Consider the following 57039-nt stretch of genomic DNA (forward strand, 5'->3'; position numbering starts at 1 on the left):
GGACGGCAGACCGGTCGCCACCCGGTCTTCCGTTTGGCTTCAGCGTCTGACAATCTTGCATTTTCTGCAACGTAAACGCGGCTTACCGCAATGACGGACAGCGCGACATAGAAGATCGTGCCCGGATCCGCATTGCCGCCAATAAGCGATGTTGAAACGATCCCCGCAAGGGCGCACGCCCGTATGCTGGCCACCGCGGTTTCCCCGTCGGGCTCCAGTCGCCCCGGCAGGCCGCGCATTCCTCGGGCCAGCACGACGATCTGGATCGTCATCAGAAACAGGCCTGCAACGCCGAGCTGCGATATGACCGCGATGGGCCAACTGGATGCGCGGGAACTGCCGAGGCCGACACCGAGGCCCGCCGTGTCGGAGAGAGACTGCAGGCTCTTTGCGTTCCAGTAGGCGCGTTCCTGCCCGGAATCCGAACTGGTCTTTGCCAGGATGGCCGAGTCGACCAGATCCACGACAGGCACCAGGGTCTGGGGCCTCACTACGGCAAGGGTCATCAGGCCGGTAACGAATGCGAGAAAGACCGCGATCACAAGAAGGTCCGTTTGTCGTGTCCGGCGGGCTGCCAGTTGGCGAAGCATGGAAAAGGCGACCGGAATGCAGAGAATGGCCAGACCTGCATAGGCCGTTGTCGAAGTCGACGCCAGCAGCAGGAAGAAGGTGATCGCGGTCAGCCAGAATGACTGCCGCGTCCGGCGCCGTCGCCAATAGGTGTAGGCGAATGCGAGACAGGCGAGGGAGGCCGCGCCGAACGCGGACGCCTCGGAAAAGCCGCCGGCAAGGCGCGCGAAGCCGGCCAGTTCCACATCCGTCAGAAGAGCGTAGTTCGCCGTGCGTATGGGAGCGAGCACATCGCCCAGCCCGCTGTATTTGCCGATCATGTCGATCATGCCGAGTACCGCGTTCAGCCAGGCGAACAGGAAGAAGCCGCGCAGCACGCCTTCCAGCCGAAATCGGCGGAGGAGCAGAAGGCAGACAGCGAAGAACGTCAAGCCGCTGAAGAGCAGGTAACCGGCCTGCGAGATGTTGCCGGACACGGGAGCCAGCGTCGTTTCGAAGACGCCATCCCGTTCGCGGGACGCCACGAACACATTCGTGCTGCCTGCGAACAGGCGCGGGAACACGATGGCGCTGAACCCGGAATAGATCATGAATGCTAAGACGATCCACGCGGTTCTTATGTTGCTGAAGATCGCGCCGAGCCGCCGGAATATGTCCGCTCGCAGGAAACTGGTTGCCAGGAATGCGAGCGTGAACACGACCGACACGACCGGGGAGGCACCACCGAGGGACGGCAGGCTGACGATCGCCGTTGCTCCAAGGGCCTGGGACCCGACCAGGCCGGCCAGGAATCCCGCGCGCAGGAAAGCCAGCAGCATCAGCAGCACGGCGATCACGATCGCTCCAGCGACGGAAAATTCCATGCTTCGGCTCCGCTCCCTGGTTCAATCTTGCCGTGCGCGTCGGCGTTCTTCGCGCAATGGCGGGAGATGTGATCCCGGCGCCCGGCCCGGTACACCCGGGCCGATCATCGTCCGAAGGGCCGCGAAACGTCAATCACACCAATAGGATGAAGCGCCATGCCTCCATCCGGAGAAGGTGCGGCGGGGCGCCTTTCGAAAGGCCGGCACAATCGTTTCGCAAGATTGGGGCGTTAACGTCATAAAAACGCCTGACCTTCACACTACCCGCTCCGAAACCCGTTCATTGGACACCTCATGGCGTCTGTAATTACATTTCTTCCGCGAATCGTTTGGCTGATGCCGGAGGCGCAGGTGCTGACAAGCCTGGTAATAGTTGGCGTAGCCGGCATCCTGGCAGGGCTTTTCCTTCGTGTGCCGGCGATTCTTGCGGCCACGATGGTGGCGATTGCATTCGCCATCGTCACATCGATCTACGGGAACGCCACATTGTTCGAAACGCTGCTGTCTGTCGCGCTTCACGCGGGCGTGTTGCAGGCCGCATATCTCGCAACATCGGTAGCCGCCTCGCTGTGGGTGCGATCGAAGGCGCGTGACCGCTAGCTCCCCCGTGTTCGCACGACGGCCGCGTCAGCAGGTCTCGTCAGCGCGAATTACGGCATGGATCGTCCTGAACAGGATGATGAAGTCGAGAAGGAGCGACCATTCACGCACATAGGTGCTGTCCAGTGCCACGCGCTGGTCGTAGCTGAGGCGATTGCGGCCGCTGGTCTGCCAAAGTCCGGTCAGCCCGGGGCGCGTTTGCAGGTAGAGCGGGGCCTTGTCGCCGTAAAGGTCCAGTTCTTCGCGTGTTACCGGGCGCGGCCCGACGCAACTCATGTCGCCGCGAAGGATGTTGATCAGCTGCGGCAGCTCGTCGATGCTCGACCGTCTCAGGACGTGGCCGAAAAACGTGATCCTGGGATCCTTCCTGAGCTTTCGGGTTTCTTCCCATTCTGTCCTGGCTTCGGGATTGGCCGCGAGATAATCCTGTAATGCCCTGTCCGGGTTCTGGACCATCGAGCGGAACTTCAGGCAGCCGAATGTCCTTCCCCTGAACCCGACCCTTTCGTGCACGAAAAATACCGGCCCGCCGGAGAGCTTCAGCACGAGGCCGACAACGAGCATCAGGGGCAGCGCCGACAGGAGCGCAACCGTTGCGATCACGATATCCAGGACACGCTTCATTCGCCCGCCGAGGGGCACGGAGGGCGTGTCGGCGACGCCGTCCTTCTCGGCCGCCGGATCGTGCCGGGCCTCAAGAGGGACCGAAGCCGGCTTTCTTGTCGGGAACACGGCCACCTTAATCGGCTTGACGCAGGTCGGGCCGGGTTCTGCTCCCGAAGAGTTCCTCCACTCCGTATTCCTTGCGAAGTCGGCTGTGTCTGACACGTTCTGTCTCATGAATCCGCATGGTTGATCGGTGCCCTTTCCGCAAATTGTTGCAATGCCTGTTTGCAGCCGCAAGAACTGCAAAAGGCGTAGGCCGGGTAGGGACGGGGGCTGCATTCGGAGACGGTTGCGGGTATTGCCCGTCGCAATGGGAGCGGGGGGTATCCTATTGGACCGATCAAGGCTCGCGGCTCCGCTGGGAGGCGGAGGGGTGCCCCCGAGTGGATCTCCTGGTTTCCTTCGGCTCACACTATTCGGCAACTTACAGAGGCATTTCCTTGTCGCGTAGTCTCAAGCGAGTACCGTGGGCCGACCGGCAGCGGAATGCGCGTTGACCGGATGGGCACCGCCGGACAGCGCCTTTGTTGAAGGGCACAGCGATGCCGCGTTACTTTCTTGAAATGGAAAACGGCGATGATCGGTACGTGGACGATATCGGCTGCGTGGCCGCGGACGAATGCGAAGTCCTGACCGCGCTTGTCGAGGTTATTGCCGAATTTCGTGCTGCACCGGACACTTCCGGGGCGCCTTCGCGTCTGCGGGTGCAGATCATCGACACCTCCGGTCAGACTGTCGTATCGCTAACGATGTAGATTTCCGCCGCAGTGCGGTCGGCGGTTCGTTGCCAAATACGTCCGGCGGCCGAACCGGCCGGCTGTCTTCCTAGCGCAACTGCTGCGCTGCGGGCACTGGCATGCGGTTGTAGGCCCGTCTCGAACGCACCCTCACGTCAGCGACGACGCAGCCCATGACAGGCGTGCCGATGGCGGCAAGCGTATTCAGGGCGTCGGCGAGGATGGCCATTCGGCTCTTTCCGTATTCCGCGTAGAGCACAACGCCGTCCAGCATCTGTTCCAGGGGGAAAGCATCCATGCCCGGGCTGACGGGGGGCAATTCCACGACGATCATTTTGTAGTTCTGCAACTGCTCCGCCGCCGCTGCGTAATGGTCGGCGTCATTCAGCTGCTTGTAGAGTGCAGTTCCACCCGGCAGGAAATCGAAACTTTGTCCTGCCACCGCCCTGATTTGACCCGATACCTTGCTGTTCTTCCTCTTGTCTGCCGGTGTTGGCTTCGCGGCAAATGTCGTAGGCAGGTCCAGGGTCAGAGCCGAGTTCGAAGGGTCGGCATTCATGACAAGCGTGCGGATCCCCTTCCTTTCGTACATCGCGGCGAGGTGGCAGGCAAACTCGCCCTTGCGGGCTTCGGCGTCCCCCGAAGTGATCCCGATGCAGCGGATCGGAGCGGACCCCTCCATGAGGCGGAGGGTTGTGCCGAGCGCCATCAGCGCGCGTACATATTCGGACTTCGGGAAACGGGTGACCGTGTCAAAACGCGGCCTGCCCGGCCATTGGCGTGGCGGCCGGGGCAACTCGCCCAGGCAATTCAGTCCGATCTCGTTCCAAAGCTGTTGGGGGGTCCTTACGCGGTCGTCGAGCATCTGGCGGCCGAATGCCACGGCAATGCCCACCATCATGCCGGCGAAGGCGCCGAACGCCAGAAGCAATTTCATCCTCGGATGACTGGGTTCAATGGCTGGAGAAGCCGGTGTGATGATCCTGGCATCCGCGGAGGGATAGGACTGCTGGCTGACCGAACTCATGTAGGCCTGCAGGACACTCTCGTAGATCTTCCTGTAGGTATCTGCCGTCACTTCCAGCTCTTCGAGCGTGGGGCCCTTCAGCCGATCCTGGAGAATGGAGCTGATGTCCTTGCCCGGGAGCAGGTCCTCGCCCGGTATGTCGTCGACCTTGTCCGGGTCCACGCCGATGCTGTAGTCGTGCTTTGCACGGAATGCCTGCGCGGCCTGCGTGGCCAAGTTCATCTGGTTGCGCAGTTCCTGAAGCCGGGCCTCGAGCCAGCGGCTGCCTTCCTTGGCGCCGCGCGACTTGTTCTCGATCTGCTCGCGGACATAGGAATTTGCCACGGCATTGGCTACATCCGCGGCCAGTTCCGGGCTGTGCGCATTGAACGAGATTTCAATGGCATATGAGACGCCTTCGCGGCGAACCGTCAGGCGGCGGGACAGCAATTCGATGGCCGAACGATAGCGTGCGTAGTCCGGCGAGACTCTCGTCTCGCCGGTGGCCGGGTCGACGGCGACGGCCGGTTCCGCGTTCGAGTTCGGGTCCGACGAAACGGCGTCCGGCGGGGTAACGGGATCATCGGTCGCCGCGTCCGGTGCCTCCAGCACCGCCGGGGAATTCGCGCCGGATACGAAGGATACGGCCCGGCGAAACCGGGCCAGCAGCGATGTTTCCCCCGACCTGAGGAATGCCTCGTTTTCAGTCAGGCGGAGCTGCTCCACGACCATGCTCGCGATCTTCTCGGACTTGAGCATTGCGATCTGGCTCTCGATCTGCGGCGTGTCGAGAGAGAGATTGATATCGGAAACGGCTTGCTGGAGCTGATGGATCTTCGGTTCGATAATGATCTGCGTTCGTGCGGAATAGAGCGTTTGAGAAGTTGCCCCGTAAAGCGCCGCGACGAGAATGCCGAGAATAACGGAGACAAGTATCGCCGCCGAATAGCTCTTGAGGAAATCGAGGACGCTGGCGAGGTCGATGAAGTCCGCAAACGCCCCGTCCGGGGCGGTGTCGACCTGTTCTGGTATGATGCGCACCGTGTTCATGACTCTCGCAATTCGTTTGCCGGGCTTTCCCGGAGTTGGGACCGGCACTCCCGTGCCCGGACACTGACGGTACGGTCGGGCAGCCCGGTTCGCGCTCGGACGGCTTTCCGGTTCCGTCCGGGCTGTTCGAGCCATTGCTCGTTGGAGAAGCGCGCCGAAATCCCTGATCCCACCAATTGCATCCCGAAAGTCTGACCGGAGCCGGGCCGGTTCGTCCGTTCCTGGCCTTTAAGGGCCGTACCGGAAGCGTAGTTGCATGCTCGGTTTGCGAACAGGTCGCCAATCGGCTTATCGGTTCATCCTCATGATGCTGTTTCGGAGCCCCCTAATCGGTATTGCGCGGGCAACGAGCGGTAGAAGCTTTCGATGTGAAACGGATTAGCTTGCGCTGGCCGCAAGCGCCCAGCCTGCGCAATACAGATCGGCTCAGCCGTCGATCTTTGCGTTTTGCTCGGTCGGATAGCGGTCCAGCGCCTCGGCGGCCGTCTGCAATGCCATGTCCGAGCAGCTGGTGACGAGCCTGCTTGCAGACTTGGTGACGGGAAGTTCGCAGTCGGTGGCTGCAAGGCCCATCAGGATGTTCTGCATCTCCTGGGCCTGCGCTTCCAGATAGCGAGACGTGTGCAGGGCGTATTCCGGAGAAATGCCCTTCAAGGAGGAAAAGACATCATCCGAGATCCGCGTGGCGTGGTCCGCCTTCTTTCTGAGCATCCTGACGAGATCGATCGGTACCATTGTCCTTGCGAGCCAATATCCCGAGTTAAATTCCATGCCGACTGGTTCTTGTCGCAACTCTGGCTGCGCCCCATGTTTCCCGCGCTCTTTCGCGCAGGTATGGTTTTTGCGACCCAGTCCTGCCATCGCGCGGATGGAAAGCTATGAAGTGGCGGGACTGCTGTCCAGCCGACCGTCTGGCGTAGCATGCGCCCGCGGCATCCGTCTTTTAGTCCGGGGGCGCCGCCATGCGCTTCCGTGTAAAACCATTCGGGGACCTGTTGATCGTTACCGCCTTTGGATGAAGGCCATCATCCGCAAGGGGGCCGTCAATTCCGAAATACTCTCCGAAATTGCACCGTAGATCGGTAACCGAATGTCGAAAGTAAACGGAAAACACGTTTTATTTCCACATGTTAATTTAGGTTAGCAATAATAACTTAACTCTCGATTAACGTTCCTTAACGTCAATGCCAAGATTTCGTTGGCGTTGTCTGTCTAGGTGAATGTGGTGCAGCCGGAGGGGCAGTCGGCAAATGAGGGTATAGGGGCGCCTTCGGCATCCTTTCTTAATGTCATCGCAAAATGCGTTGACGCTATCAGGGCTGGAGAAAGGACTATGGTTGATGCGCGCATTGAGGACGTCAGAAATGGCGACTTGAGTGAAATTGGTCAAACCTCGACGATCGGTTTGACCCGTCCGGCGGAGCGCGGTGACAAGTGCTCCCTGGTTTTCGTGGACAAGCGTGCCTTGAACAGGGAATGCTTTGTTCGCGTATTGAGGGACTACGGTCCCGATCTGGAAATCCTCGCATTCGATACATTGGATGATTGGAAGAAGGTCAGGGATTCCCATGGTCCGGCTGGTGCCGTCCTCGTGAGCGTGGGCGGTTCTCAACTCGGCGATGCAGGTTTCCTGGATTGGCTGCGTAAGACGACCGAGGAGATGCGGGATATTCCGGTCGTCGTGCTTTCTGATAGCGATGATCTTTCCAACATGGTCGAGGTCATCGATTGCGGAGCCCGGGGATATATTCCCACTTCGCTCGGTATGGCGGTTTGCCTCGAAAGCATCCGGCTGGCGATGGTCGGAGGTACTTTCCTGCCGGCAAGTGCGGTCATGTCGATGCGCGACCGGTTCAGGACACGGAGCGAGGAAGACAACCCGATGGCCGGCCTGTTCACGCAGCGTCAGGCAGAGGTTGCACAGGCATTGCGCCGGGGTAAGGCGAACAAGATTATCGCCTATGAGCTCAATCTGCGGGAAAGCACGGTGAAGGTGCATATCCGCAACATCATGAAGAAGCTCAATGCCACGAACCGCACCGAGGTGGCGTTCAAGATCAACCAATTGATGGAGAAGGGCGGAAGCGCCTTGCAATAGGCCGATCCGCGTACAACCGGTCATTGCCGCGCCGCAGCACATGCGGCGCGGCTTTGTTGTTTGCGGCTTCGCGAATTCCGTCGGTCACATCCGTTGTGCGGTGCGGCTGTTACTCTTTTTGGGGGAGCGAGCTACCGATTTCTTCGGCTTTTACACGTCCGGATCGCGGCGCTAGCATTTCGGCGCGGCCATTCGACGGCCCATGGCGAATGCCGGCACACCCGATCTTGCCGGCCGGGAACTTTCCGGATCTCTCGGCCCGGCAAGGAACCAATGCACAAGGTGAATTGACCGGTGAACGTTCCGTTCGACATCTACAGAGAGTCCAACCAGCTTCGCAGGCGCGCCAGATCCCTGATACCCGGCGGCTGCCACACCTATGCGAAGGGTGACGACCAGTATCCGGTCCTCTCGCCAGGCTTTATCGAGCGCGGTCTCGGCTGCCATGTCTGGGATGTCGACGGAAACGAATATGTCGAATACGGAATGGGCAACCGGGCGGTCAGCCTGGGACATGCCTATGAACCCGTGCTCGCGGCAGTCCGCGAAACGCTGGTATCCGGCTCGAACTTCACGCGACCGGCGCGGATCGAGGTCGATTGCGCGGAGGCTTTTCTGGCGTCAGTTCCGACCGCCGAGATGGTCAAGTTCTGCAGCGATGGTTCGGATGCCACCTCGGGCGCGTTGAAACTTGCCCGGGCCTATACGGATCGCGACCTGGTCGCGCGTTGCGCCGATCATCCGTTCTTCTCGACAGACGACTGGTTTATCGGCACGACCGCGATGGATGCCGGCATTCCCGAACAGGTCAAGGCGCTCACGCTTCAATTCCCCTATGGTGACATAGCCGCGGCGGCCGAGCTCTTCGACCGGTACCCGAACCGGATCGCCGCCTTCATCCTGGAACCCGCGCGGACCGATGACCCTCCGGCAGGCTATCTGCAGGCGCTTCAGCAACTGTGCCACGAAAACGGCGCGCTTCTGATCTTCGACGAGACCATCACCGGCTTTCGCTGGCATGCCAATGGCGCGCAGGCGCTCTATGGCGTCGTGCCGGATCTTTCGATCTTCGGCAAGGCGATGTCGAACGGCTTTTCCGTGTCTGCTCTTGCCGGAAAGCGCGAATACATGCGTCTCGGCGGGCTGGAGCACACGGACAAGCCGCGCGTGTTTCTCCTGTCCACCACGCATGGAGCGGAAACGCACGCGCTTGCCGCGGCGATTGCAACAATGCGCACATACCAGACCGAGCCGGTTGTCGAGCATTTCGCACGCCAAGGCAGGCGCCTGCGCAAGGGGATCGGGGAGGCGATCGAACGGCACGGGCTGACGCCATTCGTCAAGGTCGTCGGTCGTGACTGCTGCCTCTTCTACTCGGCTCTCGACCCGGAAGGCAGGCCGTCGCAGGCCTTTCGCAGCCTTCTTCTGCAGGAAACGATAAAGCGGGGCGTCCTGGCGCCTTCGCTCGTGGTGAGCTACGCCCACGGCGACGAGGACATCGACCGGACGATCGACGCTTTCGACGGGGCGCTGTCCGTCTACGCGAAGGCGATTTCCGACGGCGTGGAAAACTTCCTCGTCGGACGACCGTCGGATGTCGTCTTCCGCAGATTCAACACGATCCGGTACTGAAGATTTCCACGGAGAACCGTATCCCGGCGTTGCTCCGGACATTCCGGAAGCCTGCTAATGCCGTATGCGGCTTCATCCATTGGGTGGAGTCTCGGCGGTTTTCGGTAGCCGGTGGCGCATCGGTTGTCGCCCGATTAGCCGATCTGCCGTCTCGCCAAGCCGGGCATGAAGCCGGTACCTGTCACCGGAGCAATTCAGGAGTGGGATCATGAAAGTTCTCGTCACCGGCCATCAGGGCTATATCGGGTCGGTCATGGTGCCGATGCTGATTGCCGCAGGGCATGAGGTCAGCGGCTACGATACCGACCTCTATGAACGGTGCACCTATGCCGGCGGCGGAACGAAGGTCGAGGTGCCGTGGCTTCGCAAGGACGTGCGCGACGTGACGCCTCACGATCTCGAGGGCTTCGACGCGGTGATCCATCTCGCGGCCCTGTCCAACGATCCGCTCGGCGACCTGAATGCCGGCCTGACCGAGGACATAAACTATCTCGCCAGCGTTCGCATGGCGAAGGCGGCCAAGGAAGCCGGCGTCAAGCGCTTCCTCTTCGCCTCGTCATGTTCCAACTACGGCCAGTCCGGCAGCGACCTCATAGACGAGACCGGCGAACTCAATCCGGTCACGGCATACGGTCGTTCCAAGGTCGCATCGGAGCGCGCGATCTCGGAACTGGCGGACCGGAACTTCTGCCCGGTCTATTTCCGTCCGGCGACGGCCTACGGGGTTTCGCCACGCCTGCGTTTCGACATCGTTCTCAACAACCTTGTCGCATGGGCGGTCACGAACGGCGTCATCCTGATGAAGTCGGACGGCACGCCCTGGCGGCCGATCGTCCATATCGAGGACATTTCCCGCGCCTTCATCGCGGGATTGACCGCGCCCCGGGATGCCGTCTGGAACGAGGCATTCAACGTGGGCCATACCGACCACAATTACCGTATCCGGGAGATCGCCGAGATCGTAGCCAATGTGGTGCCCGGCTGCCGGCTGGAATTCGCGTCTGACGCCGGGCCGGACAAGCGGTCCTACCGGGTCAGCTTCGAGAAGCTTGCTCGCGTGATGCCGGAAGCCGTTCCGCAGTGGGATGCCAGGAAGGGTGCCGAGCAGCTTTATGCGGCCTACAGCGGTGCCGGCCTGACCGCCGCGGAATTCGAGGGGCCGCGATACCAGCGCATTGCGCATATCAGGTACCTTATCGCCGAGGGTATCCTCGACCAGCGATTGCGGCACGCATCCTCCCGCGAAATGGCACCCGAACCGGCAGAAGCCGTCTAGGCATGCGGGACAAGCGGTGAATGCTCCCCGGCAGTTGCGCCCGGTCGACGACCTGATCGCCGAAGGCGATCTCGGCGGTGCATGCTATGCACTCGCTGCCGAGATCTATCCCCTTTGCCGGAGCATCACCGGAAACGGTGTTCGCCAGACGCTGGACATCCTGGCGCGACACATCCCGCTTGAACGGGTCGAGGTGCCGACCGGAACGCCGATGTTCGACTGGACAGCGCCTAGGGAATGGAACATCCGCGACGCCTGGGTAAAGGACCCGTCCGGCCGCAAGGTCATCGATTTCAAGGCGAGCAACCTGCATGTGCTGAACTACTCCGTTCCGGTGCACAAGAAGGTCTCGCTGGCGGAGTTGAAGGAGCACTGCTTCACCCTGCCGGATCAACCTGACCTGATACCGTATCGAACTTCCTATCACGCGGAACGATGGGGCTTCTGCCTGAGCCACCGGGCGCTTTCGGCATTGCCGGAGGGCACCTACGAGGTCTTCATAGATTCGGATCTCTCTGACGGCAGCCTGACCTATGGCGAGTATCTGCACGAGGGGCAGAGCGGGAGGGAGTTTCTGCTCAGCGCGCATATCTGCCACCCTTCGCTGGCGAACGACAACTGTTCGGGGCTTGCGCTCCTGACCCTGCTGGCGCGAACATTGCGCTCCCGCAAAACGCGCTACAGCTACCGATTCCTGTTCGCCCCGGGCACGGTCGGTGCATTGGCATGGCTGTCGGCCAACGAGGACAGGCTTGCGATCGATCACGGGCTCGTCGTCTCCTGCGTCGGGGATTCCGGCGGGCCGACATACAAGAGCAGCCGGCGAGGGGATGCCTTCATAGACCGCGCCATGCGGCACGTGCTCGAGCATAGCGGCCTGGATCCCGTCCTGCTGGACTTTTCGCCATATGGCTATGACGAGCGCCAGTATTGCTCGCCCGGGTTCGACCTGCCTGTGGGCCTGTTCCAGCGCAGTGCCTTCGGCACGTTTCCGGAATATCACACATCCGCGGACAACCTGGACTTTATCGCCCCCGAACACCTTCGGACATCGTTCGACATCATCATGAAGGTAATCGAGATCGTCGAGGCGGATTACACGCCGGTGAACCTTTCTCCCAAGGGGGAGCCGCAGCTGGGGCGTCGGGGGCTTTACTCGTCGATCGGGGGCGATTCCGGCGGCGTGACCAGCGTGATGCCGCTTCTCTGGGTGCTCAATCTCGCCGACGGAAAACACACGCTGCTCGACATGGCGGAGCGGTCGGGGATGCCGTTCGGCGAATTGCTCAGGGCCGCGCAATTGCTTCGGGAGGCCGACCTGCTCACCTGACGGGTGATCAGCGGTCGGACAGCAGCGGCCAGGCCAGGTCCTTCCGCGACATTTCGGTTGGCTCGAGCGGCCACTCTATACCGATTGCGGGGTCGTCGAACCGCAGCCCGCGCGCGGCTTCCGGCTTGTAGAACTCCGAAATGAGATAGTGGGTTACCGTGTCGTCCTCGAGCGTCTGGAAACCGTGTGCGAAGCCTTTCGGGATCAGGACCTGGTGCCGGTTTTCGGGCGTGAGCAGGAAGGACGCCCATTGCAGATAGGTCGGCGAGTCCGGCCGGTTGTCGACGACGACATCCCACATGGCGCCTGCGAGGCAGCGTACCAGCTTGACCTCTTCATGGGGCCGCGCCTGGAAATGCAGCCCGCGCAGCGTGCCGCGTTTCACCGAATGGGACTGGCTGTGCTGCACGAAATTCGTTTCCAGGCCGCGCGCGCCGAATTCCTCGGCACAAAATATGCGCGCGAACGAACCTCGCTCGTCCTCGATGGGAACCGGTTTCACGAGCCAGACGTCCGGCAGGTCTGTTTCCTGGAAATCCATGCTTTCGTCCCTGCTGATCGGGATGCCGGCCCCGCGATGCGGCAACCGCTTTTCCTACTGGTTACCCCAGTCGGGTCGTGGATACATACCTTGCCAAAAGTGGTAGCCGCACGGCGGAGCCATCACCTTTGGTTGGCTGCATTCGCCAGATTGTCATCGTCAGTGAATTGCGGCGCGGACCCGCACGCGTGCGTTGCATCAATCGGATGACCGTTTCGAACGGATAGGCATCTCGGCGGCAGGAACGTTCGTTTCTATCGTCACGGACTGGGTAGGGTTCGTTAGAGGTGGACATTTCATGGGTGCCGATTCAATCAGCCGGACGCGCGCGACGCAGGAAACCGACCGCATTCCGACCTGCAGGCTGTGCGGCAGCGATCTGCGACACACCTTTGTCGATCTCGGCATGTCCCCGCCTTGCGAGAACTTCATCAAGCGGAACGAGGTCGACCGGGTCGAGCATTACTATCCCCTTCATGTGCGCACATGCGAGGAGTGCTTCCTCGTGCAGCTCGACGAATATGTGAGCCCGGAGGAGATCTTCACCGAGTACGCATATTTCTCGTCCTACTCGACAAGCTGGGTCGAGCATGCGCGTCGCTATTGCGAAGTCATCGCGGAACGTCTCGATCTCGACGATACGAGCCTCGTCGTCGAACTGGCGAGCAACGACGGATACCTGTTGCAACATTTCCTGCCGATGAAGGTCCCCGTCATGGGCGTCGAGCCGGCAGTCAACGTTGCGCAAGCCGCGATCGACAAGGGAATCCCGACCGTCGTCGATTTCTTCGGTGTCGAGCTGGCCACGAAACTCGCAGCGGAAGGAAAGAAGGCCGACCTTATTGTCGGCAACAACGTCCTGGCGCAGGTTCCCGACCTCAACGATTTCGTCGGCGGCATAAAGATCCTTCTCAAGCCGGAAGGCATCGTCACGCTGGAATTTCCCCACATCGAGAAGCTGATGGCGGAGAACCAGTTCGACACGATCTATCACGAGCACTTTTCCTATTTCTCGCTACTGACGGTTACGGAAATCGCGCGCCGCCACGATCTGAAGGTCGTCGATGTGGAAGAACTGCCGACCCATGGCGGATCGCTGAGGGTCTACCTGTCCCATCGCGAGGCCCGGGTGCCCGTGAGCATGCAGGTCGGCCAGCTTCTCAAGCGGGAACGCGACGGCGGGCTGAACGACATAAACGCCTATCTGTCCTTTGGAGAAAAGGCGAAGAAGGTGAAGCGCGACCTGCTTTCCTTTCTCATTGCCGCCAAGAACGAGGGCAAGACCGTCTGCGGTTACGGCGCGCCGGGCAAGGGCAACACGCTTTTGAACTATTGCGCCATCGGCACGGACTTTCTCGATTTCACGGTCGATCGCAATCCCTACAAGCACGGGCGCGTGACCCCGGGCATGCACATCCCCATCCTGCCGGTCGATGCGATCGACGAGGCGCGTCCCGACTACATCCTGATCCTGCCCTGGAACCTCCGGGACGAGATCATGCGCCAGATGCAGCATGTCAGGGAGTGGGGCGCGAAATTCGTCGTGCCGATTCCGAATGTCACCGTCTACGATCCAGCGGAGGATTGAGCATGAAGGTCGTACTGTTCTGCGGCGGTCTCGGTACCCGTATCCGCGATTTTTCCGAGTCGATCCCGAAGCCGATGATTCCGGTGGGGCATCAGCCAATCCTGCGCCACGTGATGCAATACTACAGCGATCACGGGCACACCGATTTCGTGCTCTGCCTGGGCTACAAGGCGAATGTCATCAAGGAGTTCTTTCTGAACTCGAAACCCCAGACATTTGCCGACTGCGTGATCTCAAATGGCGGTCGCGACGTGCAGCTGCTCGACGAGGCTGCGGCCGAGGACTGGACGGTGACGCTCATAGACACAGGCATCTGGCGCAATATCGGGGAGCGCCTCTGGGCCGCGCGGGACTATGTCAAGGACGAGAAAATGTTTCTCGCGAACTACAGCGACGGCCTGACCAATGTGGATCTCGACGACATGATCGCCAAGTTCGAGGAGAGCGGCAAGCTGGCCTGCTTCCTCGCTGTGCGGCCGCCGCTCACCTATCATATTGTTGACATGGCCGAGGACGGGGAGGTCCGCGAATTCCGTAGCTCTGACCGGTCGGATATCTGGATAAACGGCGGCTATTTCATATTGCGGCCGGAAGTCTTCGACTACATGCGCGAAGGCGAGGAGTTCGTGCTCGAGCCCTTCGAGCGGCTGATCGCCGACAACCAGCTCATGGCATACAAGCATGAAGGCTTCTGGCGTTCCATGGACACGCTGCGCGACTGGCAGACGCTCCAGGAGATGGTCGAGAAGGGCGAGATGCCGTGGAACATTCGCGAAACCGAGGAGCGGAAGCGTCTCGCAAAGGTGAGGGCGATAGGGTGACACCGCTCAATCTCGTACCGGACGGGCGCGGCCTCGATGTCTTGTGTTTGGGCGCGCATTCCGACGATATCGAGATCGGCCTCGGGGGAACGATCCTCAGTTTGCTGGAAGCCGGCGCCATCCGCAGCATCCGGTGGTGCGTTCTCAGTGCCATTGGCCAGCGCGAATTAGAGGCGGAGCGATCCGCCCGTGACTTCCTCGGGGAGGCTTGCGAGACCAAGATACTGCTCGGCAAGTTCGAGGACACTTATTTCCCGGACCAGAGCAGGGCAATCAAGGAGTGGATGCTGAATCTGCGGCAGGGATACGACCCGGATCTGGTGTTCACCCACAGCCGCACGGATGCTCACCAGGATCACCGCGAGGTTAGCGCGCTGACATGGAACGTGTTCCGAAATAACATGATCATGGAATACGAGATTCCCAAGTGGGACGGTGATCTCGGGCAGCCGAACTTCTATTTCCCGCTTTCCGCGGATGCGGTTGAGAGAAAGATCGAGTACCTCGACCGCAACTTCGGCAGCCAGCGTTCGAAGGACTGGTTCGACGCCGAGACCTTTCGCGGACTGGCACGCCTGCGCGGAATGGAATGCCGCGCGCCGGAACGATATGCCGAGGCTTTCACCATTCGCAAGGTCGTGCTTTGCGCAGGCGTCGGCGCGGCGCATGAAGACGCGAAATCGGGCGAACACGAGCATCGCCTTCCGGAGCCAGCTTGATCCCGGGATGTCGGGACATTCGGTTCCCGGCATCTCCGCCAGCGACATATTGCATAGCTTTCCCGGTTGATTCGCGTTCCTCTTCGGGAGGGTGAAGCGGGTTCTACAGCTCTGCGCAATCGGGTTCGAATTCCCGAAACGCAATGTCCTGTGAACTTTCCCGCATATTTTGGCCAATTGTGCACTTGCGTAGAACGATCCCAAGGTCTAACCCGTGCACATCGGAACTGCGGCCAATGCACCCCTCGCGGGTTCGCTTCCACTTGTCGAATTGCCATTGGCCGCGCAGTGAATTGGTGAAACCAGTCATGGACGCAGTCATCGCATCCTATCTGCCGATAATCCTTTTCCTTCTCGTATGTGCCGTCATTGGTGGCGCGCTCCTGATCGCGCCTTTCATCGTGGCCTACAAGAACCCGGACCCGGAAAAGCTGTCGGCATACGAGTGCGGCTTCAACGCCTTCGACGACGCACGCATGAAATTTGACGTGCGGTTCTATCTCGTCTCCATCCTGTTCATCATCTTCGACCTCGAGGTTGCCTTCCTGTTTCCGTGGGCGGTGTCGTTCAGCGAGATCGGCATGCTTGGATTCTGGTCGATGATGGTGTTCCTGGCCGTTTTGACCATTGGCTTCGTCTATGAGTGGAAGAAGGGAGCGCTCGAATGGGATTGAGCGATAACACGCTCGTCGCGCCGCAGCCCAAGGGCATCATTGATCCAAAGACGGGCAAGCCCGTTGGCGCCGACGATCCTTTTTTCGGCGAGATGAATGATGAGCTGGCCGACAAGGGCTTTCTCGTTACCTCCACCGACGAGCTGATAAACTGGGCGCGCACCGGTTCGCTTATGTGGATGACCTTCGGCTTGGCGTGCTGCGCGGTCGAGATGATGCAGATGTCGATGCCGCGCTACGATGGCGAGCGCTTCGGTTTCGCGCCGCGCGGCTCTCCGCGCCAGTCCGACGTGATGATCGTCGCGGGCACGCTGACCAACAAGATGGCGCCCGCGCTCCGGAAGGTCTACGACCAGATGCCGGAGCCGCGCTACGTCATCTCGATGGGGTCATGTGCCAACGGCGGTGGCTACTACCACTATTCCTATTCGGTGGTGCGCGGCTGCGACCGTGTCGTGCCGGTCGACATCTATGTCCCCGGTTGTCCGCCCACCGCGGAGGCGCTGCTTTACGGCGTTCTCCTCCTGCAGAAGAAAATCCGCCGTACCGGCACGATCGAACGCTGACGGGCCGCAGGGCAGGGAGCCGCATTCAAGATGGCAACGACCGAAACACTACAGGATCTTGTCAGCACGCTCGCCGACGAGCTGGATGGCATCGACTACGAGGCGCATCTCGCCTATGGCGAACTGACCGTGACGACGGGTCTCGGCAGCCTGATACCGCTGCTGACCGCGCTGCGTGACAACGTCCAGCTGAAGTTTGTCTCGATCATCGACATTTCGGGCGTCGACTACCCGGAGCGCGAGCGGCGGTTCGACGTGGTCTATCACCTGCTGTCGCCGACGCTGAACCAGCGCATCCGTGTGAAGGTCGAGACGGACGAGGATACGCCGGTACCAAGTGCCACGGGCGTTTTCCCCGGGGCCAACTGGTACGAGCGCGAAGTCTACGACATGTATGGCGTGCTGTTCTCCGGCCATCCGGACCTGCGTCGCCTGCTGACGGATTACGGTTTCGAGGGGCATCCGCTTAGGAAGGATTTCCCCGTGACCGGCTTCGTCGAGGTGCGTTACGACGACGAGCAGAAGCGCGTGGTGTACGAGCCGGTGAAGCTGCGCCAGGAATTCCGCGATTTCGATTTCCTCTCGCCCTGGGAGGGCACCGACTACGTGCTGCCCGGCGACGAAAAGGCGAAACAATGACCGAGCACAACGTCCGCAATTTCACCATCAACTTCGGTCCGCAGCATCCGGCTGCGCACGGCGTTCTGCGCCTGGTGCTAGAGCTCGACGGCGAGGTCTGCGAGCGCGTCGATCCGCATATCGGCCTGCTGCATCGCGGCACCGAGAAGCTGATGGAGCAGAAGACCTACCTGCAGGCCGTGCCCTATCTCGACCGCCTCGACTACGTGGCGCCGATGAACCAGGAGCATGCCTATGCGCTGGCCGTCGAGCGTCTCCTGGATATCGAGGTGCCGAAACGGGGCCAGTTGATCCGCGTCCTGTTTTCCGAAATCGGGCGTATTCTCTCGCACCTTCTCAACGTGACCACCCAGGCGATGGACGTCGGGGCGCTGACGCCGCCGCTTTGGGGGTTCGAGGAGCGCGAGAAGCTCATGGTGTTCTACGAGCGGGCCTGCGGCGCGCGCATGCACGCGGCCTATTTCCGGCCCGGCGGCGTGCACCAGGACATCCCGCAGAAACTTGTCGAGGATATCGGCAACTGGATCGACCCCTTCCTCAAGGTGGTGGACGATCTCGACGGGCTGCTGACCGACAACCGCATCTTCAAGCAGCGCAACGTCGATATCGGCGTCGTCAAGCTGGAGGATGCGTGGGCCTGGGGCTTCTCCGGCGTCATGGTGCGCGGCTCGGGCGCCAGGTGGGACCTGCGCAAGGCGCAGCCCTACGAGTGCTACGACGAGATGGAATTCCAAATCCCGATCGGCAAGAACGGCGACTGCTACGACCGCTACCTGATCCGCATGGAGGAGATGCGCCAGTCCGCGAAGATCATGCGGCAGTGCGTGGATCGCCTGCTTGGCAAGGAATCGTCCGGTCCTGTCTCCAACACCTCCGCCAAGATCGTCCCGCCGAAGCGCGGCGAGATGAAACGGTCGATGGAGGCGCTGATCCATCACTTCAAGCTCTACACCGAGGGCTTTCACGTTCCGGCCGGCGAGGTCTACGCGGCCGTCGAGGCGCCCAAGGGCGAGTTCGGCGTCTATCTTGTCTCCGACGGCACCAACAAGCCGTACCGCGTGAAGCTGCGTGCGCCGGGCTACGCCCACTTGCAGGCGATGGATTTCCTCTGCCGCGGCCACATGCTGGCTGACGTCTCCGCCGTGCTCGGCTCCCTCGATATCGTGTTTGGTGAGGTGGACCGCTAATGTCCGTTCGTCGTCTCGCAGAAGAAAATCTTCAGCCGTCCGGCTTCAAGTTCAACCGGGCGATGGCCGCCGAAGCGAAAAAGTGGATCGCGAAGTACCCGAAGGGTCGCGAGCAGTCCGCGGTCATTCCGCTTCTCATGCTGGCGCAGGAGCAGGAAGGCTGGGTGACCCGCGCGGCCATCGAGCACATCGCCGCGATGCTCGGCATGCCGAAGATCCGCGTGCTGGAGGTGGCGACCTTCTACACCCAGTTCCAGCTGCAACCCGTCGGCACCAGGGCGCACGTCCAAGTTTGCGGCACGACGCCCTGCATGCTGCGCGGCGCCGAGGAGCTGAAAAAGGTCTGCCAAAAGAAGATCAACAGGGATCCTTTCGCGCTCAACAGTGACGGCACGCTGTCGTGGGAAGAGGTCGAATGCCAGGGCGCCTGCGTCAATGCGCCGATGGTGATGATTGGCAAGGATGCCTACGAAGACCTGACCCCGGAGCGGCTCGAGGAGATCATCGACGCATTCGAGGCCGGCAAGGGCGACACGATCACGCCGGGACCGCAGGTGGACCGCGTCTACTCCGCGCCTGTCGGCGGCCCGACGACCCTGCTCGAGGAACCTGCCGGCAAGCCCGCGCGCAAGGCTGCCGCGAAGCCGAAGGCACCCGCGGCCAGGACCGCGAAGGCGAGGCCCGCGGCAGCGAAGACAGCGCCGGCCAGGGCAGGCAAGGCCAAGGCAAAGGCCGAGCCGGCAGTAGCGGCCGCGCCTGATGACAAGAACCGGCCCGCCGCGATCAAGAAGCCGGCCCGGCCCGACGACCTGAAGCTGATCTCGGGCGTCGGTCCGAAGATCGAGGGCATCCTCCATTCGCTGGGTATCTACACCTTCAAGCAGGTGGCCTCGTGGAAGAAGGCGGAGCGCGAATGGGTGGACAACTACCTGAAATTCAAGGGCCGCATCGAGCGCGACGACTGGGTGAAACAGGCGAAGGCTTTGGCCAAGGGCGGCGTGGACGAATACGTCAAGGTATTCGGCAAGAAGCCGCGGTGAGGGAACTGAACGATGCTCGCTGACAAGGATCGCATTTTCACCAACATCTACGGCCTTCGGGACAAGAGCCTGAAGGGCGCAATGTCACGCGGCCACTGGGACGGCACGAAGAAGCTGATCGAGAAGGGCAGGGACTGGATCATCAACGAGGTCAAGGCCTCCGGGCTGCGCGGTCGCGGCGGCGCGGGCTTTCCGACCGGCCTGAAATGGTCCTTCATGCCCAAGGAATCGGATGGCCGTCCGCACTATCTCGTGGTCAATGCCGACGAATCCGAACCCGGCACCTGCAAGGACCGCGACATCATGCGCCACGATCCGCACACGCTGATCGAGGGCTGCGTGATCGCCGGCTTCGCCATGGGCGCGCACACGGCGTACATCTATATCCGCGGCGAATACATGCGCGAGCGCGAAGCGCTGCAAGCCGCCATCGACGAGTGCTATGACGCGGGCCTGCTCGGCAAGAACAACAAGTGCGGCTGGGACATGGATGTCTATGTCCACCACGGTGCAGGCGCCTATATCTGCGGCGAGGAAACCGCGCTGCTGGAGAGCCTGGAAGGCAAGAAGGGCCAGCCGCGCCTGAAGCCGCCGTTCCCGGCCAATGTCGGTCTTTATGGCTGCCCGACGACGGTCAACAACGTCGAATCCATCGCGGTTACGCCGACAATCCTGCGCCGGGGCGGCGCGTGGTTCGCCGGCTTCGGCCGGGAGAACAACACCGGCACCAAGCTGTTCTGCGTCTCCGGCCACGTCAACAATCCGTGCACGGTGGAAGAGGAGATGTCGATTCCCTTCCGCGAGCTGATCGAGCGCCATTGCGGCGGTGTGCGCGGCGGCTGGGACAATCTTCTCGCCGTCATTCCCGGCGGCTCCTCGGTTCCGCTGGTCCCGGCCGAGGAGATCATCGACTGCCCGATGGACTTCGACTCGCTGCGGGCCCTGAAATCCGGTCTCGGTACGGCTGCGGTGATCGTCATGGACAAGTCGACCGACATCGTGAAGGCGATCGCGCGCCTGTCCTACTTCTACAAGCACGAAAGCTGCGGCCAGTGCACGCCGTGCCGCGAGGGCACCGGCTGGATGTGGCGCGTCATGGAGCGACTCGTCACGGGCAACGCCCAGAAGCACGAGATCGACATGCTGCTGGACGTCACCAAGCAGGTCGAGGGCCACACCATCTGCGCGCTCGGCGACGCCGCCGCCTGGCCGATCCAGGGTCTGATCCGCCATTTCAGGCCGGAGATCGAGCGCCGGATCGACGAGTTCACGCGCAATGCCCATCAGGTCCGGCCGGTCCTGGAGGCCGCGGAATAGCAATCGGCGGATTCAACCGCCGATACGAGGAAACGCAAAAGGCAGGGGAGCGAAACGGACACACGAAACCCAAGGAGGGTGAGATGTCGAAGTTGGACGACCTGCAGGAACCGATGACGAAGGCCGACCCATACACCGCTTTTGCGGGTGAAATGATGGAGTTGCAGAACGAGGCTGCCCGATGGATGGCGGCCGCGACGCCGCGTTTCATGGGCATGTCAAACCTTGCGGCGCATCCCATGGGGGCGATGGCCGCCGCCTCCGCAATCGGTATGGGAATGGCGGGGCAGATCTGCGGAATGATGGCCGGTTCGATGGCTGGCGCGATGAGCGCCACCAGCATGCTTGCGAACGAAACCACCGGCGGTCTGTCCGCTCCGTTCGGCGTATCGAATCCGATGAATTTCGACCTTGCGAGCGGCACGTTTGACGACGAGTCGTCCGATGATGCGAAGACGCGGTCGTTGTCGGATGTTGCCGAGGCATCGCCGGCTCAGCCTGCGTCCACCGCCGGGAAGAGGGAGGCGGAGCCCGTCGCGATCGAAGCCGAAGCGGAAGAGACGGTCGCGAAGACTTCGGTTGTGCCGATCATGCCTGAGGACTTCGTGAAACCGAAGTCGATAGACAAGCCGGACCTGCCGGACGATCTGAAGGCGATTTCAGGCATCGGGCCAAAGCTTGAGGCGGTTCTCAATTCGCTCGGTATCTGGACTTACGCGCAGATCGCCGACTGGACGCCGAACGAAGTCGCATGGGTGGATGACTACCTGCAATTCAAGGGGCGCATCGAGCGCGACGACTGGATTGCGCAGGCCGCCGAACTGGCGAAAAAGGCGAAGTGAGGTCCGTTGCGAATGGGTGTTGTGGACGAACGCACGGGCGGCAAGGGAAATACCGGCAGCGGTGACGCTGCCGGCAATAACTGAAGGTTGGATTTCGCATCATGGCAGTGATCAAGGTTGACGGCAAGGAAGTCGAGGTTCCGGACCACTACACGCTCTTGCAGGCGTGCGAGGAGGCCGGCGCCGAGGTGCCGCGCTTCTGTTTCCACGAGCGTCTGTCGATTGCCGGCAATTGCCGCATGTGCCTCGTCGAGGTGAAGGGCGGTCCGCCCAAGCCTGCCGCCTCCTGTGCAATGGGCGTCAAGGACATGCGCCCCGGTCCGAACGGAGAGCCGCCGGAAGTCTTCACCAACACGCCGATGGTCAAGAAGGCGCGCGAAGGCGTGATGGAGTTCCTGCTCATCAACCACCCGCTGGACTGTCCGATCTGCGACCAGGGCGGCGAGTGCGACCTGCAGGACCAGGCGATGGCCTTCGGCGTTGATGCCTCGCGCTACCAGGAGAACAAGCGCGCCGTCGAGGACAAATATATCGGCCCGCTGGTCAAGACGATCATGACGCGCTGCATCCACTGCACCCGTTGCGTTCGCTTCACCACCGAGGTCGCGGGCATTTCCGAGCTCGGCCTGATCGGCCGCGGCGAGGATGCCGAGATCACCACCTATCTCGAGCAGGCCATGAGCTCGGAGCTTCAGGGCAACGTCATCGACCTGTGCCCGGTCGGCGCGCTGACCTCCAAGCCCTATGCCTTCCAGGCTCGGCCGTGGGAGCTGTCGAAGACGGAATCCATCGACGTCATGGATGCGGTCGGCTCTGCCATCCGGGTCGATACGCGGGGCCGCGAGGTGATGCGTATCATGCCGCGCGTCAACGAGGCGGTGAACGAGGAATGGATTTCCGACAAGACCCGCTTCATCTGGGACGGACTGCGCACCCAGCGGCTTGACCGCCCCTATGTCCGCGGTGCCGACGGTCGCCTCCGGCCGTCGAGCTGGTCGCAGGCCTTTGCCGCGATCAAGGCCGCAATGGACGGCAAGCAGGGCGCCGACATCGGCGCCATCGCCGGAGATCTCGCCGGCGTGGAGGAAATGTTCGCGCTGAAGGGGCTGATGGAGTCGCTCGGCTCGCCGAACCTGGATTGCCGCCAGGACGGCGCTGCGCTCGATCCTTCGCTCGGGCGCGCTTCCTACATCTTCAACCCGACCATCGAAGGCATCGAGGAAGCCGATGCCATACTCGTCGTCGGATCGAACCCGCGCTTCGAGGCGGCGGTGCTGAACGCACGCATCCGCAAGGCGTGGCGTGCCGGGGACGTGAAGATCGGGGTGATCGGCGACTTCGGAGACCTGCGCTATGACTACGAGCAGCTGGGCGTCGGCCCGGAGACGCTCAAGGAGCTTGCCGACGGCACCCACAAGTTCTTCAGGAAGCTGAAAGCCGCGAAACGGCCGATGATTATAGTCGGGCAGGGTGCCCTGGCGCGCGGCGACGGTTCTGCCATCCTCGGGCTTGCCGCGAAGGTCGCGGACGCTGCCGGCGCGGTTACCAGGGACTGGAACGGCTTCGCCGTGCTTCACACCGCAGCGGCCCGCGTTGGCGGTCTCGACCTTGGCTTCGTGCCGGGCAAGGGCGGCAAGGATGCAGCGAAGATGCTCGCCGAAAGCGACGTGCTGTTCCTTCTTGGCGCTGACGAGATGGACATGCGCAAGCGCAAGCAGGGCGGCTTCACGGTCTATATCGGGACCCATGGCGATATCGGCGCGCACCATGCCGACGTCATCCTTCCGGCTTCCGCTTACACGGAGAAATCCGCCACCTACGTCAATACGGAAGGCCGGGTGCAGATGACGACCCGGGCCGGATTCGCGCCCGGCGATGCCAAGGAAGACTGGGCGATCCTGCGGGCGCTTTCCGATGTGCTCGGGCACAGGCTGCCCTTTGATTCGCTGGAGCAGCTGCGCGCGAAGCTGTACGAGGCACATCCGCATTTCGCCCATGTCGACGGCATCGAGGCCGGAAATGCGGGCGATATTGCTGCACTCGCGAAAAAAGGCGGGAAATTGAACAAGTCAGCATTTGCATCGCCGGTCAAAGACTTCTATTTGACCAACCCAATTGCACGGGCATCCGCCGTCATGGCGGAGTGTTCCTCGCTCGCGCAAAAGGGTTTCGCGCAGGCCGCGGAATGATGCAGGCAAGAGGGCAGGAAACGGACAGCATCCATGTTTGATACCTATGTCATCCCCGGCCTGATTATCCTCCTGCAGTCGCTTGTGCTGCTGGTGGCGCTGCTGGTGTTCACGGCTTTCATCCTCTACGCCGATCGCAAGATCTGGGCTGCGGTCCAGTCGCGGCGCGGACCGAACGTGGTCGGTCCATGGGGGCTGTTGCAATCCTTCGCCGACCTGCTGAAGTTCGTGCTGAAGGAGCCGATCATCCCGGCCGGCTCGAACAAGGGAATCTTCCTTCTTGCGCCCTTCGTCTCTGCCACGCTGGCGCTTGCCGCCTGGGCGGTCGTTCCGGTCGCCGAGGGATGGGCGATCGCCACCGTCAATGTCGGTATCCTTTACGTGTTCGCCATCTCCTCCCTCGAGGTTTACGGCGTGATCATGGCCGGCTGGGCGTCGAATTCGAAATATCCGTTCCTCGGCGCGCTGCGCTCCGCGGCGCAGATGGTCTCCTACGAGGTCTCGATCGGGTTCGTCATCGTCACCGTTCTGCTGTGTGTCGGCTCGCTGAACCTGACCGATATCGTGATGGCGCAGACCGACGGAATCGGCACCCGCATGGGGCTGCCCAACACGTTGCTCGACTGGCACTGGCTCGGGCTGCTGCCGATGTTCGTGATCTTCTTCATCTCGGCGCTGGCCGAGACCAATCGTCCGCCTTTCGACTTGGTGGAGGCCGAGTCCGAGCTCGTCGCCGGTCACATGATCGAGTATTCGTCGACGCCGTACATGCTGTTCATGCTCGGCGAGTATATCGCGATCCTGCTGATGTGCGCCCTGACCACGGTGCTGTTCCTCGGTGGCTGGCTGCCTCCGTTCGATTTCGCACCCTTCACCTGGCTGCCCGGCGTGTTCTGGTTCGTCCTGAAGCTCTCGATGGTCTTCTTCATGTTCGCAATGGTGAAGGCTTTCGTGCCGCGCTACCGCTATGACCAGCTCATGCGACTCGGCTGGAAGGTATTCCTTCCGATATCGCTGTTCATGGTGTTTGCCACCGCGGCGTTCCTGAAACTCACCGGCTGGGCCTGAGACCTGAGAGGCATGAAATGAGCACGCTCGCACACGCCGCCAAGTCGCTGTTGCTGCTGGAATTCATCAGCGCGTTCTTCCTGTCCATGCGCCGGTTCTTCGAGCCGAAGTTCACACTGAACTATCCGCACGAGAAGGGCCCAGTCAGCCCGCGCTTCCGCGGCGAGCACGCTCTGCGTCGCTATCCCAATGGCGAGGAGCGCTGCATTGCCTGCAAGCTTTGCGAGGCGATCTGCCCGGCGCAGGCCATCACGATCGAGGCCGGCCCGCGGCGCAACGACGGCACGCGCCGCACGGTGCGTTATGATATCGACATGGTGAAATGCATCTATTGCGGCTTCTGCCAGGAGGCCTGCCCGGTGGATGCGATTGTCGAGGGGCCGAATTTCGAGTTCGCCACGGAGACTCGTGAGGAACTCTACTACAACAAGGAAAAACTCCTGGAGAACGGCGACCGGTGGGAGCGCGAAATCGCGCGCAACATCGCGCTCGACTCGCCGTATCGCTAGGGGAACTGACATTTCACGCGCCGCCCGTCCGGGCGGCGGAATGCCGGACTGGGGGCACGGCCGCCCGGAATGGCCAAGGAGATCGGGGAAGCGATCATGATTACTGGGTTAGGGGCGGCGTTCTTCTACCTCTTCGCCTTCATCGCGGTTGCGAGCGCACTCATGGTGATTGCGGCACGCAATCCCGTGCATTCCGTGCTCTATCTGATCCTGACATTCTTCAACGCGGCGGCGCTTTTCCTGCTCACCGGTGCCGAATTCCTGTCGATGATCCTGCTGGTCGTCTATGTCGGCGCGGTCGCGGTTCTGTTCCTCTTCGTTGTCATGATGCTTGATGTGGATTTCGCCTCGATGAAGCGCGGCGCGCTGGACTATGCTCCGATCGGCGCGTTGGTCGGCATCGTGCTTGCTGCAGAGTTGCTGATCGTGCTGGCCGGCAATGCGGCAACGATTATCGCGCCGACCGATACGGCATTGCCTACACCGGATCCGGCGGTACGGCACAACACGGCCGCGCTCGGCGACATCCTCTACACGGATTACATCTTCTTCTTCCAGATCGCCGGCATCGTGCTGCTGGTCGCCATGATCGGCGCCATCGTGCTGACGCTGCGTGCGCCCCGTCCGCACGTGAAGCGGCAGAACATGGCCGCCCAGGTCGCGCGCACGCCGGCCGACGCGATCGAGGTGGTCGACGTCGAGACAGGCAAGGGGATCTGAGGGCCATGACAATAACCATTTCCCACTATCTGGCCGTTAGCGCGCTGCTCTTCGTCATCGGCGTTTTCGGCATTTTCCTGAACCGCAAGAACGTCATCGTCATCCTCATGTCGGTGGAACTCATCCTCTTGTCGGTGAACCTGAACTTCGTGGCGTTCTCCGCGCACCTGCAGGACCTGGTCGGTCAGGTCTTCGCTCTCTTCGTGCTTACGGTGGCCGCCGCAGAGGCCGCCATCGGCCTTGCAATTCTCGTTGTCTTCTACCGCAACCGCGGATCGATCGCGGTCGAAGACGTGAACATGATGAAGGGCTGACGGCACCATGTATCACGCCATTGTCTTTCTGCCGCTGATAGGGTTCCTGGTCGCAGGGCTTTTCGGTCGCTCGATCGGGGCCAAGGCCAGCGAATACGTGACCTCGGGCCTGCTGGTGGTCTCCGCCGTTCTGTCGTGGATCGCCTACTTCTCCGTGGCCTTTTCCGAGGAGCCGGCCTTCACGGTGGACGTTCTGCGCTGGATCCAGACCGGCGGGCTGGATGTCTCCTGGGCCTTCCGCATCGACACGCTGACTGTTGTGATGCTTGTGGTGGTCAACACCGTCTCCGCCCTGGTCCACATCTACTCGATCGGCTACATGCACCACGATCCGGACCGGCCGCGTTTCTTTGCCTATTTGTCCCTGTTCACCTTCGCCATGCTGATGCTGGTGACATCGGATAACCTCGTGCAGATGTTCTTTGGCTGGGAAGGCGTGGGTCTCGCCTCCTATCTGCTGATCGGTTTTTGGTACAAGAAGCCGTCGGCCAATGCCGCAGCGATGAAGGCCTTCATTGTCAACCGCGTCGGCGATTTCGGGTTCTCGCTCGGTATTTTCGGCGTGTTTGTCCTGTTCGGTTCGGTGAGCTTCGCCACCATCTTTGCCAATGCCGCCGATTTCCTGCCCGCCGATACTGCGCAGGGAACGGCTGATGCCGGGACGGTTCTGAACTTCCTCGGATACGAGCTCGACAAGGCTCATGCCGTGACCGTCGTCTGCCTGCTTCTTTTCATGGGGGCGATGGGCAAGTCGGCTCAGTTTCTTCTGCATACCTGGTTGCCGGACGCGATGGAGGGGCCGACTCCGGTCTCCGCGCTGATTCACGCCGCCACGATGGTTACCGCAGGCGTGTTCATGGTCGCGCGCATGTCGCCGCTGTTCGAGCTAAGTCACACTGCGCTCACAGTGGTGACGACCATCGGAGCTATCACCGCCTTCTTCGCTGCGACGGTGGGCCTTGTGCAGAACGACATCAAGCGCGTCATCGCCTACTCGACCTGTTCGCAGCTCGGCTACATGTTTGTCGCGCTCGGTGTCGGTGCCTACGGGGCTGGCGTCTTCCACCTGTTCACTCATGCCTTCTTCAAGGCGCTGCTCTTCCTTGGTGCCGGCTCGGTGATCCATGCCGTCTCCGACGAGCAGGACATGCGTAAGATGGGGGGGCTGAGAAAGCATATTCCGGTGACGTACTGGATGATGATTGTCGGCACGCTCGCGCTGACCGGTGTCGGTATTCCGGGTACGCTGTTCGGCACGGCCGGTTTCTTCTCCAAGGACGCGATCATCGAGAGCGCCTATGTCGGCCACAATCCCGCCGCCGGCTTCGCCTTCGGACTGCTGGTCATCGCCGCGCTGTTTACCAGCTTCTATTCATGGCGGCTGATCTTCATGACGTTCCACGGCAAGCCACGCGCTTCGGCGGACGTGATGCACCATGTCCACGAGTCGCCGCAGGTCATGCTGGTTCCTCTGTTCGTGCTGGCTGCCGGCGCACTGCTCGCGGGCTTCCTGTTCCATGACTCCTTCATTGGTCACGCTGCGGAAGGCGCCCATCACGAGGGCTGGTACAACGAGTTCTGGCGCACTGCGCTTTATGCGGGGCCGGACAACCACGTTCTTGCCGAGTTCCACCATGTGCCCGCTGCTGTGAAATGGAGCCCGTTCATCGTCATGCTGCTTGGCCTGCTGACGGCGTGGTACATGTATATTCGCTCGCCGCAGACGCCGAAGGCGCTCGCGGCTCAGCACGAAGGACTCTACAAGTTTCTCCTCAACAAGTGGTATTTCGACGAGCTTTACGACTTCCTGTTCGTAAAGCCGGCGGTGCGCCTCGGCCACTTCCTCTGGAAGCGGGGTGACGGCTGGCTGATCGACGGCTTCGGGCCCGACGGTGTCGCGGCGCGCGTGCGCCAGGCGACCGGTCGCGTCGTCAAGCTGCAGACCGGATACCTCTATCACTATGCGTTCGCGATGCTCATCGGCATCGCAGCGCTTGTCACGTGGATGATGCTCGGGAGCAGCGTCTGATGGCCGGTATGCCAATTCTTTCACTGGTTACGTTTCTGCCGCTTGTCGGCGTACTGATCATCCTTTTCATCAACGATGACAGCGAGATCGCACGCCGCAACATCCGCATGGTTGCGCTGCTCACGACGGCGTTCACCTTTGCCATTTCGCTGCTGATTTGGGCCGGTTTCGACAATTCGGATCCCGGCTTCCAGTTCGTAGAGAAGGCGGTCTGGCTGGATAGCGGGATTTCCTATCACATGGGCGTTGACGGCATCTCGATGCTGTTCGTCATCCTGACGACCTTCCTGATGCCGCTCGCGATCCTAGCCAGCTGGGAGGCAGTCCAGAAGCGGGTCAAGGCTTACATGATTGCCTTCCTGATCCTGGAAACGCTGATGATCGGCGTGTTCTGCGCGCTCGACATCGTGCTGTTCTATGTCTTCTTCGAAGGCGGCCTCATTCCGATGTACATCATCATCGGCGTATGGGGCGGCGAACGCCGTGTCTATGCCTCCTTCAAGTTCTTCCTTTACACGCTGCTCGGCTCGGTGCTCATGCTCCTGGCTATCATGGCGATGTATTGGGATGCCGGTACCACTTCCATTCCGGACCTGCTGGCTCATGACTTCCCGGCCTCGCTTCAAACCTGGCTGTGGCTGGCCTTCTTCGCGTCCTTTGCGGTGAAAATGCCCATGTGGCCGGTACACACATGGCTGCCCGACGCGCATGTGGAGGCGCCTACGGCGGGTTCGGTCATACTGGCCGGCATTCTGCTGAAGCTCGGCGGCTACGGCCTGATCCGCTTCTCGCTTGCCATGTTCCCGCTGGCTTCGGCCGAGTTCTCCGGCCTTGTCTTCACGCTGTCCGTCATCGCGATCGTTTACACGTCCCTGGTCGCTTTGGCGCAGGAGGACATGAAGAAGCTGATTGCCTATTCCTCCGTTGCGCACATGGGTTACGTGACCATGGGCATATTCGCGGCCAACAAGCAGGGCGTTGACGGCGCGATATTCCAGATGCTGTCGCATGGCCTCGTTTCCGGCGCACTGTTCCTGTGCGTCGGGGTCGTATACGACCGGATGCACACTCGCCGCATCGATGCCTATGGTGGACTGGTCAATGTCATGCCGCGCTATGCAGTGGCATTCATGATCTTCACGATGGCCAATGTTGGCCTCCCCGGCACCTCCGGCTTCGTGGGCGAGTTCATGACCCTGCTGGGCATGTTCCAGGCCAATACGTGGTTCGCGGCCATTGCCGCGCTGGGAATGATCCTGTCCGCTGGGTATGCGCTCTGGCTGTATCGCCGGGTCATCTTTGGCGTGCTGGAGAAGGAAAGCCTGAAGGCCATGCTTGACCTTTCCGTCCGCGAGAAGGCGATCCTCTACCCGTTGATCGTCCTTACCATCCTCTTCGGCGTCTATCCGTCGCCGGTCTTCGATGTCACCGCCGCGTCGGTTGACGCGCTACTGTCCGACTATTCCGCGGCCATCGAGGCGGCTCGTGCCGCCGCCGATGTCGCGATGGCGGTCCACTGATCCCGGGAGCCAACAGAATCATGCCCGCCGAACTCCTCTCTTCAAGTCTCTCGCTGGCGCTGCCCGAGTTGATCCTTGCGATCGGCGCCATGGCGCTGCTGATGATTGGCGTGTTCGCCCCGCAAGGCCGCGCCAATGTCACGGTAAACGGCCTTGCCGTCGCGCTGCTCATCGGTGCGCTTGGCTGGATGCTGCTGATCGGCGGCGAGGGACAGGCCTTCAACGGCGCCTATATTCAGGACGGTTTCGCCGTCTTCATGAAGACTTTGACTCTGATCGGCTCAATCGTGGCACTTGCCATGTCAGTGGGCTTTGCCCGGGCAGAGAAGTTCGATCGCTTCGAGTTTCCGATCCTGATCGTGCTGGCAACCCTCGGCATGATGCTGATGGTATCGGCCAACAGCCTGCTGACCCTTTACATGGGGCTCGAGCTGCAGTCCTTGGCGCTATACGTCGTGGCCGCGATCAATCGCGACAGCGTGCGTTCCACCGAGGCCGGCCTGAAATATTTTGTCCTTGGCGCCCTGTCGTCAGGCATGATGCTTTACGGCATATCGCTGGTATACGGCTTTACCGGCCATATCGACTTCGCCGGCATTACCGGCGCGCTCACCGGTACAGGGCGTTCGCTTGGCGTTCTGTTCGGCCTCGTCTTCCTGATCTCGGGATTGGCGTTCAAGATTTCCGCTGTGCCGTTCCACATGTGGACGCCCGATGTCTACGAAGGCGCCCCCACTCCGGTGACGGCGTTTTTCGCTGCCGCGCCCAAGATGGCGGCAATGGCCATGTTCGTGCGGGTTGTCATTGATGCATTCGCTCCGGTGACTGCCGACTGGCAGCAGATCGTGGTGTTCATTTCCATTGCCTCGATGGTACTCGGCGCTTTCGCCGCGATCGGCCAGCGCAACATCAAGCGGCTGATGGCCTATTCGTCCATCGGCCACATGGGCTATGCGTTGGTCGGGCTATCTTCCGGCACGCTGGAGGGCGTCAAGGGCGTCATCCTTTACATGACGATCTATCTCGCGATGACGCTGGGAACGTTCGCATTCATCCTCGCTATGCGTCGCAAGGACGAGGGCAATGTCGAAAGCATCGATGACCTCGCCGGCCTTTCGTCGACGAATCCCGCCATGGCGACCGTGCTGACCATCCTGATGTTCTCGCTGGCCGGAATTCCGCCGCTGGCTGGCTTCTGGGCCAAGTGGTATGTATTTTATGCTGCCATCGGTGCTGGGCTGTATGCACTTGCCATCATTGGTGTTCTCGCTTCTGTCGTCAGTGCCTACTACTACCTGCGGGTCATCAAGCTGATGTGGTTCGACGAACCCGTCAGCGGTTTCGCGCCGGCAGCGGGCGAGCTTCGTCTTGTCATGGGCGTCTCCGCGCTGTTCGTGCTCGGATATGTCCTTGTCGGCGGTCCGATCGCCGCGACGGCGGAAACCGCTGCCCGGTCGCTGTTCTGATGCCAGGGGCCGGAAGCGGCGCGTGACGGGGGGCTCCATTGCAGGCGTGCCGGGCTGGCGGCACCTCGAGTTGCCCAGCGTCGGTTCGACCAACGCGGAGGCCATGGCTCTGGCAGCGACAGGCGACCCCGGAAATCTGTGGGTCACGGCTGGCGAGCAGACGGCCGGTCGCGGACGCCGGGGGAGGGCGTGGGCATCTCCTCCGGGCAACCTCTACGCCTCGGCTCTGCTGATCGATCCCGCGCCGTTGAACCGCCTTGGCACCCTGCCGCTGGTTGCGGCAGTCGCGGTGCGCGATGCGATCGAGGCCTGTGGTACTCCTAGCGGAACACGACTCGCCATCAAGTGGCCGAACGATATTTTGCTCAACGGCGCCAAGTGTTGTGGCATACTGCTCGAAAGCCAGGGGCTCTCCGACGGGCATCTTGCTGTCGTCATAGGCTGCGGCATAAACATCGTTTCCTTTCCCGAGCCCGGGCTCTACCGGGCAACGGCATTGAACAGGGAGGGCATATCCGCGACGCCGTCCTCGTTGTTTGCCGAGCTCGCAATTGCATTCGAGGCGGCACTGAAACTCTGGGACGGTGGCCGTGGCGTGGTGGCGATTCGCGAACGCTGGCTGCGGCATGCCGAGGGAATTGGCGGTCCGATTGCCGTCAACCTTGCAAAAGGGCGCCTGGAGGGACAGTTTGAGGGTATAGACGCGGACGGCGCGCTTCTGCTCCGTACTTCCGATGGGACTCTCCGGCAGATTTCCGCCGGCGATCTCTTCTTCGAAATCTCAGGACATGGTGGCTCCGGTGCACCGGGGCGGGTACAAGAATGAGCATGGACGAATTTGTTTTTGTGCCGCTTGGCGGCGTCGGTGAAATCGGAATGAATCTGGCGATGTACGGGTTCGGACCGGCGGAGAAGCGCGAATGGATCGTTGTCGATTGTGGCGTCACCTTTCCGGGGCCGGCACTGCCGGGCGTGGATCTGGTACTGCCAGACATTCGCTTTCTGGAGTCAGAGCGCCACAATGTGCGCGCCATGATCATAACTCACGCCCATGAGGACCATTACGGTGCCGTTCTGGCGCTGTATCCGCGTATCTCGCCGGAAGGCACTCTGCCGGTCCATGCCACGGCATTTACGGCCGGTTTGCTTGAGGCCAAGGCGGAGTCCGAACCGGGTGCCCCGAAGGTCGCTGTCACCGTGTTCAAGCCGGGTGACACATTCCGCGCCGGATCGTTCGAGATCGAAACCGTCTCCGTAACCCATTCGATTCCAGAGCCGGTCTCTCTTGCGATTACCACTCCGCTTGGGACGGTATTGCACACGGGCGACTGGAAGGATGATGATGAACCGGCAATGGGGCCGCGGACTGACCGAAACGCTTTCAAGAAGATCGGCGACAGGGGCGTTTTGGCGCTGGTTTGCGATTCCACCAATGCCATGCGCGAGGGTGTCTCTCCCTCCGAGAAGGAAGTGGGCGAAGGACTTCGCAAGGTCATCGAGCGCGCCGAGGGCAGGGTGGCCGTGACGACCTTTTCATCGAATGTTGGTCGAATTCGCTCCATCGCCGAGGCAGCGCGCGATTGCGGACGCGAGGTATTGTTGCTTGGTCGCTCTATCAAGCGCGTTGTCGATGTCGCCACGGACCTCGGCTATTTCGAGGGACTGCCGCCGTTCCTCGCGGAAGAAGACTTCGCGCATGTGCCTCGCTCAAAGGTCGTCATTGTCCTGACCGGGTCCCAGGGCGAGTCGCGCGCCGCGCTGGCGAAGCTCGCGCGTGACGAGATGCGCGATGTCGCGCTGACCGCAGGTGACACGGTCGTATATTCCTCGCGGATGATTCCGGGCAACGAGAAGGCGGTTCTCGAAACAAAGAACCGGCTGATCGACATGGGCATCGAGGTGATCGAGGACGGTGACGAACTGGTGCACGTGTCCGGTCATCCCCGCCGGAACGAACTGCGTGAAATGTACAAGTGGACGCGACCGGCCATCGGCATTCCGGTGCATGGCGAGGCAGCGCATTTGTCGGCACATGGGAAGCTGATGGCCGAGTGCGGCATCCGTGACGTTATTCCCGTTCGCAACGGTGACTTGGTTCGGTTGGCGCCCGGCGCGCCGGAAGTCGTCGACGATGTTCCGCACGGCCAGATTTTCAAGGACGGAAAACTTATCGGCGACGAAGAGGAACTTGGCGTCAAGGATCGCCGCAGGCTGTCCTTTGCCGGTCATGTTGCCGTGTCCGTCGTTCTAAACCGACATCATGAGATGATCGCGGATCCCGAGCTGGTCGCGATTGGTGTGCCGGAGACGGATGCCCTCGGCGAGGACCTGGAAGACCTGATGTACGATGCGGCGGTGGAGGCGGTCGAAAGCATTCCGCGGGCGCGGCGCCGGGACCTTGATCTTGTTCAACGGGCGGTTCACAGCGCGGTTCGCGCCGTTGCACGGGACGCCTGGGGCAAGAAGCCACTGGTGACGGTGCTGGTGTCGAGCGCCTGAAGACGCGATTGGAGATCACCATGCTGGGTCGTTTGAATCATGTTGCCATCGCCGTCCCTGATCTGGAGGCTGCCGTGCGCAAGTACGGGAAAGTCCTGGGCGCGAAGGTTTCGCAGCCACTTGCATTGCCAGATCATGGCGTTACCGTCGTCTTCGTTGAGTTGGCGAACACGAAGACCGAGCTGCTGGAGCCGCTTGGCGAGCATTCTCCGATCGCCGCGTTCCTGGAGAGAAACCCCTCCGGTGGCATCCATCACATGTGCTACGAGGTGGATGACATCATCGCCGCCCGAGACAGGTTGCGCGATCAGGGCGTTCGCGTGCTGGGTGACGGCGAACCCAAAATCGGCGCCCATGGCAAGCCGGTGCTCTTTCTGCATCCGAAGGACTTCGACGGCACACTCATCGAACTGGAGCAGGTATGAGCTGGATCTCCGCACTCGCAATATTCTTTATTATCTGGTGGATCGTACTGTTCACGGTCCTGCCGATGGGGGTGCGAAGCCAGGTCGAGGACGACAACATTACACTCGGAACGGAACGCGGAGCACCTTCGAAGCACGGGCTGCCGCGCAAGATGCTGCTGACCACCGCGATTTCGCTCGCAATCTTCGCTGTCTTCTATCTGCTGACGGTCGTCATGGGCTATGGCGTGGACGATCTGCCCCGAATTGTACCTGAATTCCAGCCGCAAACATGAGCCCAAAAATCAAGTGGCAGGGTTCGCACCCTGCCACTCTGAACCGGCCTGATTTTCATCCGCTGTTTCACCAGCGTCGCTGCTCGATTACGAGCGCGGAAAATCACATCCTCCCAAGACTTTGGCCGTGTTCTTGACCCCTTCGGTTTTAGCCGAGAAGAGCCAAGTCCTTTCGTAGCAATGCTTCGACCGGTTGTCATCAAAAAATTCTATCCATCCGTGCAACCAAGTTTTTTGCTCGGATGACATGTGAACGCCAGCGAAATGACAGAACCGTTTCCATTTGCAAGCAATCCCCTTTATGTACTCTGCCGTCAGGCCGAATGCCGGCCCGATTCTTGCAAGAGTCAAAGCTGATTTCTGGAACCCGCCATGCGTTTGTCGCGTTATTTTCTGCCCCTTCTGAAAGAGAATCCCAAGGAAGCCGAGATCGTCTCGCATCGGCTGATGCTGAGGGCCGGCATGATTCGCCAGCAGGCCGCCGGCATCTATACCATGTTGCCCTTGGGCAAGCGTGTGCTGGACAAGGTTTGCGCCATAATCCGGGAGGAGCAGGACCGTTCCGGAGCAATCGAGATCCTCATGCCGACGATCCAGCCGGCGGATCTTTGGCGGGAAAGCGGTCGCTACGACGACTATGGAAAGGAAATGCTTCGCATCGTGGATCGGCACGAGCGTGACATGCTCTACGGGCCGACCAACGAGGAGATGGTCACGGACATCTTCCGTTCCTATGTCAGGTCTTACAAGGACCTGCCGCTGAACCTGTACCACATCCAGTGGAAGTTCCGCGACGAGGTCCGGCCGCGCTTCGGCGTCATGCGAGGGCGTGAGTTCCTGATGAAGGATGCCTATTCCTTCGACCTCGACTATGAGGGCGCGAGAGCCGCCTACAACCGCATGTTTGTGGCCTATCTGCGCACGTTCGACCGGTGTGGCCTGAAATCGATACCCATGCGCGCCGATACCGGCCCGATTGGGGGCGATCTCAGCCACGAATTCATCATTCTTGCCGATACCGGCGAGTCCGAGGTTTTCTGTGACCGCGCCTATCTCGAAATGGAAGTGCCCGGCGCGGATGTCGACTTTTCCAACGACGACGAGCTCGCGGCGATCGTCGGGAAATGGACCACGCCCTACGCGGCCACCGACGAAATGCACGACGAGGCGGTGTGGTCGAAGACGCCCGAGGATGCCAGGCTGTCCGCGCGGGGCATCGAGGTCGGCCACATTTTCCACTTCGGCACCAAGTACTCCGAACCGATGGGGGCGACCGTCATGGGACCGGACGGCAAGGAGCACCCGGTTTCCATGGGGTCCTACGGCATCGGGCCGACTCGCCTTATCGCCGCCATCATCGAGGCCTCCCATGACGACAATGGAATCATCTGGCCGGAAAGCGTGGCGCCATTTGGCGCGGGGATCATCAACATGAAGCCCGGCAATGCCGATTGCGACAATTGGTCGGAAGACCTCTACACCAGGCTTGCCAACGCAGGCGTCGATCCGCTCCTCGACGATACCGACGAGCGCGCCGGCGCGAAATTCGCGGCCATGGATCTCATCGGTCTTCCCTGGCAGATCGTCATAGGTCCCCGCGGCATAGGTAACGGGGTGGTCGAGGTGAAAAACCGTAGAACCGGCGAAAAGCAGGAGCTGACACCGGAAGCTGCCGTCAACCTCGTCGCCGGAGGTGCCTGACCCGTGTCAGCCGTCGCCGAGACCGAAGCCGCTTCTCCGGACGCGTTGCGTAACGGCTCCGCGCGACCGTTTTCCGCGTTCGAACGGCTGGTTGCCTGGCGCTACCTCAGGCCGCGCCGCAAGGAAGCAGCCGTTTCCATCGTGACAATGATTTCCCTTGTCGGTGTCACGCTGGGTGTGGCGGCCCTGATCATTGTCATGGCGGTTATGAACGGTTTTCGCGCCGAGTTGCTCGATCGCATACTTGGCCTCAACGGTCATCTCGTCATTTCCGCAATCGAGAGACCGCTGGACGACTATGACGCGGTCTCGGAGCGGATCGCGGCTGTGCCGGGCGTGAAGCTCGTCACGCCGATCGTGGAAGGGCAGGCGCTCGCGACCGGCAATGTCGGCGCGGGGTCCGGCGTGCTCGTTCGCGGCGTTCGCGGCGAGGATTTCGTCAAGCTCGAGTCGATATCCGGCAATATCCAGGAGGGCTCGCTGGAGAGCTACCTGACGGGGGACGGTGTCGCGATAGGAAGCCGAATGGCGGTCGATCTGGGCCTGATTGTCGGGGATCGTATCAAGGTCATCTCCCCGGAAGGTGACGTTACGCCCTTCGGCACCACGCCGCGTGTGAAATCCTATCCGGTGCGCGCGATCTTCGAGATGGGCATGTCGGAATACGATCGCTCCATCATCTTCATGCCACTGGAAGAGGCGCAACTCTACTTCAACCAGGAGGGGATTGCGCAGGTCATCGAGGTATTTGTCGAGGATCCCGACGCGGTCGACAGCTACCGGCCGGAAGTCGAGAAGGCCGCCGGACGGCCAATCTACATCTCCGACTGGCGCCAACGCAATCAGGCCTTCTTCTCCGCGCTGATCATCGAGCGCAATGCGATGTTCCTGATCCTGTCGATCGTCGTTCTGGTGGCGTCACTGAACATCGTCGCCAGCCTGATCATGATGGTGAAGGAGAAGGCGAGGGGAGTCGCGATCCTGCGCACCATGGGGGCCACCCAGGCATCGGTTATGCGGATATTCATCATGGCCGGTATCGGTGTCGGGTTCGTTGGAACCGTGGCGGGTTTCCTGCTCGGATTGCTGGTGTGCCTGAACATTCGGTCGATCCAGCGGCTGATGAACTGGATGGCCGGAGCCGATGTATGGGATCCGACCATACGCTTCCTGAGCGAAATTCCGGCGAAGATGAACCCCTACGAGACGGTGGCGGTCGTCATCCTGTCGTTAAGCCTGTCTTTCCTTGCGGCGATCGTGCCGGCTTGGCGTGCGGCCAAGCTCGATCCCGTGGAAGCGTTGAGGTACGAATGATGACGGCCTCTAGAACCGTTCTCAGGCTGCAAGGCGTCCGCCATGCCTACCAGGAGGTGGATCGCAAGCTCGAAATTCTGAAAGGCGCCGATTTCGAACTGAAGGCCGGCGAGATGGTTGCCTTGGTCGCACCATCAGGCGCTGGAAAATCGACGCTGCTGCATCTTGCCGGCCTTCTCGAACGGCCCGAGGGCGGGGAGATATACATTTCGGGCAAGGCCTGCGGCACGCTGTCAGACGGAGAACGTACGGCCAGGCGGCGCAACGACATCGGCTTCGTCTACCAGTTCCATCACCTGCTTCCGGAATTCTCCGCGCTGGAAAACGTCATGATCCCGCAAATGATCCGCGGATTGTCGAAATCGGTGGCAGCGGAGCGGGCGCGTCAGCTTCTCGACTACCTGCGCGTCGGCCCGCGTGCCGATCACCGTCCCGCCGAGCTATCTGGCGGCGAGCAGCAGCGCGTGGCGATCGCCCGGGCGGTGGCCAATGCGCCGCTGGTGCTGCTGGCGGACGAACCGACCGGCAACCTTGACCCTGAAACCTCGGGGTATGTCTTCGAGGCATTGTCCGCATTGGCGCGGCAGTCGGGCCTCGCTTCGCTCGTTGCCACGCACAACCACGCGCTCGCCGAAAGGATGGACCGGGTTGTCACCCTTGAGGACGGCCTTATCGTTCCCTGGTCCGCGTAGTCCGCGATTTACTTGTCGTTAACCGAGAAGTCCGGCATTCCAGCCGCGAGACCCTGTCGTCTTGCAATCGGAACAGAAACAGAACATAAAGGGTATAGACGACAAACAAGGAGATCGAAAGATGACTTTCCTGCTCCGCGACATTGCTTCGCTCGCTTCCGTTGCCGCATTCGTCATGACCTTCTCGCTCTGTATCAGCGCACTCTGATTGGATCCATCCACAACCAAGCCCCGACGCTGCCGGCTTCGGGCTGGACCCGCGTCCGCTAGCCGATCATAGTTTCCTGTGCGACTCGTTAGACAGGTCGCGATCTTCATCCAGCGTGTCGGGAAGCGGGACAGGCAATGGGCGATATGCCTTCGGACAGTGATGCCGGAACTCCGGATCTCACGGAACCTCGATTCATCCATCTGCGCGTGCATTCGGCCTTTTCCCTGCTCGAAGGCGCGCTGCCTCTCAAGAAGCTGATCGGCTTTGCTGTCTCCAACGGAATGCCCGCGATAGGGATAGCCGATACCGGCAACCTTTTCGGCGCGCTGGAATTCGCGCAGAAGGCGTCGGGTGAGGGCGTACAACCCATTGTCGGCTGCCAACTCGATCTCGCATTCGGTGGAGATCTTGCGACCCCGCGTTCGGGCAGCGGCAAGAACACGACGGCGCGCCGTGCCGAGGCAGTCGTGCTGATCGCCGCCACGGAAGAAGGCTATGCCAATCTTGTCGAGCTGGTATCGAAATCCTATCTGGACACCGACGAGGAATGCCGTGCCCAGCTTGAGTTCGAGTGGCTCAGGGATCGTGCCGAAGGGGTGATATGCCTGTCCGGCGGTCCGCTCGGGCCGATCAGTCGGCTGCTGGCGGATGGGCACGAGCCGATCGCCGAACAGCGTCTCGTCGAGTTGAAGAAGGTGTTCGGCGACAGGCTCTATGTCGAGTTGCAGCGGCACAAGGGCTATGACCGGGCTGTCGAGCACGCGACCGTCGAGCTCGCCTACAGGCATGAACTGCCCCTTGTGGCGACCAACGAGGCGTTTTTCCTCGAGCCCGGCGACTACGAAGCGCATGATGCACTGATCGCCATCGCGGAGGGATCCCTCCTTTCAATTGACGACCGCCGCCGCCTCACGCCGGATCACTGGTTGAAGCCGGAAGCGGAGATGGTCGCGCTTTTCGAAGACCTGCCCGAAGCGGTCGACAATACGGTCGAAATCGCGAAACGTTGCAGTTACTTCCCGCAGACCCGGAAACCGATCCTTCCGCGCTTTTCCGCCGACGCGAAAGGTGTCGGGCACGATGAGGCGGTCGCCGCCGAGGCTGCAGAACTTCGCCGGCAGGCCCGGGAAGGGCTGGACAGGCGGCTTTCCGAGCTGGGAATGAGCGAGGGTTATACCCGGGGCGACTATGACGAAAGGCTGGAATACGAGCTCGGCATCATCGAGAAGATGCAGTTCCCGGGCTACTTCCTGATCGTCTCCGACTTCATCAAGTGGGCCAAGGCCCATGACATCCCGGTCGGACCCGGACGCGGTTCCGGCGCTGGCTCGTTGGTGGCCTGGGCGCTGACGATCACGGATGTCGACCCGCTGCGCTTCTCGCTTCTGTTCGAGCGGTTCCTCAACCCGGACCGCGTTTCGATGCCGGACTTCGACATCGACTTCTGCCAGGATCGCCGCGAGGAAGTGATCCGCTACGTGCAGGAGCGGTATGGCCGCGATCAGGTCGGCCAGATCATCACCTTCGGTACGCTGCAGGCGCGCGCCGTGTTGCGCGATGTCGGGCGCGTGCTGGAGATGCCCTACGGCCAGGTTGATCGCCTGTGCAAGCTCGTTCCGAATAACCCTGCGAACCCGACCCCGCTCGCCAAGGCGGTCGAGGACGAGCCGAAGTTCGAGGAGGAGAAGCAGAAGGAGCCGATCGTCGGGCAGCTTCTCGACATGGCAATGAAGCTGGAGGGCCTTTACCGCCACGCCTCGACGCATGCTGCCGGCATCGTGATCGGCGACCGGCCGCTGTGGGAACTGGTTCCCATGTATCGCGACCCGCGGTCCGACATGCCCGTGACCCAGTTCAACATGAAATGGGTGGAACAGGCGGGGCTCGTGAAGTTCGACTTCCTCGGCCTGAAGACGCTGACCGTGCTGAAGACTGCCGTGAACCTGATCCGGCGTCGCGGTATCGATATCGAGTTGTCCAAGTTGCCGCTGGACGACCCGAAGACCTACGAGATGCTGTCGCGCGGCGAAACCGTTGGCGTGTTCCAGGTGGAATCGGCGGGCATGCGCAAGGCGCTTATCGGCATGAAGCCGGACCGGATCGAGGATATCATCGCGCTGGTGGCGCTCTACCGTCCCGGTCCGATGGAGAACATTCCCACCTACAACGCCCGCAAGCACGGCGAGGAGGAAATCGCCTCGATCCATCCCAAGATCGACCACCTGGTGAAGGAGACGCAGGGCGTCATCATCTACCAGGAGCAGGTGATGCAGATTGCCCAGGAACTGGCCGGCTACACACTCGGACAGGCGGACCTGCTCCGCCGCGCCATGGGAAAGAAGATTCGCTCGGAGATGGAGAAGCAGCGTGGCATCTTCGTTGCGGGCGCAACCGAGCGCGGCGTGTCGAAGCAGCAGGCCGACTTCATCTTCGACTTGCTGGCCAAATTCGCCGACTACGGCTTCAACAAGTCGCACGCCGCGGCCTATGCCATCGTCTCCTACCAGACCGCCTATCTGAAGGCGCATTATCCGGTGGAGTTTCTCGCTGCGTCCATGACCTACGACATGGCGAATGCGGAGAAGCTGAACGACTTTCGGCGCGACGCCATGCGCCTGGGCATCGAGGTCGTTCCGCCATCGGTCCAGACCTCCTACCGGCCGTTCGAGGTGGGCGAGAACAAGATCTTCTATGCCCTGGCGGCCATCAAGGGAGTTGGCGAGGCTGCTGTCGATCACATTGTCGAGCGACGCGGCGACAAGCCTTTCGAGAGCCTGGAGGACTTCGCCAGCCGCATCGATACGCGCATTGTCAACCGCCGCACGCTGGAAGGCTTGATCGCTGCCGGTGCGCTGGACTGCTTCGGACACGATCGCGCGACGTTGGTCGCAGGCATTGATCGCATCATGGGGCTTTCGCAGCGTACCGTCGAACAGGCCGAAAGCGGGCAGGGTGACATTTTCGGCACGCTTGCGGCGGTGGAGCCGGAGCGCCTTCATCTGCCGCATGCAGAGCCCTGGATGACATCGGAAAAGCTGATGCGCGAGTTCCAGGCGCTCGGTTTCTACTTTTCCGCCCACCCGCTGGACGACTATGCGGATGTGCTCAAGAAAATGCGTGTTCAGCAATTTGCCGATTTTGCGCTCGCCGTGAGACGGGGGGCCACCGCCGGCCGGCTTGCCGGCACCGTGGCGTCCAAGCAGATCCGACGTACCCGTACCGGCAACAAGATGGGTATCTTCGTGCTCTCGGACGCGACCGGCCAGTACGAGGTGGTTATGTTCTCGGAAGTCCTGCAGGCTTTCGAAGACCTGCTGGAGCCGGGATCCTCTGTTGTATTGGAAGTAGCGGCGGAGAACCGCGAAGAGGGCATCAGCCTGCGCGCGAACAAGGTCCAGCGGCTGGATGACGAGGCGCAGCGCCAGACCCACGCCATGCGCATCTATCTTCGGGACCAGAAGCCGGTGAAGAGCATCGCCGCCCATCTGAAGAAGAAGGGTGAAAGCCCCGTGTCCCTGATCGTTATAAAGGGCGAGGGGGGCGGCGAGGTCGAGATCGCGCTGCCGGACACCTACCAGGTTTCGCCGCCGATCGCCGGCGCCGTGAAGGCCATCCCCGGCGTGGTGGATGTGGAACTGGTCTAGTTGCGCCGAACCGCCGGGATAACGCCGAAGGCGATTTGGCCGGCGAGTCCCATGAGGCCCGGAAGCGTCGCGAATTGCGCTAAATAGGCGTTCGGCGGGAGACCCAAGGCCACATCTGCCAGCGTGAATTCCGCTGCCATCAGCAGGACGAAGGCAATCCCGCCCATGGCGATGCGCGTATTCAGGTCCTGCGCAACGGCAAACCGGCGGATCAGCCAGCCGCAGGCGAACCACGATATCGTCAGCATGACCGGCAATTCGATCAGAACGGCCGCAGTCTCGCCGACGGCAGGTTCCAGTACCAGCACGCGGATGGTGCCGAGCGCGAACCCTGCCGCGAAGACGATGGCGAAATAGGCCGCGCCGACGCGAAGAGCGATCATTTCGCCTTCCCGTCCTTTGCCCGCTTCCTTCTGATCCTGATCGATCCGCCTTCGGGATGGTCTATCTCGAAGGCACCGGTCTTCTTCACGAGGTCCGACAGCTTGCGCGAGCCGAAGGTGCGTGGGTCGAAGTCCGAGGCGAGGGCGGAGAGCTGCGTGCCGACCGCACCGAGCGTCACCCAGGCATCTTCTTCCGCCTCGATCTGTTCCATTGCCTTCTCGATCAGCGGAATCGCATTGGACGCGGATTCGCGCTTGGGCGCCCTGTCCTGCGTGGAAACAGTCTCCGGCAGCAGGTTCTCGGTGTAGATGAAGCGGCGGCAGGCCTGCCGGAAACTCTCCGGGGTCTTCTTTTCTCCGAAGCCGTAGACATCCAGGCCCTGTTCGCGGATGCGCGAGGCGAGCCGGGTGAAGTCGCTGTCGGACGAGACGAGGCAGAAGCCGTCGAAACGGCCGGAATGCATCAGGTCCATCGCGTCGATGACCAGAGTGATGTCGGAGGCATTCTTTCCGGTCGTGTAGGCGAATTGCTGCTGCGGCACTATGGCATGGCTGAGCAGGATCTCGTTCCAGCCCTTCATTCGCGGGCTGGAGAAGTCGCCGTAGATGCGCCTGACGCTTGCTTCCCCGATCTTCGCGATTTCCTCGAACAGGCCGTTGGCGATTTTCGGAGACGTGTTGTCGGCGTCTATCAGGACGGCTAGGCGCGGGGCGCGATCTTCGGCCATGTGGCTGGTTCCTTCTTCCCGATTCACTTGCGCGAGGATAGCCGAGCCGCCCCGCACAGGCGAGGCGGGACGAAAGCGCGATAGCCTTGTCCATGCTTTCTCCCGGTATTCCGGGTGCCGGCACTTTCATCCGGTCCCGTTCTTCCATCAGGAGGAACATGTGTGTCCTGAATCTGCCGAACACAGGTGCGCGCGAACGCAATCCAGGCGTCAGGGCGGAATGGGCGCGGCCAATTGCCTGCCACCCCCTCCAGGTCTGGCGGATGCCCGGGCATCGGCCTAGAAAGACGGGATGGTTTCGAACCTCATGGAGGCGGTCGGCGGCATCGGCCTGTTCCTCCTTGGCATGCTGTTGCTCACCGATGGCCTGCGCGCGATCGCGGGCGACGGTGTGCGCCGGCTTCTCGCCGCCTTCACGAAGAGCCCGCTGACCGGGGCTGTAACGGGCGCAGCGACGACGGCCCTGATTCAGTCTTCCAGCGCGACCACGATGATCGCAATAGGCCTGGTAGGGGCTGGACTATTGTCCTTTTCCCAGTCGCTCGGGATCATATTCGGGGCAAATATCGGGACCACGATCACCGGATGGCTGGTTGCAGTGATCGGCTTCAGGTTCAAGCTTGGCCTTGCTGCCATGCCTCTGGTCCTTGCCGGAGTTGCACTGCGTATCTTTGCAACAGGCCGGTTGTCGCAGTTCGGCATGGGCGTCGCCGGTTTCGCTTTGCTGTTCATTGGTATCGACATGATGCAGGCCGGACTTGCGGCGCTGGAAGGTGTCGTGACCCCGGACCGTTTTCCGGCCGACACCCTGTTCGGCCGTCTCCAGCTGGTGCTGATCGGAATTTTGATCACGCTGGTCACGCAATCGTCGAGTGCAGGCGTCGCGACGGCGCTCGTGGCCCTCCATGCCGGGGCAATTTCCTTTCCGCAGGCCTGCGCGATGGTGGTCGGCATGGATGTCGGCGCTGCTTTCAAGTCGGTGCTCGCCGTGCTCGGCGGTTCGGTCGCCATGCGGCGGACTGGCTATGCCCACGTGATCTACAACCTGGCGACCGGGCTGATCGCCTTCGCGATACTGCCGCTCTATGTCTGGCAGGCGAAGGTCTGGCTCGCGGCAGGCGGAGATGCGCAGATCGCTCTTGTGGCGTTTCATACGCTGTTCAACACGCTCGGCGTGATCCTGATCCTGCCGTTCACGGCCCGGTTTGCCCGGGTTGTCGAGTGCCTCGTTGCGGAGGAGGGAGCGCCGCTGGTTGACCGGCTGGACGAACGCCTGCTGGACAGCCCTTCGGCCGCCCTCGATGCTGCCATATCGACACTGCGCACCGTAGCCCTGGAATTGGCGCAGATCGTAGCCGGGCTGCTGGGGCGAGATGGCACGAGAATGCCGGAGCCGGCTCGCATTCTGGAACTGCGCGATGCGCTGGAGACGGTGCGCATGTATCTCGAGCGCATCGGGACAGGTCACGACAACGCCCGACTGCATGAGCGCTACCAGGCCGCCGTTCATCTGCTGGACCATTGCAATCGTCTGTTGAGCCGTTGCACCCAGACTGCGCGCATTCGGGCGCTTCGTTCCGACCGGAGGCTGCGGCGGCTGGGCGGCATGGTGTGCGAATTCTCGCGGCGTTTCGCGGAAACCGGGGATGCAGGGGCGCTTGCTCCGCGATTCGACAGGCTGCGCGTCCTGTTGCGGGCGCAGCGCCATGTGGTGCGCGAGAAGACAATCGATCGCGCAGCACAGGGCACGCTAGGTACCGGCGCGACGATGTTGCGTTTGGACGCGGTGCGTTGGCTCCACCGCACGACCTACCATCTTTGGCGCATTGCGCATCACCTGACCGTCGCCGGCGGTTCCGGCAAGGGGCGCGAACCAGTGCCCGCGGGGCTGATGGACGACGACGTGGAGGATTGATCGCGTCTCAGGCGTCCTGGTCGCGCCGCGGCTTGCCGCGGAGGCCGGTTCCGAAGGTGTAGCCGGTTTCCAGCGCGCGGGTGCCGAATTTCGCCCTTACCTTGTCCATGGCCGCCTCGGCCCGGGCGCGCTGCTCTGCCGCCGTGTCTATCAAGTCCGACGGATCGGCCGTTGCGTCCCTGGCAAGATCCGAGACGCCTACGCCGAGCAGGCGGAATTCGGTTCCGTCGAGTTCCTTTTCCAGCATCGGGAGGGCCGTACGAAAGATCCGGTCGGCTAGCCGCGTCCGGTCTGCAAGCTGGCGGTTTCGCGTGCGCGTCCTGAATTGCCTGTCCTTGAGTTTCAGGGTGACGGTACGGCCCGCGAGGTCCGCTGCTTTCAGTCGTTGCGAGACCTTTTCCGACAATGCGCGGAGGACAGGCACCAGGTCGTCGGCGGTGGAGTAGTCCCGATTGAACGTGGTCTCCGCCGAAATGCTCTTGGCTTCGTGGTCGGGTTGGACTTTGCGGTCGTCGATGCCGCGTGAAAGATGATAGAGCCGGCGCCCCATCACGCCGTAACGCTTCATCAGCACGGACTCCTCCATGGATTGCAATTGTCCGATGCTTCGGATGCCGTCCTTTTCAAGCGTCGCGGCAAATGCCTTGCCCACGCCCCATACCATGGTCACGGGCTTGTCGTGCAGGAAGGAACGCGCCTCCGCCGTGCCGATCACCGAGAAGCCGCGGGGCTTTTCGAGGTCCGAGGCGACCTTGGCGAGGAACTTGCAGTAGGAAAGACCGACCGACACGGTGATGCCGATCCGGCTTTCGACCCGCTTGGCGAACTTGGCGAGTACGCGTGATGGTGCTTCCTTGTGCAGTCGCTCGGTTCCGCTGAGGTCGAGAAACGCCTCGTCTATGGAAATCGGTTCGACCAGCGGCGTAAGTTCGCGCATCATGTCCCGCACCTCGCGGCCGACGCGGGCGTATTTCTCCATTTCCGGCTTTATGACCACGGCATCAGGGCAGGCCTTCAGTGCCTTGTACATCGGCATTGCCGAACGCACGCCGTTGATGCGCGCGATATAGCAGCATGTGGAGACAACGCCTCGCTTGCCGCCGCCGACGATGACCGGTTTATCGCGCAGTTCCGGCCGGTCGCGCTTCTCGACCGACGCATAGAATGCATCGCAATCAATATGGGCAATCGACAGCGTGTCGAGTTCCGAATGACGGACGATGCGCGGGCTGCCGCAGGCAAGACAGCGCTTTTCCCGCCCCTCGATCGGGCGCAGGCAATCGCGGCAAAATCCCGAAGCCGGCATGTTGACAGTTTCCGTCATCGGTGTGAACATACCATGAACATTATGCACGAAACATCCCGTAGGTTGTTATCACCAGGCCAGGAAGACGTCATGGCAAAGTTGGACGTTGTACCGCTGACTGTCGACCGGTGGCGGGATTTCGAGCGGCTCTTTGGTCGGCAGGGCGCTTGCTACGGCTGCTGGTGCACCTATTTCCGCCTCGCTCCGAAACAGCGCAAGGCAAATTCCTCGGAAGACAACAAGGCATTCATGCGCGCGCGCATCGAAACGGGTCCGCCGCCGGGGCTGCTGGGCTATTCGGATGGTGAGCCGGTTGTCTGGATGCAGATCGGCCCGCGCGCCGACATACCTGAATTCAACAATCCGGGCCGTGTTTCGGCGCCGCTGCCGGACGGTCCCGCGGACGCAGCGGAGATTTGGGCGATTTCATGCTTTTTCGCCCGGCGTGACCTGCGCGGGCAGGGGCTTTCGCACCAGCTGGTCGCAGCCGGAATCGACCATGCGCGCCGGAACGGTGCCCGCCTGCTGGAAGCCTGCCCGATGGACCGGTCCAAACAGGCGCAATCGGTCGGCCTGTTTGTCGGCTCCACCAGCGTTTTCCTGAAGGCGGGCTTCGAGCAGGTGGCATTGCGCAAGGCCGGCCGGCCGCTCATGCGCTGCGTGCTCTGAAGCTGTCAGCAAGCGAGGTTCGACAGGTGTTCGGCGATCGCCTCAGCGGCTTCCGCCCAGCTTTCAACCGTTCGTACGCCTTTGGGCATCGGCGGCAGAAGCGCCCTGAGTGGCCGATAGGCCATCAGGTGCAATGCGAGCGCGTCCGGTACCGTTTCCAGCACGCTGACATGGTTGGGAGGCAGATCGTCGATGAACGCGACCGGACGCCGGGGATGGTGGCGGATCAACGTGGCGACCGCCGCACCCTTTGCTTCCTCCGTCGCGATCATGGGATGCGGGAAACCGTGCCGGTCGAGCAGAGCACGGCGGCGCGCGTGATGGCGCGGCGGCATGGCGGTCAGGTAGACGATGTCGACGCCGTGCTTCGCCTCGATCGTCGCCAGTGTCTCGCGCGCACCCTCGGCCGGTTTCTGCCAGGAATCGTGTTCGTTGAAGAAGCGTTCCAGAAATTCGGAAATTGTAGCTTTGTCAGCCGGTTCTCCCGTTTTCTTGAAGTAGACATTCCCGGTCAGCTGGAACGAGTCGGTGCGCAACTCATGGTCGTGGCTTTCCAGGAAGGCCATGAAGGGCGAGACGAATTCCAGCACCACTTCGTCAATGTCGCAAATGATGAGCGGACGCTCCGAGCGCGCCAGGGCCTCGATGCGGTTGCGCTCCGCAGGTGTCATGCCGAAAGCCATTCGTTGCCGGGATTGCCCATCAACGTTTCTCTCGCGCGCTGGACGAGTTCCGGATCGGTCTGGGTTTCGTTGCAGAACGCCATCAGGCTCGGCTCGTGCGCCAGCAGGAAATCCAGCACGCCGGCCAGAAAGCCCGGCTCGGCCGCGGCCCGGCGGATATGGCCGGCCTCTATTCCGGTCAGCGCCAGGAACCGGGTCAGCATGTCCTCGTTACCGGCAATCCATGCAAGCGCCGAGACCGCCACTGCCTCGGCTCCGGTATCAGCCGTATCGTCGGTCATCGCGTGTCCGTTCGTTATTTCTCAATGGAATCGCGTTATAGCCTTGCAAAATGGCAATTTCGACACCGGTTTGCGGGCCGGCAGGCGAGGCGGGAAAACCGTGCGGGGTAAAGCTATGGCGACGAAGACGGTGATGATCGTTGAGGACAACGAACTCAACATGAAGCTGTTCCGCGACCTGATCGAGGCGAGCGGCTACGAGACGGTGCGCACCCGGAACGGACTGGAGGCGCTGGATCTGGCTCGCGTTCATCGGCCCGATCTCATCCTCATGGACATCCAGTTGCCGGAAGTTTCGGGGCTGGAAGTGACCAAGTGGCTGAAGGAGGATGACGAACTGCACACCATCCCGGTGATCGCCGTCACCGCCTTTGCCATGAAAGGCGACGAGGAACGGATTCGCCAGGGCGGCTGCGAGGGATACATCTCCAAGCCGATATCCGTTCCTAAATTTATCGAAACCATTAAGTCGTATCTTGGCGACGCATGACTCCATGAACAGGACCGCGTCCCATGACAGCGCGCATACTAGTAGTTGATGACATCGAGGCGAACCGCAGCCTGCTCGAAACGCGGCTGACCGCCGAATACTACGATGTCATCACAGCGGAAGACGGCCAGCGCGCGCTCGATATCTGCGCATCGTCGCCGGTCGATCTCGTGTTGCTCGACGTGATGATGCCCGGCATCGACGGTTTCGAGGTCTGCCGAAAGCTGAAGGCCAGTCCGGAGACCTGCCACATCCCGGTGGTCATCGTTACCGCGCTTGACGAGATGGCCGACCGCGTGCGGGGACTGGAGGCGGGCGCCGACGATTTCCTCACAAAGCCGGTCAACGACATGCAGCTTCTGGCACGGGTGCGCAGCCTGTTGCGCCTGAAGATGCTGACCGACGAGCTTCGCCTGCGGGCCGTCACCGCGAGGGACATCGGCCTGGACAAGCTGTTCGACGCGGATGGCGGAGACGAAGGGGGCAAGAAGCCCGAGGTTCTGGTCATCGAAGAGCGTCAATCATCCTTCGACAGCCTCGTACGGCCCATGCGCCGGGAGTTTTCCGTCAGTCGGGGCGAAGACCCGCAAGCCGGCGTGTTCACCGCGGTCGAGGGGGATTTCGACTGCATTTTCGTCGCGTCGCGATACGAGAACTTCGATGCGCTGCGCGTCTGTTCGCAACTGCGTTCGCTTGACCGCACGCGCTTCGTCCCGGTCATCCTGGTAGCCGATGCCGATGATGATGAACTGGTCGGACGGGCGCTGGAACTCGGCGTCAACGACTACATAGTGCGACCGGCGGACCCGAACGAACTGATCGCTCGCCTGCGCACGCAGGTGCGTCGCAAGCGCTATCATGACGGCCTGCGGGCGAATATCGCCCAGTCAATCGAACTTGCCGTCATCGACGGCCTGACCGGGCTCTACAACCGGCGCTATCTGGAAACCCATCTCGAGACGCTGGTCGCTCGTGCGCGCAGCCGGGAACGGAACCTGTCGCTGCTGATTACCGACATTGATCGGTTCAAGACCGTCAACGATACCTACGGACACGACGCCGGCGACGATGTGCTGCGCGAGTTTGCCCGGCGGCTGCGTGACAATGTGCGCGGCATGGACCTCGCCTGCCGCTACGGGGGAGAAGAGTTCGTCATCGTGATGCCTGACACCTCTGCGGAGGTCGCCGCCGATATCGGTGAACGCCTGCGCGAGCAGATCGAGCGCGATGCCTTCCTTGTCGCGAACGGCGCAGACAGCCTGCCCGTGACGGTCAGTGTCGGCGTGGCAACGCTGAGCCGCGATGGCGACGAGGATGCCAGGGCGCTGGTCAAGCGTGCAGACGAGGCGCTCTACGAGGCGAAGGCAGCCGGGCGCAACCGGGTGGTTTCCGACGCGGCATGACCGGTTGCGCGTCGCCGGCGGTGTGTTTCGGTCGGGGCGGCATGAATCACTTTCACGATAGCCTGGACATCAAAAAACCGCCGGTCGCGAAACCGGCGGTTAGGTCGTGCGCTGCTGCTGAAAGCCTTATTTGATCTTGGCTTCCTTGAACTCAACGTGCTTCTTGGCGATCGGATCGTACTTCGTCTTCACCATCTTCTCGGTGAAGGTACGGCTGTTCTTCTTCGTCACGTAGAAGTAGCCGGTGTCCGCCGTGGAAAGCAGCTTGATTTTGATCGTCGTGGCCTTTGCCATGATGTGTACCTGTCTTTTTATATGAGAGCGTGCCGAAGACGGGTCACTGGAAAGACCGTCGGCGAATTTCTCGCGGAACCTACGGATTGCGGGCCAAAAGTCAAGCTTCAACCGGCCGTTTCATTCGAAGGTCTGGAGGAAACGCCGATTCTCCACGCGAATGAATGGTACAGGCATGTCGCGCGAAAGGTCCGGATCGTCTTTCAGCCGGTCCGCGAGAAGATCTAGGATCGCGACCGTGATATCCGGAACCTTGATGCCGTCGAAGTCGCCGAAGCGAATCCAGCGGACCTCGTCGAGCTCCTCCTCGGGATTGGCGATCAGTTCATCCGGATTGAACACATGGCGGGCGTCGGCAGCGAAAAAGCGGGTGTCGAAACGTCGCGGCCGCCCCGGCGGCGTGATGGCGCGCGCGATGTAGCGAATCGCCGAAAGATCGGGAACCACGCCGGCACGGGCGAACGCGTCCCATGATCGCGGCGCTTGCACCCGGTCCGATCCAGCCTGTCTGCCGATCAGAAGGCCGGTTTCCTCCTGCGTTTCGCGGATCGCGGACATCGCCAGTGCTTCCGCGCGACGAAGGCTCCCCTTCGCGCCCATGCCCTTGACCAGTCGCTCCGCGTCTCCGGCATGGAGGCTGCCGGTGCGCGGCGCCGTCAGGTCGGCACGTTCTGTCCGTCCGCCGGGAAACACGAACATGCCGGGCATGAAGACGAGATTCGCGTTCCGCTTGCCCATCAGGACTTCCGTCCTTCCGGCATTGCGTCTCAACAGTATAAGCGTCGCCGCATCGCGCGGCCTTGTATAGGAAGCCGGACCGTAAGGTTTGATCCTCTCGGTGAATTCGGGCTTCATGGTCCTGTATCAGACGCCTTGTTCGGGATGGTTTTCCGGCATGTCGTCCTCGCCGCCGAACCCGTGCATGTAGTTGGCCCACTGGAAGCCGATCACGGCGCCCTTGAGCGGCTGCATCAGGACTACCGCCATGAACAGCATGATCGGAATCCAGATCGCGAGATGCACCCAACCGGAAAGATCCGTCATCGCTTCCGCCATCGTGAAACCGCCGACGCCGACATGGCCGACGATCACGACGTTCAGGTATGCCGGGAAATCGTCGGCGCGCTGGTGGGTCATGTCCTCGTCGCAGACAGGGCAGGAATCGACCGGCTTGACGAAGGCCCGGAACAGCCGTCCTTCCCCGCAATGCGGGCACTTCCCGGCGAAGCCGCGCTTGATGGCCGCGAAGACCGGACGCTTCGGGCGAACCGGCTCGTCGTGGTCGTGTAGAAATGTCAATTCGCTCATCGTCTGCGTCCCGATCCGGGCCGTTTTCCTGCGGCCTTCCCGCGCCTGCCGCGTGCAGCCGCACGCGCACCCTTCTTGGCCTTATGGAACGATTTCGTCGGCGTGCCAAGCTTTCGGGGTTCGGTAATCATCTCGAAGCGCATCGATCCGGCGAGCGGCATCACTTCCGCGATCCGGACCGTGACGGGATCGCCGAGCCGGTAGCCGGTACCGGTCCGTTCACCGATCATCGCGTGCCGGGCCTCGTCGTGGATGAAATACTCGTCGCCGAGCGTCGAGGCCGGTACGAAGCCGTCGGCGCCGTAGGCGGGCAGGGAGACGAAGAGGCCGGCCGACGACACGCCGGCGATCCGGCCCTCGAATTCCTCGCCCACGTTGTCGGCGAGATGCAGGGCAATCAGTCGATCGACCGTCGCCCTTTCCGCGTTGACCGCCCGCCGTTCGGCAATCGATATCTGCCCGGCAATCTCGCGCAGCTGGTCCTCGGTCATGTCCGGCAGGCCATCCTTGCCGTCGCCGAGGTCGAGCGACCTGATCAGGGCCCGGTGGACAATCAGGTCGGCATAACGGCGGATCGGCGAGGTGAAATGCGCGTAGCGCAGGAGATTGAGGCCGAAATGCCCGTAGTTTTCGGGCGAGTACTCGGCCTGCGCCTGGCTGCGCAGGATCACCTCGTTGACCAGCGCGGCATGGTCCGTCTCCTTGACCGCGTTCAGGATCTGGTTGAAAGCGGACGGGCGGAGCTGCGCACCGCGGGCAAGGGAGATGTCCAGCGTCTTCAGGAATTCCCGCAAGGCCTCTTCCTTGGCCAGCGACGGCGAGTCGTGCACCCGGTAGACAAGCAGTTGTCGCTTGGCTTCCAGCGTCTCCGCAGCGGCGACGTTGGCCTGGATCATGCATTCTTCGATCAGCCTGTGCGCTTCGAGCCGCGGCGGCACGATCACCTTGTCGACCAGTCCGTCCTCGTTCAGCACGATCTTGCGTTCCGGCAGATCCAGTTCCAGAGGGCCGCGTGCCTCGCGGCCTCTTTCGAGGCAGCGATAGGCGTCCCACAGCGGCTTGAGGATCGGTTTCAGCAGCGGTCCGGTCTTCTCGTCCGGCGCGCCGTCGATAGCCGCCTGCGCCTGGATGTACGAGAGCTTTGCCGCCGAGCGCATAATGATGCGGTGGAAGCTGTGGTCGCGCTTTCGTCCGTCTGCTCCGAAGGTCATCCGGACGGCGAGGGCAGGGCGGTCCTCGCCCTCCCTGAGCGAACACAGGTCGTTGGAAATGCGTTCCGGAAGCATCGGCACGACCCGGTCGGGGAAATAGACCGAATTTCCCCGGTTCAGGGCCTCCCGGTCCAGGGCCGATCCCGGGCGCACATAGTGGGCGACGTCTGCTATGGCGACGGTGAGGATGTGGCCGCCCGGATTGGCGACATCCGTGTCCGGTTCCGCGAACACCGCGTCATCGTGGTCCTTGGCGTCGGGCGGATCGATGGTCACGAGTGGCAGGTCGCGCCAGTCCTCGCGCTTGCCGCCGGGCGCAACCGGCTTCGCCGCCTCGGCTTCTGCCAGCACCTCTTCCGGAAAGACATGCGGAATGCCGTTGGCGTGTATGGCGATCATCGAGACCGCCTTTTCGGATGCGAACGAGCCGACCCGTCGCGTGACCGAGGCTCGCGGAAGCCCGTAGTGGCCCGCCTTCGTCACCTCGACCTCGACGAGATCGCCCGGGCTCGCATCGCCCAGCTGGTCCTTGTCGATGATCAGTTCCGCCTGCTTTCGGTCGACCGGTTCCAGCCGGTAGCCGCCGTCATCCATGCGGCGGATCACGCCGAGGATCGCCGTCTGGCGTTTTTCCAGCTTCTTCATGACACGGGCGGTGTGCAGGCCCTCCTCGTCATGCGGCGGCGAGATGCGCGCAAGGACACGGTCGCCGACGCCTGCTGCGGTCTGGCGTTGCCGTCCGTGGCGCGGTGCGCGAATGGCGATCATCGGCGGCTCGCCCTGTTCTGCCTCGTCCCATTCGAGAGGGCGGGCGATCAGGCCGCCGTCGCGATCGCGCCCCGTCACCGTAAGCACCATGACCTGCGGCAGCGCGCCCGCGGTGACAAGGCGTTTTCCCCGGCGCTGGAAAATGCCCTCTTCCTCGAGTTCCTTGAACAGGTGCTTCAGCGCGACCCGGTCGTCGCCCTTCAGGTTGAAGGCCCTGGCGACGTCGCGTTTCGTTGCCCTGTCCGGATTGTCCCGGATGAAGGCGATGACGTCGTCGCGGGTCGGCAGGTGCGCGGTGCGCTCTCTGGGTCGGGGTTTCGGGTCGCCCTTGTGCCGCTTCTTGCTAGCCATCGGCCTTCGCTGCGGCCTTCTTCTTGGCCGGAGCTTTCTTCTTGGCGGGCGCCTTCTTCGCCTTGGCTCCGCCGACCTTCTTGCCGGATTTCTCGGCCCGTTCGGCAATCAGCTTGACCGCATCCTCCAGCGTCACCGACATAGGATCGGTGTTCTTGGGTATCGTCGCGTTGATCTTGCCGTGATTGACATAGGGGCCGTACCGTCCGTCGCGCACGGTCACCGGGCCTCCGACCTCCGGATGCTCCCCAAGCTCCTTCAGGGCTGCCGGCGTCGAGCGCCCGCGTCCGGGGCCCTTGGCGACCTTTTCCGCCAGCACCGTAACCGCGCGGTTGAGGCCGATCGTGAACACGTCCTCGACGCTTTCCAGGTTCGCATAAACGCCGTCATGCAGCACGAAGGGGCCGTAGCGGCCGATTCCGGCGGAAATCATCTTGCCCGACTCCGGATGCTGGCCGATGTCGCGTGGCAGCGAGAGCAGCGCTAGCGCCTTCTCGTGGTCGATGTCCTCGACCTTCCATCCCTTGGGCAGGCTGGCGCGCTTGGCCTCCTTGCCGTCGCCCCGCTGGACATAGGGGCCGAAACGGCCGGTGCGCAGCGTGATTTCCTCGTTGGTGTAGGGATCGGTTCCCAGCAACTTCGGCCCGTCCGAAAGGTCGCCGGCCTCGCCGTTCGGGCCTTCCTCGCCAAGTTGCCGGGTAAAGTTGCATTCCGGATAGTTGGAGCACCCGACGAATGAACCGTAGCGTCCGAGCTTCAGGCTCAGTTTCCCGGTTCCGCATTTCGGACAGATGCGCGGGTCAGACCCGTCAGGACGCGGCGGGAACACGAGCGGTTCCAGCTGCTCGTTCAGCGCGTCCAGCACGTCCGTGATACGAAGTTCCTTCGTTTCCTCGACATGGGCGGAGAATTCCTGCCAGAAGTCGCGCAGAACGTCCTTCCAGTTCAGCTTGCCGGCTGAGATGTCGTCGAGTTTTTCCTCCAGTGACGCGGTGAAGTCGTACTCCACGTAGCGCGAGAAGAAATCCTCCAGGAAAGCCGTGACCAGGCGGCCCTTGGCTTCCGGGATCAGTTTCTTGCCGTCAAGCTTGACGTATTCGCGGTCGCGCAGTGTCGTCAGGGTTGCCGAATAGGTGGACGGCCGCCCGATGCCGAGCTCTTCCATCTTCTTGATCAGCGAGGCTTCCGAGTAGCGCGGCGGCGGTTCCGTGAAGTGCTGCGTCGCGTCGATCTTCTCGCGCAAGGGTTGCTCGCCCGTGCGCATTGCCGGGAGCCGGTTCGAGTCGTCCTCTTCCTCCGCATCCGTCTTCATGTCGTCGCGGTGCTCGGTATAGGCGGCAAGGTAGCCGTCGAACTTGACGACAGAACCGGTCGCGCGCAGCGTCGCCGTCTTTCCTTCGCCCTTGGCGACGATCTCGACCGTGGTGCGCTCCATTTCCGCGGATGCCATCTGGCTGGCGATGCCGCGCTTCCAGATCAGCTCGTAGAGCTTCATCTGGTCGCCGTCGAGCGAGCCGCGCACCGATGAGGGAGTGCGCATGAAATCGGTCGGACGGATTGCCTCGTGCGCTTCCTGTGCGTTCTTGGCCTTGGTCGAATAGAGGCGGGGGCTTTCCGGCAGGTAGTTCGTGCCGAATTCCTTGGCGATGGCGTCGCGTGCGCCGGTGATTGCCTCCGGTGCCATCTGGACACCGTCGGTACGCATGTAGGTGATCAGACCGACGGTCTCGCCGCCGACATCGACGCCTTCGTACAGACGCTGCGCAACTTGCATCGTGCGTGCCGGCGCAAAGCCGAGCTTGGCGGATGCCGCCTGCTGTAGCGTGGAGGTGGTGAAGGGCGGGGCCGGATTGCGTTTCTGCGGCTTGGCTTCGAGCGACTCGACGGTGAATGCCGCCGATTCCAGCATCGCCTTGATGGTCGCGGCATGATCGCCATCGCCGATATCCATCTTGGTGATGCGCTTGCCGTCGAAACCGGTCAGGCGTGCGACGAATGGCTGGCCGCCCTCCGTCTTCAGATGGGCGGCGATCTGCCAGTATTCCTCGGGCTTGAAGCGCTCGATCTCGGATTCGCGGTCGCAGACCAGACGCAGCGCCACCGACTGGACACGCCCGGCGGAGCGGGCGCCGGGAAGCTTGCGCCAGAGGACGGGTGACAGCGTGAAGCCGACGAGATAGTCGAGCGCACGGCGCGCGAGATAGGCATCGACCAGGGGCATGTCGATGTCGCGCGGATTGGCCATCGCTTCCGTGACGGCCTTCTTCGTGATGGCGTTGAAGACGACGCGCCGGACCGGTTTGCCCTTCAATGCCTTTTTCTTGTTGAGAACCTCCAGGACGTGCCAGGAAATCGCTTCTCCCTCGCGATCGGGGTCGGTTGCGAGAATCAGCGCATCGGCTTCCTTCATGGCGGCTGCGATTTCGTTCAGCCGCTTGTTCGATGCCGTGTCGACGCTCCAGTCCATCGCGAAGTCCTCGTCCGGGCGCACCGAACCGTCCTTGGCCGGCAGGTCGCGGACGTGACCGAACGAGGCCAGGACCTTGAACCCGGAGCCGAGATACTTGTTGATGGTTTTCGCTTTGGCGGGCGATTCTACGACGACGACATCCATGACGAACTGCAAATGAGGGGTCGGGGGCGGGCAGGCTTGCACCGCTTCAAGTCCCGCACATGGCGGTATGGCGCGGTTTGGTCAAGAGGGCGCCATGTGTTTTCGCCAGATCGATCTGGTTGCAGCCGGAAGTTGAATCGGTCATTAATGCAATCGCCAATGGTATTCTATAGGTGTTTTTTGCTGGTTGGATTTGGTCAATTCACGCGGTCGTTGTGCAGGCAAAACAGCGTCTTCCGTCGCTGTGTCGGGCGCTAGACGGTTGGGAGTCGTCGGTGGCGGATACCCGACAGATAG

The 57039-nt window shown here is 61.8% G+C and carries 51 protein-coding genes and 1 pseudogene (2 of these 52 cut by a window edge); 37 read left to right on the forward strand and 15 right to left on the reverse strand.

Translation table 11 applies throughout. The annotated features are described in order from the left end of the window. Positions 1-1433 carry the 5' portion of a hypothetical protein gene (locus tag HTY61_RS05415; RefSeq protein WP_175275834.1) on the reverse strand. 40 nt of this gene lie to the left of the window's left edge, so only the first 1433 of its 1473 coding nucleotides appear in the window; its start codon is at positions 1431-1433; its stop codon lies off the left edge, out of view. 294 nt (positions 1434-1727) lie between these two features. Here HTY61_RS05415 and HTY61_RS05420 point away from each other — a divergent pair, with 294 nt between their 5' ends. Next, positions 1728-2033, forward strand: coding sequence for a hypothetical protein (locus HTY61_RS05420; RefSeq protein ID WP_175275835.1), 306 nt, complete (start codon positions 1728-1730; stop codon positions 2031-2033). Positions 2034-2060: 27 nt separating this feature from the next. Here HTY61_RS05420 and HTY61_RS05425 read toward each other — a convergent pair whose 3' ends face one another. Further along, the gene (locus tag HTY61_RS05425) at positions 2061-2861 is read right to left on the reverse strand and encodes a sugar transferase (RefSeq protein WP_281367582.1); all 801 of its coding nucleotides are present in this window, start codon (positions 2859-2861) and stop codon (positions 2061-2063) included. A 380-nt stretch (positions 2862-3241) separates the two neighbouring features. On the opposite strand from HTY61_RS05425, the gene HTY61_RS05430 reads away from it, so the two are divergent. Further along, entirely contained in the window at positions 3242-3454 is a 213-nt protein-coding gene (locus HTY61_RS05430; RefSeq protein ID WP_175275836.1) for a DUF6894 family protein, read from the forward strand. A 70-nt stretch (positions 3455-3524) separates the two neighbouring features. Here the strand turns inward: HTY61_RS05430 and HTY61_RS05435 are convergent, their stop codons facing one another. Together HTY61_RS05435 and HTY61_RS05440 are read right to left on the reverse strand one after the other, a co-directional pair. Continuing rightward, positions 3525-5492 carry a GumC family protein gene (locus HTY61_RS05435; RefSeq protein ID WP_175275837.1) on the reverse strand — a complete coding sequence of 656 codons (1968 nt, stop codon included), beginning with the start codon at positions 5490-5492 and terminating at the stop codon, positions 3525-3527. 426 nt (positions 5493-5918) lie between these two features. Next, positions 5919-6227, reverse strand: coding sequence for a hypothetical protein (locus tag HTY61_RS05440; RefSeq protein ID WP_175275838.1), 309 nt, complete (start codon positions 6225-6227; stop codon positions 5919-5921). 598 nt (positions 6228-6825) lie between these two features. On the opposite strand from HTY61_RS05440, the gene HTY61_RS05445 reads away from it, so the two are divergent. The 4 genes from HTY61_RS05445 to HTY61_RS05460 all read left to right on the forward strand — a co-directional run bounded on the left by HTY61_RS05445 (position 6826) and on the right by HTY61_RS05460 (position 11828). Continuing rightward, positions 6826-7590: a response regulator transcription factor gene (locus tag HTY61_RS05445; RefSeq protein WP_175275839.1), complete on the forward strand. Its 765-nt coding sequence runs from the start codon at positions 6826-6828 to the stop codon at positions 7588-7590. Between the two features lie 294 nt (positions 7591-7884). Next, positions 7885-9222, forward strand: coding sequence for a glutamate-1-semialdehyde 2,1-aminomutase (locus HTY61_RS05450; protein WP_175275840.1), 1338 nt, complete (start codon positions 7885-7887; stop codon positions 9220-9222). Positions 9223-9430: 208 nt separating this feature from the next. Further along, positions 9431-10498 (forward strand): NAD-dependent epimerase/dehydratase family protein, encoded by a 1068-nt coding sequence (locus HTY61_RS05455; RefSeq protein WP_175275841.1) that lies wholly within the window; start codon positions 9431-9433, stop codon positions 10496-10498. A 16-nt stretch (positions 10499-10514) separates the two neighbouring features. Further along, positions 10515-11828, forward strand: a complete 1314-nt coding sequence (locus HTY61_RS05460; RefSeq protein ID WP_428978278.1) for a DUF4910 domain-containing protein — start codon at positions 10515-10517, stop codon at positions 11826-11828. Between the two features lie 7 nt (positions 11829-11835). On the opposite strand, the gene rfbC is transcribed toward HTY61_RS05460, so the two are convergent. Further along, positions 11836-12369 carry a dTDP-4-dehydrorhamnose 3,5-epimerase gene (gene rfbC / locus HTY61_RS05465; RefSeq protein ID WP_175275842.1) on the reverse strand — a complete coding sequence of 178 codons (534 nt, stop codon included), beginning with the start codon at positions 12367-12369 and terminating at the stop codon, positions 11836-11838. 298 nt (positions 12370-12667) lie between these two features. Here rfbC and HTY61_RS05470 point away from each other — a divergent pair, with 298 nt between their 5' ends. The 26 genes and pseudogenes from HTY61_RS05470 (at position 12668) to dnaE (ending at position 42338) form a co-directional block, all read left to right on the forward strand. After that, on the forward strand, positions 12668-13957 hold the full coding sequence (locus HTY61_RS05470; protein ID WP_175275843.1) for a class I SAM-dependent methyltransferase: 1290 nt from the start codon (positions 12668-12670) through the stop codon (positions 13955-13957). 2 nt (positions 13958-13959) lie between these two features. Then, entirely contained in the window at positions 13960-14778 is an 819-nt protein-coding gene (locus HTY61_RS05475) for a glucose-1-phosphate cytidylyltransferase (protein ID WP_175275844.1), read from the forward strand. Continuing rightward, positions 14775-15422 (forward strand): annotated as a pseudogene (locus tag HTY61_RS05480) (PIG-L deacetylase family protein); the annotation flags it as partial. The gene HTY61_RS05475 and the pseudogene HTY61_RS05480, both read left to right, overlap by 4 nt. 383 nt (positions 15423-15805) lie before the next feature. After that, positions 15806-16171 (forward strand): NADH-quinone oxidoreductase subunit A, encoded by a 366-nt coding sequence (locus HTY61_RS05485; RefSeq protein WP_175275846.1) that lies wholly within the window; start codon positions 15806-15808, stop codon positions 16169-16171. Continuing rightward, positions 16162-16737 carry a NuoB/complex I 20 kDa subunit family protein gene (locus HTY61_RS05490; RefSeq protein WP_175275847.1) on the forward strand — a complete coding sequence of 192 codons (576 nt, stop codon included), beginning with the start codon at positions 16162-16164 and terminating at the stop codon, positions 16735-16737. The genes HTY61_RS05485 and HTY61_RS05490 overlap by 10 nt, the downstream gene beginning before the upstream one ends. 30 nt (positions 16738-16767) lie before the next feature. Beyond that, the gene (locus HTY61_RS05495; protein ID WP_175275848.1) at positions 16768-17376 is read left to right on the forward strand and encodes an NADH-quinone oxidoreductase subunit C; all 609 of its coding nucleotides are present in this window, start codon (positions 16768-16770) and stop codon (positions 17374-17376) included. Further along, the gene (locus HTY61_RS05500; protein WP_175275849.1) at positions 17373-18563 is read left to right on the forward strand and encodes an NADH-quinone oxidoreductase subunit D; all 1191 of its coding nucleotides are present in this window, start codon (positions 17373-17375) and stop codon (positions 18561-18563) included. The genes HTY61_RS05495 and HTY61_RS05500 overlap by 4 nt, the downstream gene beginning before the upstream one ends. Beyond that, positions 18563-19603, forward strand: coding sequence for an NADH-quinone oxidoreductase subunit NuoE (gene nuoE / locus HTY61_RS05505; protein WP_175275850.1), 1041 nt, complete (start codon positions 18563-18565; stop codon positions 19601-19603). The genes HTY61_RS05500 and nuoE overlap by 1 nt, the downstream gene beginning before the upstream one ends. 12 nt (positions 19604-19615) lie before the next feature. Beyond that, entirely contained in the window at positions 19616-20920 is a 1305-nt protein-coding gene (gene nuoF / locus HTY61_RS05510) for an NADH-quinone oxidoreductase subunit NuoF (protein WP_175275851.1), read from the forward strand. An 83-nt stretch (positions 20921-21003) separates the two neighbouring features. Continuing rightward, the gene (locus tag HTY61_RS05515) at positions 21004-21762 is read left to right on the forward strand and encodes an NADH-quinone oxidoreductase subunit E (RefSeq protein ID WP_246272939.1); all 759 of its coding nucleotides are present in this window, start codon (positions 21004-21006) and stop codon (positions 21760-21762) included. A gap of 101 nt (positions 21763-21863) precedes the next feature. Next, positions 21864-23951, forward strand: a complete 2088-nt coding sequence (nuoG, locus tag HTY61_RS05520) for an NADH-quinone oxidoreductase subunit NuoG (protein ID WP_175275852.1) — start codon at positions 21864-21866, stop codon at positions 23949-23951. Positions 23952-23984: 33 nt separating this feature from the next. Further along, the gene (gene nuoH / locus HTY61_RS05525) at positions 23985-25019 is read left to right on the forward strand and encodes an NADH-quinone oxidoreductase subunit NuoH (RefSeq protein WP_175275853.1); all 1035 of its coding nucleotides are present in this window, start codon (positions 23985-23987) and stop codon (positions 25017-25019) included. A 17-nt stretch (positions 25020-25036) separates the two neighbouring features. Further along, the gene (gene nuoI, locus HTY61_RS05530) at positions 25037-25528 is read left to right on the forward strand and encodes an NADH-quinone oxidoreductase subunit NuoI (protein WP_175275854.1); all 492 of its coding nucleotides are present in this window, start codon (positions 25037-25039) and stop codon (positions 25526-25528) included. Between the two features lie 96 nt (positions 25529-25624). Next, a complete protein-coding gene (locus tag HTY61_RS05535; RefSeq protein ID WP_175275855.1) occupies positions 25625-26248 on the forward strand; it encodes an NADH-quinone oxidoreductase subunit J in 624 nt (207 codons plus the stop codon). Between the two features lie 5 nt (positions 26249-26253). Then, positions 26254-26562, forward strand: coding sequence for an NADH-quinone oxidoreductase subunit NuoK (gene nuoK / locus HTY61_RS05540; protein WP_175275856.1), 309 nt, complete (start codon positions 26254-26256; stop codon positions 26560-26562). 7 nt (positions 26563-26569) lie between these two features. Continuing rightward, positions 26570-28591 carry an NADH-quinone oxidoreductase subunit L gene (gene nuoL, locus HTY61_RS05545; RefSeq protein ID WP_175275857.1) on the forward strand — a complete coding sequence of 674 codons (2022 nt, stop codon included), beginning with the start codon at positions 26570-26572 and terminating at the stop codon, positions 28589-28591. After that, a complete protein-coding gene (locus tag HTY61_RS05550; RefSeq protein WP_175275858.1) occupies positions 28591-30111 on the forward strand; it encodes an NADH-quinone oxidoreductase subunit M in 1521 nt (506 codons plus the stop codon). The genes nuoL and HTY61_RS05550 overlap by 1 nt, the downstream gene beginning before the upstream one ends. A gap of 20 nt (positions 30112-30131) precedes the next feature. After that, the gene (nuoN, locus tag HTY61_RS05555; RefSeq protein WP_175275859.1) at positions 30132-31577 is read left to right on the forward strand and encodes an NADH-quinone oxidoreductase subunit NuoN; all 1446 of its coding nucleotides are present in this window, start codon (positions 30132-30134) and stop codon (positions 31575-31577) included. A 22-nt stretch (positions 31578-31599) separates the two neighbouring features. Continuing rightward, positions 31600-32403 carry a biotin--[acetyl-CoA-carboxylase] ligase gene (locus HTY61_RS05560; protein WP_246272940.1) on the forward strand — a complete coding sequence of 268 codons (804 nt, stop codon included), beginning with the start codon at positions 31600-31602 and terminating at the stop codon, positions 32401-32403. Then, a complete protein-coding gene (locus tag HTY61_RS05565; RefSeq protein ID WP_175275861.1) occupies positions 32400-34076 on the forward strand; it encodes a ribonuclease J in 1677 nt (558 codons plus the stop codon). The genes HTY61_RS05560 and HTY61_RS05565 overlap by 4 nt, the downstream gene beginning before the upstream one ends. A gap of 20 nt (positions 34077-34096) precedes the next feature. Next, a complete protein-coding gene (gene mce / locus HTY61_RS05570; RefSeq protein WP_175275862.1) occupies positions 34097-34501 on the forward strand; it encodes a methylmalonyl-CoA epimerase in 405 nt (134 codons plus the stop codon). Next, entirely contained in the window at positions 34498-34776 is a 279-nt protein-coding gene (locus HTY61_RS05575) for a DUF1467 family protein (RefSeq protein ID WP_175275863.1), read from the forward strand. The genes mce and HTY61_RS05575 overlap by 4 nt, the downstream gene beginning before the upstream one ends. Positions 34777-35148: 372 nt before the next feature. Beyond that, positions 35149-36477 (forward strand): proline--tRNA ligase, encoded by a 1329-nt coding sequence (proS, locus tag HTY61_RS05580; RefSeq protein WP_175275864.1) that lies wholly within the window; start codon positions 35149-35151, stop codon positions 36475-36477. 3 nt (positions 36478-36480) lie between these two features. Further along, positions 36481-37791: a lipoprotein-releasing ABC transporter permease subunit gene (locus tag HTY61_RS05585; protein WP_175275865.1), complete on the forward strand. Its 1311-nt coding sequence runs from the start codon at positions 36481-36483 to the stop codon at positions 37789-37791. After that, entirely contained in the window at positions 37788-38483 is a 696-nt protein-coding gene (locus tag HTY61_RS05590) for an ABC transporter ATP-binding protein (RefSeq protein WP_175275866.1), read from the forward strand. Before HTY61_RS05585 ends, HTY61_RS05590 begins: the two co-directional genes overlap by 4 nt. 345 nt (positions 38484-38828) lie before the next feature. Beyond that, positions 38829-42338 carry a DNA polymerase III subunit alpha gene (gene dnaE / locus HTY61_RS05595; protein WP_175275867.1) on the forward strand — a complete coding sequence of 1170 codons (3510 nt, stop codon included), beginning with the start codon at positions 38829-38831 and terminating at the stop codon, positions 42336-42338. Here dnaE and HTY61_RS05600 read toward each other — a convergent pair. After that, positions 42335-42721, reverse strand: a complete 387-nt coding sequence (locus tag HTY61_RS05600; RefSeq protein ID WP_175275868.1) for a hypothetical protein — start codon at positions 42719-42721, stop codon at positions 42335-42337. The genes dnaE and HTY61_RS05600 overlap by 4 nt on opposite strands. Continuing rightward, complete coding sequence (locus HTY61_RS05605) at positions 42718-43449, reverse strand: NYN domain-containing protein (RefSeq protein ID WP_175275869.1); 732 nt, start codon at positions 43447-43449, stop codon at positions 42718-42720. Before HTY61_RS05605 ends, HTY61_RS05600 begins: the two co-directional genes overlap by 4 nt. A 292-nt stretch (positions 43450-43741) precedes the next feature. Here HTY61_RS05605 and HTY61_RS05610 point away from each other — a divergent pair, with 292 nt between their 5' ends. Further along, complete coding sequence (locus HTY61_RS05610; RefSeq protein ID WP_175275870.1) at positions 43742-45364, forward strand: Na/Pi cotransporter family protein; 1623 nt, start codon at positions 43742-43744, stop codon at positions 45362-45364. A 7-nt stretch (positions 45365-45371) separates the two neighbouring features. Here the strand turns inward: HTY61_RS05610 and HTY61_RS05615 are convergent, their stop codons facing one another. Beyond that, positions 45372-46688: a DNA polymerase IV gene (locus HTY61_RS05615; protein ID WP_175275871.1), complete on the reverse strand. Its 1317-nt coding sequence runs from the start codon at positions 46686-46688 to the stop codon at positions 45372-45374. Positions 46689-46760: 72 nt separating this feature from the next. Between HTY61_RS05615 and HTY61_RS05620 the strand changes: the two genes are divergently transcribed. Next, positions 46761-47339: a GNAT family N-acetyltransferase gene (locus tag HTY61_RS05620; protein ID WP_175275872.1), complete on the forward strand. Its 579-nt coding sequence runs from the start codon at positions 46761-46763 to the stop codon at positions 47337-47339. Positions 47340-47344: 5 nt separating this feature from the next. On the opposite strand, the gene HTY61_RS05625 is transcribed toward HTY61_RS05620, so the two are convergent. Together HTY61_RS05625 and HTY61_RS05630 are read right to left on the reverse strand one after the other, a co-directional pair. Continuing rightward, on the reverse strand, positions 47345-48022 hold the full coding sequence (locus tag HTY61_RS05625) for a hypothetical protein (RefSeq protein ID WP_210268624.1): 678 nt from the start codon (positions 48020-48022) through the stop codon (positions 47345-47347). Beyond that, entirely contained in the window at positions 48007-48303 is a 297-nt protein-coding gene (locus tag HTY61_RS05630; RefSeq protein WP_175275874.1) for a DUF3572 domain-containing protein, read from the reverse strand. Before HTY61_RS05630 ends, HTY61_RS05625 begins: the two co-directional genes overlap by 16 nt. Before the next feature lie 133 nt (positions 48304-48436). Between HTY61_RS05630 and HTY61_RS05635 the strand changes: the two genes are divergently transcribed. Together HTY61_RS05635 and HTY61_RS05640 are read left to right on the forward strand one after the other, a co-directional pair. Beyond that, positions 48437-48793, forward strand: coding sequence for a response regulator (locus HTY61_RS05635; RefSeq protein WP_343045223.1), 357 nt, complete (start codon positions 48437-48439; stop codon positions 48791-48793). 23 nt (positions 48794-48816) lie between these two features. Further along, positions 48817-50196: a PleD family two-component system response regulator gene (locus HTY61_RS05640; protein ID WP_175275876.1), complete on the forward strand. Its 1380-nt coding sequence runs from the start codon at positions 48817-48819 to the stop codon at positions 50194-50196. Between the two features lie 126 nt (positions 50197-50322). Here the strand turns inward: HTY61_RS05640 and rpmG are convergent, their stop codons facing one another. The 5 genes from rpmG to topA all read right to left on the reverse strand — a co-directional run bounded on the left by rpmG (position 50323) and on the right by topA (position 56742). Further along, positions 50323-50490: a 50S ribosomal protein L33 gene (gene rpmG, locus HTY61_RS05645; protein WP_131568534.1), complete on the reverse strand. Its 168-nt coding sequence runs from the start codon at positions 50488-50490 to the stop codon at positions 50323-50325. 120 nt (positions 50491-50610) lie between these two features. After that, a complete protein-coding gene (locus tag HTY61_RS05650; RefSeq protein ID WP_246272941.1) occupies positions 50611-51228 on the reverse strand; it encodes an NUDIX hydrolase in 618 nt (205 codons plus the stop codon). Positions 51229-51354: 126 nt separating this feature from the next. Next, positions 51355-51798: a DUF983 domain-containing protein gene (locus HTY61_RS05655; RefSeq protein ID WP_175275878.1), complete on the reverse strand. Its 444-nt coding sequence runs from the start codon at positions 51796-51798 to the stop codon at positions 51355-51357. Next, positions 51795-54128, reverse strand: coding sequence for a ribonuclease R (gene rnr, locus HTY61_RS05660; protein WP_175275879.1), 2334 nt, complete (start codon positions 54126-54128; stop codon positions 51795-51797). The genes HTY61_RS05655 and rnr overlap by 4 nt, the downstream gene beginning before the upstream one ends. Next, positions 54121-56742 carry a type I DNA topoisomerase gene (gene topA, locus HTY61_RS05665; RefSeq protein ID WP_175275880.1) on the reverse strand — a complete coding sequence of 874 codons (2622 nt, stop codon included), beginning with the start codon at positions 56740-56742 and terminating at the stop codon, positions 54121-54123. The genes rnr and topA overlap by 8 nt, the downstream gene beginning before the upstream one ends. A 275-nt stretch (positions 56743-57017) precedes the next feature. Here topA and HTY61_RS05670 point away from each other — a divergent pair, with 275 nt between their 5' ends. Continuing rightward, on the forward strand, positions 57018-57039 hold the beginning of the coding sequence (locus HTY61_RS05670) for a hypothetical protein (RefSeq protein WP_175275881.1). Its footprint extends 161 nt past the window's final position; the window shows 22 of its 183 coding nt (coding positions 1-22); it begins with the start codon at positions 57018-57020; its stop codon lies beyond the right edge, outside the window.

The sequence above is a fragment of the Oricola thermophila genome (assembly GCF_013358405.1).
Classification (GTDB): domain Bacteria; phylum Pseudomonadota; class Alphaproteobacteria; order Rhizobiales; family Rhizobiaceae; genus Oricola; species Oricola thermophila.

What these genes read in the sequence shown, in the direction of transcription:
- HTY61_RS05420 (WP_175275835.1), top strand. Translation starts at nt 1,728, where the DNA reads ATGGCGTCTGTAATTACATTTCTTCCGCGAATCGTTTGGCTGATGCCG.
- HTY61_RS05430 (WP_175275836.1), top strand. Translation starts at nt 3,242, where the DNA reads ATGCCGCGTTACTTTCTTGAAATGGAAAACGGCGATGATCGGTACGTG.
- HTY61_RS05435 (WP_175275837.1), bottom strand. Translation starts at nt 5,492, where the DNA reads ATGAACACGGTGCGCATCATACCAGAACAGGTCGACACCGCCCCGGAC.
- HTY61_RS05440 (WP_175275838.1), bottom strand. Translation starts at nt 6,227, where the DNA reads ATGGTACCGATCGATCTCGTCAGGATGCTCAGAAAGAAGGCGGACCAC.
- HTY61_RS05445 (WP_175275839.1), top strand. Translation starts at nt 6,826, where the DNA reads ATGGTTGATGCGCGCATTGAGGACGTCAGAAATGGCGACTTGAGTGAA.
- HTY61_RS05455 (WP_175275841.1), top strand. Translation starts at nt 9,431, where the DNA reads ATGAAAGTTCTCGTCACCGGCCATCAGGGCTATATCGGGTCGGTCATG.
- rfbC (WP_175275842.1), bottom strand. Translation starts at nt 12,369, where the DNA reads ATGGATTTCCAGGAAACAGACCTGCCGGACGTCTGGCTCGTGAAACCG.
- HTY61_RS05470 (WP_175275843.1), top strand. Translation starts at nt 12,668, where the DNA reads ATGGGTGCCGATTCAATCAGCCGGACGCGCGCGACGCAGGAAACCGAC.
- HTY61_RS05475 (WP_175275844.1), top strand. Translation starts at nt 13,960, where the DNA reads ATGAAGGTCGTACTGTTCTGCGGCGGTCTCGGTACCCGTATCCGCGAT.
- HTY61_RS05485 (WP_175275846.1), top strand. Translation starts at nt 15,806, where the DNA reads ATGGACGCAGTCATCGCATCCTATCTGCCGATAATCCTTTTCCTTCTC.
- HTY61_RS05490 (WP_175275847.1), top strand. Translation starts at nt 16,162, where the DNA reads ATGGGATTGAGCGATAACACGCTCGTCGCGCCGCAGCCCAAGGGCATC.
- HTY61_RS05495 (WP_175275848.1), top strand. Translation starts at nt 16,768, where the DNA reads ATGGCAACGACCGAAACACTACAGGATCTTGTCAGCACGCTCGCCGAC.
- HTY61_RS05500 (WP_175275849.1), top strand. Translation starts at nt 17,373, where the DNA reads ATGACCGAGCACAACGTCCGCAATTTCACCATCAACTTCGGTCCGCAG.
- nuoE (WP_175275850.1), top strand. Translation starts at nt 18,563, where the DNA reads ATGTCCGTTCGTCGTCTCGCAGAAGAAAATCTTCAGCCGTCCGGCTTC.
- nuoF (WP_175275851.1), top strand. Translation starts at nt 19,616, where the DNA reads ATGCTCGCTGACAAGGATCGCATTTTCACCAACATCTACGGCCTTCGG.
- HTY61_RS05515 (WP_246272939.1), top strand. Translation starts at nt 21,004, where the DNA reads ATGTCGAAGTTGGACGACCTGCAGGAACCGATGACGAAGGCCGACCCA.
- nuoG (WP_175275852.1), top strand. Translation starts at nt 21,864, where the DNA reads ATGGCAGTGATCAAGGTTGACGGCAAGGAAGTCGAGGTTCCGGACCAC.
- nuoH (WP_175275853.1), top strand. Translation starts at nt 23,985, where the DNA reads ATGTTTGATACCTATGTCATCCCCGGCCTGATTATCCTCCTGCAGTCG.
- nuoI (WP_175275854.1), top strand. Translation starts at nt 25,037, where the DNA reads ATGAGCACGCTCGCACACGCCGCCAAGTCGCTGTTGCTGCTGGAATTC.
- HTY61_RS05535 (WP_175275855.1), top strand. Translation starts at nt 25,625, where the DNA reads ATGATTACTGGGTTAGGGGCGGCGTTCTTCTACCTCTTCGCCTTCATC.
- nuoK (WP_175275856.1), top strand. Translation starts at nt 26,254, where the DNA reads ATGACAATAACCATTTCCCACTATCTGGCCGTTAGCGCGCTGCTCTTC.
- nuoL (WP_175275857.1), top strand. Translation starts at nt 26,570, where the DNA reads ATGTATCACGCCATTGTCTTTCTGCCGCTGATAGGGTTCCTGGTCGCA.
- HTY61_RS05550 (WP_175275858.1), top strand. Translation starts at nt 28,591, where the DNA reads ATGGCCGGTATGCCAATTCTTTCACTGGTTACGTTTCTGCCGCTTGTC.
- nuoN (WP_175275859.1), top strand. Translation starts at nt 30,132, where the DNA reads ATGCCCGCCGAACTCCTCTCTTCAAGTCTCTCGCTGGCGCTGCCCGAG.
- HTY61_RS05565 (WP_175275861.1), top strand. Translation starts at nt 32,400, where the DNA reads ATGAGCATGGACGAATTTGTTTTTGTGCCGCTTGGCGGCGTCGGTGAA.
- mce (WP_175275862.1), top strand. Translation starts at nt 34,097, where the DNA reads ATGCTGGGTCGTTTGAATCATGTTGCCATCGCCGTCCCTGATCTGGAG.
- HTY61_RS05575 (WP_175275863.1), top strand. Translation starts at nt 34,498, where the DNA reads ATGAGCTGGATCTCCGCACTCGCAATATTCTTTATTATCTGGTGGATC.
- proS (WP_175275864.1), top strand. Translation starts at nt 35,149, where the DNA reads ATGCGTTTGTCGCGTTATTTTCTGCCCCTTCTGAAAGAGAATCCCAAG.
- HTY61_RS05590 (WP_175275866.1), top strand. Translation starts at nt 37,788, where the DNA reads ATGATGACGGCCTCTAGAACCGTTCTCAGGCTGCAAGGCGTCCGCCAT.
- dnaE (WP_175275867.1), top strand. Translation starts at nt 38,829, where the DNA reads ATGGGCGATATGCCTTCGGACAGTGATGCCGGAACTCCGGATCTCACG.
- HTY61_RS05600 (WP_175275868.1), bottom strand. Translation starts at nt 42,721, where the DNA reads ATGATCGCTCTTCGCGTCGGCGCGGCCTATTTCGCCATCGTCTTCGCG.
- HTY61_RS05605 (WP_175275869.1), bottom strand. Translation starts at nt 43,449, where the DNA reads ATGGCCGAAGATCGCGCCCCGCGCCTAGCCGTCCTGATAGACGCCGAC.
- HTY61_RS05610 (WP_175275870.1), top strand. Translation starts at nt 43,742, where the DNA reads ATGGTTTCGAACCTCATGGAGGCGGTCGGCGGCATCGGCCTGTTCCTC.
- HTY61_RS05615 (WP_175275871.1), bottom strand. Translation starts at nt 46,688, where the DNA reads ATGACGGAAACTGTCAACATGCCGGCTTCGGGATTTTGCCGCGATTGC.
- HTY61_RS05620 (WP_175275872.1), top strand. Translation starts at nt 46,761, where the DNA reads ATGGCAAAGTTGGACGTTGTACCGCTGACTGTCGACCGGTGGCGGGAT.
- HTY61_RS05625 (WP_210268624.1), bottom strand. Translation starts at nt 48,022, where the DNA reads ATGGCTTTCGGCATGACACCTGCGGAGCGCAACCGCATCGAGGCCCTG.
- HTY61_RS05630 (WP_175275874.1), bottom strand. Translation starts at nt 48,303, where the DNA reads ATGACCGACGATACGGCTGATACCGGAGCCGAGGCAGTGGCGGTCTCG.
- HTY61_RS05635 (WP_343045223.1), top strand. Translation starts at nt 48,437, where the DNA reads ATGATCGTTGAGGACAACGAACTCAACATGAAGCTGTTCCGCGACCTG.
- HTY61_RS05640 (WP_175275876.1), top strand. Translation starts at nt 48,817, where the DNA reads ATGACAGCGCGCATACTAGTAGTTGATGACATCGAGGCGAACCGCAGC.
- rpmG (WP_131568534.1), bottom strand. Translation starts at nt 50,490, where the DNA reads ATGGCAAAGGCCACGACGATCAAAATCAAGCTGCTTTCCACGGCGGAC.
- HTY61_RS05650 (WP_246272941.1), bottom strand. Translation starts at nt 51,228, where the DNA reads ATGGGCAAGCGGAACGCGAATCTCGTCTTCATGCCCGGCATGTTCGTG.
- HTY61_RS05655 (WP_175275878.1), bottom strand. Translation starts at nt 51,798, where the DNA reads ATGAGCGAATTGACATTTCTACACGACCACGACGAGCCGGTTCGCCCG.
- rnr (WP_175275879.1), bottom strand. Translation starts at nt 54,128, where the DNA reads ATGGCTAGCAAGAAGCGGCACAAGGGCGACCCGAAACCCCGACCCAGA.
- topA (WP_175275880.1), bottom strand. Translation starts at nt 56,742, where the DNA reads ATGGATGTCGTCGTCGTAGAATCGCCCGCCAAAGCGAAAACCATCAAC.